Annotated in this window: 48 protein-coding genes and 1 pseudogene (1 of these 49 only partly in view); 24 read left to right on the top strand and 25 right to left on the bottom strand. The window is 70.0% G+C overall.

Annotated features, from left to right (window positions below; all coding sequences use genetic code 11):
- A pseudogene (locus ACZ5ID_RS17265) lies at window positions 1-1,226 on the top strand (amino acid adenylation domain-containing protein) (its annotated part extends 112 nt beyond the left edge of the window); the annotation flags it as partial.
- 96 nt (window positions 1,227-1,322) lie between these two features.
- The gene (locus ACZ5ID_RS17260; protein ID WP_468898706.1) at window positions 1,323-2,261 is read left to right on the top strand and encodes an alpha/beta fold hydrolase; all 939 of its coding nucleotides are present in this window, start codon (window positions 1,323-1,325) and stop codon (window positions 2,259-2,261) included.
- Here the strand turns inward: ACZ5ID_RS17260 and ACZ5ID_RS17255 are convergent.
- The 3 genes from ACZ5ID_RS17255 to ACZ5ID_RS17245 all read right to left on the bottom strand — a co-directional run bounded on the left by ACZ5ID_RS17255 (window position 2,233) and on the right by ACZ5ID_RS17245 (window position 4,935).
- Window positions 2,233-2,463: a ferredoxin gene (locus ACZ5ID_RS17255; RefSeq protein WP_468898227.1), complete on the bottom strand. Its 231-nt coding sequence runs from the start codon at window positions 2,461-2,463 to the stop codon at window positions 2,233-2,235. The two genes, ACZ5ID_RS17260 and ACZ5ID_RS17255, sit on opposite strands and share 29 nt — an antisense overlap.
- On the bottom strand, window positions 2,456-3,517 hold the full coding sequence (locus ACZ5ID_RS17250) for a cytochrome P450 (protein WP_468898225.1): 1,062 nt from the start codon (window positions 3,515-3,517) through the stop codon (window positions 2,456-2,458). Before ACZ5ID_RS17250 ends, ACZ5ID_RS17255 begins: the two co-directional genes overlap by 8 nt.
- A gap of 215 nt (window positions 3,518-3,732) precedes the next feature.
- On the bottom strand, window positions 3,733-4,935 hold the full coding sequence (locus tag ACZ5ID_RS17245; RefSeq protein WP_468898223.1) for a GNAT family N-acetyltransferase: 1,203 nt from the start codon (window positions 4,933-4,935) through the stop codon (window positions 3,733-3,735).
- A gap of 86 nt (window positions 4,936-5,021) precedes the next feature.
- On the opposite strand from ACZ5ID_RS17245, the gene ACZ5ID_RS17240 reads away from it, so the two are divergent.
- The 7 genes from ACZ5ID_RS17240 to ACZ5ID_RS17210 all read left to right on the top strand — a co-directional run bounded on the left by ACZ5ID_RS17240 (window position 5,022) and on the right by ACZ5ID_RS17210 (window position 14,012).
- The gene (locus ACZ5ID_RS17240) at window positions 5,022-6,287 is read left to right on the top strand and encodes an MFS transporter (RefSeq protein WP_468898221.1); all 1,266 of its coding nucleotides are present in this window, start codon (window positions 5,022-5,024) and stop codon (window positions 6,285-6,287) included.
- 397 nt (window positions 6,288-6,684) lie between these two features.
- Window positions 6,685-7,968, top strand: a complete 1,284-nt coding sequence (locus ACZ5ID_RS17235; RefSeq protein ID WP_468898219.1) for a lysine N(6)-hydroxylase/L-ornithine N(5)-oxygenase family protein — start codon at window positions 6,685-6,687, stop codon at window positions 7,966-7,968.
- 113 nt (window positions 7,969-8,081) lie between these two features.
- On the top strand, window positions 8,082-8,738 hold the full coding sequence (locus ACZ5ID_RS17230; protein WP_468898217.1) for an FMN-binding negative transcriptional regulator: 657 nt from the start codon (window positions 8,082-8,084) through the stop codon (window positions 8,736-8,738).
- Window positions 8,735-10,342 carry an amino acid adenylation domain-containing protein gene (locus ACZ5ID_RS17225; RefSeq protein ID WP_468898215.1) on the top strand — a complete coding sequence of 536 codons (1,608 nt, stop codon included), beginning with the start codon at window positions 8,735-8,737 and terminating at the stop codon, window positions 10,340-10,342. The genes ACZ5ID_RS17230 and ACZ5ID_RS17225 overlap by 4 nt, the downstream gene beginning before the upstream one ends.
- The gene (gene ccrA / locus ACZ5ID_RS17220) at window positions 10,318-11,625 is read left to right on the top strand and encodes a crotonyl-CoA carboxylase/reductase (protein ID WP_468898213.1); all 1,308 of its coding nucleotides are present in this window, start codon (window positions 10,318-10,320) and stop codon (window positions 11,623-11,625) included. The genes ACZ5ID_RS17225 and ccrA overlap by 25 nt, the downstream gene beginning before the upstream one ends.
- 11 nt (window positions 11,626-11,636) lie before the next feature.
- On the top strand, window positions 11,637-13,067 hold the full coding sequence (locus tag ACZ5ID_RS17215; RefSeq protein WP_468898211.1) for a methylmalonyl-CoA mutase family protein: 1,431 nt from the start codon (window positions 11,637-11,639) through the stop codon (window positions 13,065-13,067).
- A 378-nt stretch (window positions 13,068-13,445) separates the two neighbouring features.
- Window positions 13,446-14,012 carry an RICIN domain-containing protein gene (locus ACZ5ID_RS17210; protein WP_468898209.1) on the top strand — a complete coding sequence of 189 codons (567 nt, stop codon included), beginning with the start codon at window positions 13,446-13,448 and terminating at the stop codon, window positions 14,010-14,012.
- Window positions 14,013-14,385: 373 nt separating this feature from the next.
- On the opposite strand, the gene ACZ5ID_RS17205 is transcribed toward ACZ5ID_RS17210, so the two are convergent.
- Complete coding sequence (locus ACZ5ID_RS17205; RefSeq protein ID WP_468898207.1) at window positions 14,386-15,363, bottom strand: zinc-binding dehydrogenase; 978 nt, start codon at window positions 15,361-15,363, stop codon at window positions 14,386-14,388.
- 88 nt (window positions 15,364-15,451) lie between these two features.
- Window positions 15,452-16,036 (bottom strand): TetR/AcrR family transcriptional regulator, encoded by a 585-nt coding sequence (locus ACZ5ID_RS17200; protein ID WP_468898205.1) that lies wholly within the window; start codon window positions 16,034-16,036, stop codon window positions 15,452-15,454.
- Between the two features lie 319 nt (window positions 16,037-16,355).
- Between ACZ5ID_RS17200 and ACZ5ID_RS17195 the strand changes: the two genes are divergently transcribed.
- Window positions 16,356-16,781, top strand: coding sequence for a hypothetical protein (locus tag ACZ5ID_RS17195; protein WP_468898203.1), 426 nt, complete (start codon window positions 16,356-16,358; stop codon window positions 16,779-16,781).
- Between the two features lie 78 nt (window positions 16,782-16,859).
- Here the strand turns inward: ACZ5ID_RS17195 and ACZ5ID_RS17190 are convergent, their stop codons facing one another.
- From ACZ5ID_RS17190 to ACZ5ID_RS17135, 12 genes are all read right to left on the bottom strand, one after another.
- The gene (locus tag ACZ5ID_RS17190; protein WP_468898201.1) at window positions 16,860-18,050 is read right to left on the bottom strand and encodes an MFS transporter; all 1,191 of its coding nucleotides are present in this window, start codon (window positions 18,048-18,050) and stop codon (window positions 16,860-16,862) included.
- Entirely contained in the window at window positions 18,047-18,421 is a 375-nt protein-coding gene (crcB, locus tag ACZ5ID_RS17185) for a fluoride efflux transporter CrcB (RefSeq protein WP_468898199.1), read from the bottom strand. Before crcB ends, ACZ5ID_RS17190 begins: the two co-directional genes overlap by 4 nt.
- Window positions 18,418-18,765, bottom strand: coding sequence for a DUF190 domain-containing protein (locus tag ACZ5ID_RS17180; protein ID WP_468898197.1), 348 nt, complete (start codon window positions 18,763-18,765; stop codon window positions 18,418-18,420). The genes crcB and ACZ5ID_RS17180 overlap by 4 nt, the downstream gene beginning before the upstream one ends.
- Entirely contained in the window at window positions 18,762-19,253 is a 492-nt protein-coding gene (locus tag ACZ5ID_RS17175) for a fluoride efflux transporter FluC (RefSeq protein WP_468898195.1), read from the bottom strand. Before ACZ5ID_RS17175 ends, ACZ5ID_RS17180 begins: the two co-directional genes overlap by 4 nt.
- Window positions 19,254-19,385: 132 nt before the next feature.
- Window positions 19,386-19,907, bottom strand: coding sequence for an SSI family serine proteinase inhibitor (locus tag ACZ5ID_RS17170; protein ID WP_468898193.1), 522 nt, complete (start codon window positions 19,905-19,907; stop codon window positions 19,386-19,388).
- Window positions 19,908-20,056: 149 nt separating this feature from the next.
- Window positions 20,057-21,109, bottom strand: a complete 1,053-nt coding sequence (locus tag ACZ5ID_RS17165; protein ID WP_468898191.1) for a hypothetical protein — start codon at window positions 21,107-21,109, stop codon at window positions 20,057-20,059.
- A gap of 1 nt (window position 21,110) precedes the next feature.
- Entirely contained in the window at window positions 21,111-21,761 is a 651-nt protein-coding gene (locus ACZ5ID_RS17160; RefSeq protein WP_468898189.1) for a contact-dependent growth inhibition system immunity protein, read from the bottom strand.
- 8 nt (window positions 21,762-21,769) lie between these two features.
- Window positions 21,770-22,069, bottom strand: coding sequence for an RNase A-like domain-containing protein (locus ACZ5ID_RS17155; RefSeq protein WP_468898187.1), 300 nt, complete (start codon window positions 22,067-22,069; stop codon window positions 21,770-21,772).
- Between the two features lie 75 nt (window positions 22,070-22,144).
- Window positions 22,145-23,830 (bottom strand): RNase A-like domain-containing protein, encoded by a 1,686-nt coding sequence (locus ACZ5ID_RS17150; RefSeq protein ID WP_468898185.1) that lies wholly within the window; start codon window positions 23,828-23,830, stop codon window positions 22,145-22,147.
- On the bottom strand, window positions 23,830-24,135 hold the full coding sequence (locus ACZ5ID_RS17145; RefSeq protein ID WP_468898183.1) for a WXG100 family type VII secretion target: 306 nt from the start codon (window positions 24,133-24,135) through the stop codon (window positions 23,830-23,832). The genes ACZ5ID_RS17150 and ACZ5ID_RS17145 overlap by 1 nt, the downstream gene beginning before the upstream one ends.
- An 80-nt stretch (window positions 24,136-24,215) precedes the next feature.
- Complete coding sequence (locus tag ACZ5ID_RS17140) at window positions 24,216-24,614, bottom strand: WXG100 family type VII secretion target (protein ID WP_468898181.1); 399 nt, start codon at window positions 24,612-24,614, stop codon at window positions 24,216-24,218.
- 201 nt (window positions 24,615-24,815) lie between these two features.
- The gene (locus tag ACZ5ID_RS17135; protein WP_468898179.1) at window positions 24,816-25,187 is read right to left on the bottom strand and encodes a bestrophin-like domain; all 372 of its coding nucleotides are present in this window, start codon (window positions 25,185-25,187) and stop codon (window positions 24,816-24,818) included.
- A 619-nt stretch (window positions 25,188-25,806) separates the two neighbouring features.
- On the opposite strand from ACZ5ID_RS17135, the gene ACZ5ID_RS17130 reads away from it, so the two are divergent.
- Together ACZ5ID_RS17130 and ACZ5ID_RS17125 are read left to right on the top strand one after the other, a co-directional pair.
- Window positions 25,807-26,340, top strand: coding sequence for a hypothetical protein (locus ACZ5ID_RS17130; protein ID WP_468898176.1), 534 nt, complete (start codon window positions 25,807-25,809; stop codon window positions 26,338-26,340).
- A 271-nt stretch (window positions 26,341-26,611) separates the two neighbouring features.
- Window positions 26,612-28,240: a class I adenylate-forming enzyme family protein gene (locus tag ACZ5ID_RS17125; RefSeq protein ID WP_468898174.1), complete on the top strand. Its 1,629-nt coding sequence runs from the start codon at window positions 26,612-26,614 to the stop codon at window positions 28,238-28,240.
- A 192-nt stretch (window positions 28,241-28,432) separates the two neighbouring features.
- Here ACZ5ID_RS17125 and ACZ5ID_RS17120 read toward each other — a convergent pair whose 3' ends face one another.
- Window positions 28,433-29,344, bottom strand: a complete 912-nt coding sequence (locus ACZ5ID_RS17120; protein ID WP_468898172.1) for a short-chain dehydrogenase/reductase — start codon at window positions 29,342-29,344, stop codon at window positions 28,433-28,435.
- A gap of 91 nt (window positions 29,345-29,435) precedes the next feature.
- Entirely contained in the window at window positions 29,436-30,836 is a 1,401-nt protein-coding gene (locus ACZ5ID_RS17115; RefSeq protein ID WP_468898170.1) for a hypothetical protein, read from the bottom strand.
- 492 nt (window positions 30,837-31,328) lie between these two features.
- Here ACZ5ID_RS17115 and ACZ5ID_RS17110 point away from each other — a divergent pair, with 492 nt between their 5' ends.
- Window positions 31,329-38,840: an SDR family NAD(P)-dependent oxidoreductase gene (locus ACZ5ID_RS17110; protein ID WP_468898168.1), complete on the top strand. Its 7,512-nt coding sequence runs from the start codon at window positions 31,329-31,331 to the stop codon at window positions 38,838-38,840.
- Window positions 38,841-38,898: 58 nt separating this feature from the next.
- Window positions 38,899-41,274 (top strand): MMPL family transporter, encoded by a 2,376-nt coding sequence (locus tag ACZ5ID_RS17105; protein WP_468898166.1) that lies wholly within the window; start codon window positions 38,899-38,901, stop codon window positions 41,272-41,274.
- A gap of 27 nt (window positions 41,275-41,301) precedes the next feature.
- On the opposite strand, the gene ACZ5ID_RS17100 is transcribed toward ACZ5ID_RS17105, so the two are convergent.
- Window positions 41,302-42,285, bottom strand: coding sequence for a GlxA family transcriptional regulator (locus ACZ5ID_RS17100; protein WP_468898164.1), 984 nt, complete (start codon window positions 42,283-42,285; stop codon window positions 41,302-41,304).
- Between the two features lie 161 nt (window positions 42,286-42,446).
- On the opposite strand from ACZ5ID_RS17100, the gene ACZ5ID_RS17095 reads away from it, so the two are divergent.
- The 5 genes from ACZ5ID_RS17095 to ACZ5ID_RS17075 all read left to right on the top strand — a co-directional run bounded on the left by ACZ5ID_RS17095 (window position 42,447) and on the right by ACZ5ID_RS17075 (window position 48,138).
- Entirely contained in the window at window positions 42,447-43,169 is a 723-nt protein-coding gene (locus ACZ5ID_RS17095) for a DJ-1/PfpI family protein (protein ID WP_468898162.1), read from the top strand.
- A 517-nt stretch (window positions 43,170-43,686) separates the two neighbouring features.
- On the top strand, window positions 43,687-45,672 hold the full coding sequence (locus ACZ5ID_RS17090; RefSeq protein WP_468898160.1) for an RICIN domain-containing protein: 1,986 nt from the start codon (window positions 43,687-43,689) through the stop codon (window positions 45,670-45,672).
- Window positions 45,673-45,747: 75 nt separating this feature from the next.
- Window positions 45,748-46,332 (top strand): hypothetical protein, encoded by a 585-nt coding sequence (locus tag ACZ5ID_RS17085; protein ID WP_468898158.1) that lies wholly within the window; start codon window positions 45,748-45,750, stop codon window positions 46,330-46,332.
- 122 nt (window positions 46,333-46,454) lie between these two features.
- Complete coding sequence (locus ACZ5ID_RS17080; RefSeq protein ID WP_468898156.1) at window positions 46,455-47,246, top strand: papain-like cysteine protease family protein; 792 nt, start codon at window positions 46,455-46,457, stop codon at window positions 47,244-47,246.
- A gap of 10 nt (window positions 47,247-47,256) precedes the next feature.
- The gene (locus ACZ5ID_RS17075) at window positions 47,257-48,138 is read left to right on the top strand and encodes a hypothetical protein (RefSeq protein WP_468898154.1); all 882 of its coding nucleotides are present in this window, start codon (window positions 47,257-47,259) and stop codon (window positions 48,136-48,138) included.
- 198 nt (window positions 48,139-48,336) lie between these two features.
- On the opposite strand, the gene ACZ5ID_RS17070 is transcribed toward ACZ5ID_RS17075, so the two are convergent.
- Window positions 48,337-49,281, bottom strand: a complete 945-nt coding sequence (locus tag ACZ5ID_RS17070; protein WP_468898152.1) for a LysR family transcriptional regulator — start codon at window positions 49,279-49,281, stop codon at window positions 48,337-48,339.
- Window positions 49,282-49,397: 116 nt separating this feature from the next.
- On the opposite strand from ACZ5ID_RS17070, the gene ACZ5ID_RS17065 reads away from it, so the two are divergent.
- The 3 genes from ACZ5ID_RS17065 to ACZ5ID_RS17055 all read left to right on the top strand — a co-directional run bounded on the left by ACZ5ID_RS17065 (window position 49,398) and on the right by ACZ5ID_RS17055 (window position 51,982).
- Window positions 49,398-50,210 carry an inositol monophosphatase family protein gene (locus tag ACZ5ID_RS17065; RefSeq protein ID WP_468898150.1) on the top strand — a complete coding sequence of 271 codons (813 nt, stop codon included), beginning with the start codon at window positions 49,398-49,400 and terminating at the stop codon, window positions 50,208-50,210.
- Window positions 50,211-50,270: 60 nt separating this feature from the next.
- Entirely contained in the window at window positions 50,271-50,918 is a 648-nt protein-coding gene (locus ACZ5ID_RS17060) for an NADPH-dependent F420 reductase (protein WP_468898148.1), read from the top strand.
- Window positions 50,919-51,202: 284 nt separating this feature from the next.
- Window positions 51,203-51,982 (top strand): aKG-HExxH-type peptide beta-hydroxylase, encoded by a 780-nt coding sequence (locus ACZ5ID_RS17055; protein ID WP_468898146.1) that lies wholly within the window; start codon window positions 51,203-51,205, stop codon window positions 51,980-51,982.
- A gap of 225 nt (window positions 51,983-52,207) precedes the next feature.
- Here the strand turns inward: ACZ5ID_RS17055 and ACZ5ID_RS17050 are convergent, their stop codons facing one another.
- Complete coding sequence (locus ACZ5ID_RS17050; RefSeq protein ID WP_468898144.1) at window positions 52,208-52,780, bottom strand: GNAT family N-acetyltransferase; 573 nt, start codon at window positions 52,778-52,780, stop codon at window positions 52,208-52,210.
- Window positions 52,781-52,935: 155 nt separating this feature from the next.
- Between ACZ5ID_RS17050 and ACZ5ID_RS17045 the strand changes: the two genes are divergently transcribed.
- Window positions 52,936-53,346, top strand: a complete 411-nt coding sequence (locus ACZ5ID_RS17045) for a VOC family protein (protein WP_468898142.1) — start codon at window positions 52,936-52,938, stop codon at window positions 53,344-53,346.
- Between the two features lie 125 nt (window positions 53,347-53,471).
- Here ACZ5ID_RS17045 and ACZ5ID_RS17040 read toward each other — a convergent pair whose 3' ends face one another.
- The 3 genes from ACZ5ID_RS17040 to ACZ5ID_RS17030 all read right to left on the bottom strand — a co-directional run bounded on the left by ACZ5ID_RS17040 (window position 53,472) and on the right by ACZ5ID_RS17030 (window position 56,431).
- Window positions 53,472-54,392, bottom strand: a complete 921-nt coding sequence (locus ACZ5ID_RS17040; protein WP_468898139.1) for a phytoene/squalene synthase family protein — start codon at window positions 54,390-54,392, stop codon at window positions 53,472-53,474.
- 263 nt (window positions 54,393-54,655) lie between these two features.
- Window positions 54,656-55,225, bottom strand: coding sequence for a hypothetical protein (locus ACZ5ID_RS17035; protein WP_468898137.1), 570 nt, complete (start codon window positions 55,223-55,225; stop codon window positions 54,656-54,658).
- Window positions 55,226-55,429: 204 nt separating this feature from the next.
- The gene (locus ACZ5ID_RS17030) at window positions 55,430-56,431 is read right to left on the bottom strand and encodes an ArsR/SmtB family transcription factor (RefSeq protein ID WP_468898135.1); all 1,002 of its coding nucleotides are present in this window, start codon (window positions 56,429-56,431) and stop codon (window positions 55,430-55,432) included.
- Window positions 56,432-56,671: 240 nt separating this feature from the next.
- Between ACZ5ID_RS17030 and ACZ5ID_RS17025 the strand changes: the two genes are divergently transcribed.
- On the top strand, window positions 56,672-57,112 hold the full coding sequence (locus tag ACZ5ID_RS17025; protein WP_468898133.1) for a peptidase inhibitor family I36 protein: 441 nt from the start codon (window positions 56,672-56,674) through the stop codon (window positions 57,110-57,112).
- Window positions 57,113-57,286 lie beyond the last annotated feature (174 nt).

The raw sequence follows: 57,286 nt of genomic DNA, 5'->3' as shown, positions 1-57,286 counted from the left end.
TCCGGCCGGGGGAGCGGGTGGCGGTCCGGTGCCGGCGCGGGGTGGGGCTGCCGGCCGCCGTCCTCGGCGTACTCAAGGCCGGCGGCGCCTATCTGCCGGTGGACCCACAGGCCCCGCCGCTGCGCGTGGAGCGCCAGTTCTCCGACTCGGGGGTACGGCTCGTCGTGGACGACGGGGGTGTGCACACCCTTGAGGCAGGCCGAGAACGCAGACCTCCGGCACTGGGGCACCGTCCGGCCTACGTCCTGTACACCTCGGGGTCGACCGGCAGCCCCAAAGGCGTCGTGGTTCCCCACAGCGCAGCCGTGGACTTCGTCACCCAGTTCGGTGACCGCTTCGCCATCGGCGCCGCCGACAGGGTTCTGCAGTTCTCCAACCTCACCTTCGATGTCGCGGTCCTGGAGATCTTCACGGCTCTGTGCCGTGGCGGAACGGTATGCATGCCGCCGCTCGACACGATTCGCGCGCCGGACGAGCTGCTCACCTATCTGGGTGAGGCACGCGTCGACGTGGCCGCGCTGCCGCCGACGGTGGTAGACCTCATGCCGACCCGCCCCGACCTGCCGCTGCGCGTGCTGTCCATCGGCGGGGAGGCCGTACCGGCGTCGCTCGCCGCCCGCTGGCGCGCCCCGGGACGTGAGGTGCTGAACTCCTACGGCCCCACCGAGACCACCGTCATCGTCGCGTCGCACCAGTGCGCACCGGACGAGACCGACCCCCTGCCCTTCGGACGGCCGCGCGCCAACACCTACGCCTATGTCGTCGACGGCTTCGGCGGACTGGCACCGCTCGGCGCCCCCGGGGAGCTGTGGATCGGGGGAGCGGGAGTCGCCGACGGCTACGAGAACGCGCCCGACGCCACCAGGGAAGCCTTCGTACCCGACCCGTTCGTCCCGGGCCGGGGGACGGTCTACCGCACGGGCGACCGCTGCGCCCTGGGCCCGGACGGTGAGCTGACCTTCCACGGCCGGCTCGACGGACAGGTCAAGGTCCGTGGCTTCCGGGTGGAACTCGGCGAAGTGGAGGAGACCCTGTCGGCGCACGACGATGTACGGCAGGCCGCGGCCCGCGTCATCGGGTCGGACGCGCAGGCCCGGCTGGCGGCCTGGGTGGTGCCCGCGGCGGACCGCTTCGACAGCGGTGAGCTGCGACGCTGGCTCGGCCGGAGGCTTCCCCCGTACATGGTGCCGAGCACTGTCGAGACGATCGAGGCTCTCCCCCTGACCCCGCACGGGAAGATCGACCGAGCCGCCCTCCCAAACCCGCGGCCCGCCCCCCGCGGTCTGCCGGCCGAGCAGGCGCGGACGCCGCAGGAGGAGGCCGTGGCCACGGCGTTCGCGGCGACCCTGGGCGTCCAGCCGGTCGGGGTCCACGACGACTTCTTCGACCTCGGCGGCACCTCGCTGCAGATCATGCGTGTCCTGGCGGAGATCGAGCGACGGCTGGGGGTCTCGCTGCCCGTGGGCGATCTCTACGCCGCACCGAGCGTCGCGGCACTCGCGGAGCGGGTCGCGTGCGCTCCCCAGGAAGTGCTCCCCGCCCAGCTGTCCGCCCTGAGCGGCAGCGTCCGGCCCGGCGGCGACGGCATACCGCTCTTCCTCATCCATCCGAGCGCGGGGTCGGCGCTGTGCTACGCGCCGCTCGCCCAGCTGGTGGGCGAGGAGCTGCGGTGCTGGGGCGTGGGAGCGGAGGCCCTGCACGGGGGGCCGCTCCCGGCCTCGGTCGCCGCCATGGCCGATCAGTACGCGGACCTGATCGCCGGGGCCGCCCCCGACCGGCCGGTGTACGTGGGCGGGTGGTCGTTCGGCGGGATCCTGGCCCATGCGGTGGCGTCCCGGCTGCGGCGGCGCGGTCCCCGTGCCGTCGCGGGCCTCGTCCTGATCGACGCGGTCCTGCCCGAGGGAATGCCTCCCAGCGGCCCCGAGCTCGCCGGGAGTTTCCGCGCCGAGGTCGGGCTGACGCTGGGCGGCTCCGCCCCGGCGGTCGCGGGAAGCGATGTGCTTCCCGAACTGCGCGACCGGTTCCCGGTCTACGCCGCGGTCGTCGACGCGGTGTACCGCCACCGGCCCGGCCCCCTCGATGTGCCGACCCTGCTGGTGTCCGCCGCGCGGACCGGCCCGTCAGGAAAACCGTGGGGCGAGTTCCTGACCGGACCAGTGAGGGAGGAGGTGGTGGAGACCGACCATTTCGGCCTGCTCCGTCGACCCTCGGTCGCTCAACTCGCCCGGGCGGTCACGGACTTCCTTGCCCAGGACCGGTGACGCCGAGCCGGATGGCGCCCATGGGGCACGTGTAGGCGGCTTCCCGCACCGCCTCGTGCCACCGGGGGTCCGGCTCGGGTGTCTTCACGATGACTGTTCCGTCGTCCTCGCGCTGCGTGAACACCGCGGGAACGGACATCGCGCACACACCCGTACCCATACAGACGCCGCTGTCCGCCTCCACCGTCAGACGCTCAGCCATCCCAGGCCACCGGTAGCGACTTGACGCCCCACACGCCCATGTCGTCCCGCATGACGATCTCCTCCTGCGGTACGGCCGTACGGAGGGTGGGGAGCCGTCGGAACAGTGCCGCGTAACTGATCCGCAGTTCGGCCCGCGCCAGGTGCTGACCCGGGCACTGGTGGACACCGTGGCCGAAGCCCAGGTGGCCGGTGGTCGTGCGCCGCAGATCCATCCGGTCGGGGTCCTCGAACCGCTGCGGGTCGCGGTTGGCGGCGGGGAGCGAGACGAGGACCACCTCGCCCCGCTTGATGTGCCGGCCTGCCAGCTCGACGTCCTCCAACGCCCCTCGGAACGGTCCCATGTGGAAGACGGTCTGGTGCCGCACCAACTCCTCGATGGCGTTCTCCAGCCCGGTCATGTCGTTCAACAGGAGGGCCAGCTGCGCGGGATTCTCCAGCAGGGCGTACACACCCAACGCGATCATGTTCGCCGTCGACTCCATGCCGGCCACCAGGAGGGTGACACCGACCCCGGTCAGCTCCTCGTCGGTGAGGTCGCTCTCGGTGAGGCCGCTGAGCAGGTCGTCGCTGGGGTGGGCGCGTTTGTGGACGATGAGCTTGCCGATGTAGTCGTAGAGGTACGCCCACGCCCGGGCCGAGTCGACGGTGGAGGTCTTCATGTCGACGAGCACGTGCGTACGCTGCAGGAACGCCTCTCGGTCCTGTGCCGGTACGCCCAGGAGCTCGCAGATCATCTGGGCGGGGATCGGCAGCGCGAAGTCCCGCAGGAGGTCCGCGGGCGGCCCGGTGCGGATCATCGCGTCCAGGCAGCTGTCGGTGATCTCCGCGATTCTCGGCTCCAGCAGCGCCATCCGGCGGACCGTGAACTGGCCCGCCAGCAGCCGGCGGTAGCGTGTGTACTCCGGCGGGTCGAGGCGGCTGAACATGCCCGGCAGGGTCGGCATGTGGCGGGTCGTCACCCTGGCGCGGTCCACCGGCCACCGCCGGTACTCATTGCGGTTGCTGAACCGGTTGTCGGCAAGGACGGCACGGGCCAGTGCGTGCCCGGTCACGAGCCACCCACGGTGGCCATCGGGGAACACGAGCCGGGAAAGCGGTGCCCGCTCTCTGAGACGGCCCAGTTCATCGGGCGGATGGAAGGGGCAGGAGCGGGCCATCGGGAGACCGTGGGTCTCCGGGGTGATCTCCACCATGCGGCCCAAGATAGCCGTCATCCGGGGCCGCGCCAAGACATGGCCACCGGTGGGGGTCGACGGCTGATGCGACATCAAATCGCTGCCTGCGGACTCCACTTGGCGGTGAGGAGGTCGTAGGCGGACTCTCCGTTGGCGGCACGGAACGCGTCGCGGTGGTGGCGGTTGTGCTCGCGTACGGCCGCGGACCAGCCTGCTTCTCCTTGCGTCGAGGGCTCGACCAGCGCCCACTTGGGCTCGATGGTCATGCCGCGCAGGACCTTCGCGTGCAGCGCGTTCACCCCGAAGTCCATGGTCGTCGCGCCGCGCCGCAGAGCGTGCTCGATGGGGAGGTAGTAGCCCAGATTGAAGTAGAGGGCCGTGCGACGCGCCACCTCGTAGTCCAGCCCCAGCCAGGGCACGACCCATCGCGTTCCGTGCGCGAACCCGCTCACCGCGCCGACGAGACGCCCCTGGTCCCGGCAGACCAGGACCAGGATGTCCGCCCCGAAGATACGGGCCTGCGCCTCCAGGTTCTCCCTGATCCCCGCGGGATCGACCGGCGGATAGCCGTGGTGTTCGTAGGTGGCCGCGATGAGCCCCGCGATCTCGTCGAAGTCGTCGGGCACCGCGGCAGGACCCCAGGTCAGGCCGCTGTCGTGGAACATACGGCGCTCACGGCGGATCTCCGAACGGCGGCGGGCCGGAAGCCTACGGAGATAGTCGTCGAAGGTGTCGTCCGGCAGGTCGAGGGTGGCCACGGTGCTCAGCAGAGCCACCGAGGAGTGTCCGTAGCCGGCGGCGGCGAGCTCGGTGAGCCGGTCCTGTGGCACGCACAGGAACGCCGTGTGGTCGGCGCCGACCGAGCGGGCGTAGGTCCGGAACTCGCCGACCATGGCCTTGGCGAGCGCCGTTCGCTGCGACGGCGGTACGTCGGGCCGGATGAGCGGGCCGTCGTTGTGGTAACCGTAGGCCGCCCCGCCCAGGACGCAGTACCCCTCGGGGACCTGTGCCTCGGCGTGGATGACATGACTGAGCGTGAAGGGCCTCGGCAGCACATCGGGGCCGCCGGCGTAGGTGGGCAGCGCGGCGACCAGGCGTCCTTGCCTGTCGTGCCACAGCAGGTACCGGATGTCGGCCGTGAGCCGCTCTTCGAGGAACCGCTGCCAGTTGTGGCAGGCGAAGAACGAGGAGCCGGCGGCCACGGCGTCCCAGTCGGCGGGCGTGATCTCGTCGACCGAGACCGCCGCGGTGCACGCCGCGTCCAGCTCGGCGGACGTCTCGGTGTTGCGGTCCACGGAACCGCCCTTCCAGGGGGAGTGGGCCTTTCGGGCCGTACGGGGCAAGGGAGTTGGCGTATGCCGATGCGCTAGAGTGCCATAGTATGGCGGCTCGGATCTTCACTGAAGCCTCGCGGGACGAGTCCGACACACACCGCAGAAGAAATCTGGTTCTGTGGCTGTCGGGCGTCAGCCTCTCGCTGTTCGGTGACTGCGCGCTCTGGCTGGTCGCGGGCCTGTGGGTGAAGACGTTGACGGGCAGCGACGGCGCGGCCGGCATGACGTTCCTCGCCTACCTCGCGCCCGGCATGATCGCCCCTCTTCTCGGCGTCGTGGTCGACCGTGTGCGGCGCCGCCGTCTGCTGATCACGATCAATCTGGTGATGGCCCCCACGATGTGCCTCGCGCTGCTGGCCCACACCCGGGACGATGTCTGGCTCATCTACACGGTCCTGCTGCTCTCCGGGCTCGGCTCCAGCCTGCACGCCGCGGCCGGCAGTGCGATGCTGCCCAGGATCGCCGGGATGGAGGGAGTCGGCCGGGCCAACGCGAAGCTGCGCACCCTGAAGGAAGCCAGCCGGCTGTGCGCGCCGGTCGCCGGTACCGCGCTGTTCACCGCCTGGGGCGCCACCCCGGTGGTGGTGATCGACGCGGCGACGTACCTCGTCGCGGCCGTGTGCGTCTGGCTCGTGACCGTGGAGGACCCCAAGCCGCAGTACGAGCGGGACGAGCCGCTGGCGCGGCAGATGAGCACGGGCGTGCGCTTCATGTGGCAGTGCCTCCCGCTGCGGGAGGCGGCCCTCACGCTGGTCGGCGTGCTGGCCGTCTTCGGTCTGATCCAGCCGACGGTGTTCGCCCTCGTCTCCCACGGTCTGCATCTTTCCGTCGCCTTCGTGGGCGTACTGAGCACCTGCCAGGCCGTCGGGGCCATCGCGGGCGGGATCGTCACCGTCCGGCTGGTCGACCGGCTCGGCGCCCAGCGTCTGCTGTTGTGGGGCCTGCTGCTGTACGTGGCCGGGTTCGCCGCCCTGATCATTCCGGCGCCGGTAAGCGCGATCGCCGGGTTCGTCCTGATCGGCGGCGGCGTGGCCCCGGTCATCGTGGGCTTCTACACCCAGGTGCAGCGACTGTCTCCCGACGCGATGCTCGGCAGGGTCTCCTCCGTGGCCGACTCGCTCATCAGCCTGCCCCAGACCGCGTTCATCGCGCTCGGTTCCGCCACGATCACGGCGGTCGGCTACCAGCCGATGCTGATCTTCATGGTGGCGGTGCTGGCGCTGTCGACCTGGTACTACGCCGTTCGGCTCCGGGCGATGCCGACCCCGGAAATCCTCAGCCCACAGCCCCTGCGGAGCGGCGGCCGGTCCTGAGGGCGACCCGGGTTCAGCGGTCGACATCGCACCAGAAGATCGTAACTGCCGTACGTGCATGGCGATTTGGCCGTTGCCCATAGCCTCGGACTTCGGCAGGATGAGGCACCGCGGGGGACGGAAGTGTGGGCGACCCCTTCCTTCCCGCGCCGGTGCCCGGTTCGCGAACGAGGGGGTAAGCGCACGTGTCGGCGTCCACATTCCGCTCCGCTTCCGCAGTCCAGCCGTCCCACGGACACCAGACCCACCCGCGGCGGGGACGGACATCCGCGCGGCCACGTGCCTCTTCCTGACCCTCTCGCCATGTCCGGAACGGGCGCACGGTACGAGCGCACGGGAGCACCGGCCGTCCGGCCCGACGCGCTCCTACTCCCTTGAGACCATGGAGGTACCACCGATGGCAGGCGAGTCAGCGCCCGGTGAACTGACGGCGGACGTGGTGGGGATCGGCTTCGGCCCCGCCAATATGGCGCTGGCCATCGCCCTGGAGGAACGCGCCGGCACCGGCGCGGTCCGGGCCCGCTTCTTCGAGAAGCAGCGGGAGTTCGGCTGGCACCGCGGCATGCTGATCGACGGTGCGACGATGCAGGTGCCCTTCCTCAAGGACCTGTCCACCCCGCGCGACCCCACGAGCAGATTCGGATTCCTCTCCTATCTGCACGCCAAGAACCGCATGATGGACTTCCTCAACAGGAAGTCGTTCTACCCGCTGCGTACCGAGTTCCACGACTACCTGGCCTGGGCGGCCGAGCAGCTCGCCGACCGGGTCGCCTACGGAAGCGAGGTGATCGCGCTGCGGCCGGTGAAGGACGAGCGTGGCGTCACCCGCTCAGTCGACCTGGTCGTCCGCTGCCAGGGGACGCTGTCGACCGTGCGGACGCGTACCGTCGTCCTGGCCTCCGGGCTGGAACCGGTCCTGCCCGACGGGGTCGCGGCCACGGACCGCGTCTGGCACAGCGCTGACCTGCTGTACCAGACGGAGAAGATAGCGACGGGCGAGCCACGGACATTCGTCGTGGTGGGAGCCGGGCAGAGCGCCGCGGAAACCGTCGGCTTCCTGCACGAGCGTTTTCCCCACGCCGAGGTGCACGCCGTCTTCGCGCGGTACGGCTTCAGCGTCGCCGACGACAGTTCCTTCGCCAACCAGATCTTCGACCCGGTCGCCCGCGACGAGTACTTCGGCGCGCCCGAGCAGGTGAAGGAGATGCTCTCCGGCTACCATGCCAACACCAACTACTCGGTCGTCGACGACGACCTCATCCGCGACCTGTACGACCGGGTCTACCGCGAGGGCCTGAGCGGAACCCGGCGACTGCATCTGCACAAGGTCTCCCGGGTGCGCGAACAGACCGCCGGGCCCGACGACGTGCGTGTAGACATCGAGTTCCTGCCGACGGGCGAGCGGACGGCCGTACAGGCCGACGCGGTCATCTACGCCACCGGCTACCGCCCCGGCGATCCCCTGACGCTGCTCGGTGACCTCGGCGGCGCATGCCTGCGCGACGAACGCGGACGCCTCCGAGTCGGCCGCGACTACCGCATACAGACCACCGACGACGTGGAGGCCGCCATCTTTCTGCAAGGTTCCACCGAGCACAGCCACGGCATATCGTCCAGCCTGCTGTCCAACACGGCAGTGCGCGCCGGGGAGATCGCCGAGGCGCTGGAGGCATGCCTGTGACCGGCCGCACCCCACACACCGACCAACTCGGCACGGCCGCCCAGTGCGTGGTCGCACCGGCAGGTCGCTGCGCCGCCGGCACCGCCGCGACGCGGCGCTGAGAGGCGGCCTTCGTGTTCGTCCCCAAGATCTACCGCGTCGACGGCGACGAGTGGCCGCGCCGCATCATCCGAGAGCACGCCCTCGCCACACTGACCACCAACGGCGAGCCGTTCCCGTACGCCACACACCTGCCTGCCCTGCTCGCCCCCGACACACCGCATGACGCGCCGCTGACCGGCTCGGAGGTGTGGGGCCATATGAACAGGGCCAACCCACACTGGCGCGCACTCGCCGACGGCTCGCCGGCGCTGCTGGTCTTCCAGGGACCGGGCGCCTATGTGACCCCGGCCGTCTACGGCGTCGACCCCGCGGCGCCCACCTGGGACTTCGTCTCCGTCCACGTACGCGGGCGACTGCGTCCGGTACTGGACCGGGAGGAGACCCTGCGGATCATCCTGGCGACGGTGCGACACCTGGAGGGCTCATTGGGCGACGCGTGGGATCCCACCTCGTCCCTGGACTACTTCCGCCAGATCCTGCCGGGGGTCGGGGCGTTCCGGCTGGAGGTCGAGGAGGTGGATGCGATGTTCAAGCTCAGCCAGGAGAAGGACGCCGAGGTGCGGGAGCGGGTGGTCCACCGCTTCGAGAACGGCCACGGCGACCACCCGCGGCTGGCCCAGCTGATCCGCTGCCACGCAAACGGCCCGAGCGGCAAGGAGGAGGCGTGACCACCGCGTCGCTGTGGGGCGGGGAGTCGAACCCTCCCTGCCTGTTCACCGCTCTGCTGAGGACCGTCACCGCACAGCCGGACGCGATCGCGGTCGCCGACGGAAAGAACGACATCACATACACCGGCCTCCTTCGCTGGGCCCGGGGCATCACCCTCCTGCTCGACGAGCAGGGCGTGGCGCCGGGAGATCCGGTCGCCGTCACGGGGGAGCGCAGCGCCGCCATCGTCGCGGCCATGCTGGGAGTCACCCTCCTCGGCGCGGTCTACGTTCCCCTCGACCCCGAGTACCCCGCGTCGCGGCTGCAGTACATGCTCCAGGACAGCGGCGCCAAGGTTCTGCTCCACCACGGGACCGCACCCGCCCTGGACAGCGCGGCCACACCGCTGGCGATACCCGCCCCGAACACGCCGGCGTACTCCGAGGACGAGCTCGCCGCACGGGAGCCGGTCGCCTGTGATGCCGACACGGCGTTCTACTCCATCTACACCTCGGGCAGCACCGGCTGGCCCAAGGGCGTCGCGATCCCGCACAGCTGCCTGGACAACATGGTGCAGTGGCAGGCCGCGCACTCACCCCGCCCGGACCTGCGGACCGCCCAGTTCGCCCCGCTCAACTTCGACGTCTTCTTCCAGGAAGTCCTCGGTACGCTCCGCGGGGGCGGCACCGTGGTCATCGTTCCCGAGCGGCTGCGCCGGGACCCCGTGGGTCTGCTGGACTGGCTGGCCGAGCAGCGGATCGAGCGGCTCTTCCTGCCCTTCGTGGCCCTGCAGATGCTGGCCACCGTGGTGGAGGCCACCCCCGACCTCGGCGGTGTCCGGCTCGTCGAAGTCAACACCGCGGGCGAGCAACTGGTGGCCACCGAGCAGATCCGTGCGATGTTCCGGCGGCTGCCGAACGCCCGGCTCGTCAACCACTACGGCCAGAGCGAGTCCGCCATGGTGTCCTCGTACGTCCTGGCGGAGGACCCCGGGACGTGGCCCGCGCTGCCACCCATCGGCGTCCCGCTCCCGGGCTGCGAGCTGCTGGTCGACCCGGAGGACGAAGACACCCCCACCACGGGTGAACTCCTCGTCGCCGGTCTGCCCGTCTCCCTCGGCTACACCCGTCGACCCGAGCTGACCGCAGAGCGGTTCGTCACCGTCGACCCGACACCGCGTGGCCACACGCGGGTCTTCCGCACCGGTGACCTGGTGAGTCTCCGGGACGGCGTGGTGCAGTTCCTGTCCCGGATCGACGACGACGTCAAGATCCGCGGGTACCGGGTGAACCTGACCGAGGTCGACGTGCACCTGCTGAGCCAGCCCGGGGTCAAAGCGGCGGCGTGTGTGGCCGTGGAGACGAGCACCGGGACGCGAATCCTGCGCGCCGCCGTGGCCGCCGCGCCCGACGGGCCACCACCGGATGGGCCCGCCGTCCTGGAGCGCCTGCGCCAGGTACTGCCCGAGGCGTCGGTACCGCTGTCGCTGAGCATTCTGCCCGACCTCCCGCGCACGCCGAGCGGGAAGACCGATCGTGACGCCGTGGCCGAACTGATCGCCGCGGACATCCGTAACCGCCAACAGGGAATGGGGTCATCATGGACGCGCTCGCCGAGGCCGTAGTCAACGGCGTGTCCGGGCAGGAACTCGCGCACTTACCGCTCCCCGCCGAGTACGTCGCCGTGCACACCCGTGCCGAGGACGCCGACATCTTCAAGGGTGTCGACGACAAGGACGTGCGACGCTCGCTGCGGGTCGGCGCGGTGCCGATGCCCGCGCTGGCGCCGGACGAGGCGCTGATCGCGGTGATGGCCAGCGGCATCAACTACAACACCGTGTGGTCGGCCACCTTCGACCCCGTGCCGAGTTTCGCCTTTCTGAAGCAGTTCGGACGGCAGGGCGGCGACGCGGCCCGCCACGACCAGCCGTTCCACGTGCTGGGCTCCGACGCGGCCGGCGTGGTGGTCCGCACGGGTGCCGGTGTGCGCCGCTGGTCGGTCGGCGACCACGTCGTGGTGGCCACGGCGCACGTCGACCACGAGGAGCCGGCCACCCACGCGGACGCCATGCTCGGCGGAGAGCAGCGCGCCTGGGGCTTCGAGACCAACTTCGGCGGTCTGGCGCACTACGCGGTCGTCCGGGCCAGCCAGCTCCTGCCCAAGCCCGCACACCTGACCTGGGAGGAGGCCGCGGCGAACCCGCTGTGTGCCGGTACCGCCTACCGCATGCTGGTCAGCGACCGCGGAGCCCGGATGAAACAGGGCGATGTCGTCCTGATCTGGGGGGCGACCGGCGGCCTCGGCGCCTACGCGGCGCAGTTCGTCCGCAACGGAGGCGGTATCGCGGTCGGCGTGGTCAGCTCCGAGGAGAAGGTGGACAGCGCCCGGCGGCTGGGCTGCGACCACGTCATCGACCGGCGTGAACTGGACCTCCACGGCGATCCCGCGGCGGCGGGCAAGCGGCTCGGCAAACGTATCCGGCAAGCCGTCGGCGAGGACCCGCACATCGTCTTCGAACACGTGGGCAGGGCGACGTTCGGTATCTCGGTCTTCGTCGCCCGGCGCGGCGGCACCGTCGTCACCTGCGGCTCCAGCACCGGTTACCACCACGAATTCGACAACCGCTATCTCTGGATGCGGCTGAAGCGGGTGATCGGCAGCCACGGCGCGAACCTCGAAGAGCAGGCGGAAGTGAACCGGCTCATCACCCTGGGCCGGGTCAATCCCGCGCTGTCGGTGACCTATCCGCTCACCGAGGCCCCGGAGGCGGCGCGCCTGGTGCAGAACAACCATCACATCGGCAAGGTCGGAGTGCTGGCCCTGGCCCCCAAGGAAGGCCTCGGTGTCACCGACACGACACTGCGCGACCGACTGGGCGAGGCGGCCATCACTCCGCTGCGGGTCTGAGAGGAGCGGCCATGGCACGGCCCGGAGAGTATCCGTACGACGCGGGAATCCACCCCACCGGATACACCACCAAGGTGTGGACCATGCGGCAGCTCGCGGGCCTGGCCAGCGCGGCTTCCACCAACGAACGCTTCCACTACCTTCTGGACCTGGGGGAGACCGGTCTGTCGCTGGCCTTCGACCTGCCCACGCAGCTCGGCCTGGACCCCGACGACCCCCGGAGCGAGGGCGAGGTCGGCCGTACCGGGGTCTCGATCGCCACGGTCGACGACCTCGCCGCCGTGTTCAAGGGCATCCCGCTCGACCAGGTCTCGGTGGCGATGACCGTCAACGCGACAGCGCCGATGCTGCTGGCCATGTGGGTGGTGGTGGCCGAGGAGTCGGGGGTCGACCCGGCCCGGCTGCGCGGAACGCTGCAGAACGAGATGCTGAAGGAGTTCCTCGCCCGCAAGGCCTGCGTCTTCGACCTCGACACCAGCATGCGGTACTCCCTGGACGTGCTGGAGCACTGTATGCGCCACCTCCCACGGGTGAACCCCGTGTCCCTGTCCGGCGGACACGCCCGCGAGGCGGGGGCCAGCCGCCCGCTGGAGATAGCGTGCGGCATCGCCGACGCGGAAACCTACCTTCAGGGCATGCTCGACCGCGGCATGGAGGCGGACGACGTGGCTCGCCGCTTCACCTTCATCTTCGGCGCACACATGGAACTGTTCGCCGAGGCCGCCAAGTTCCGCGTGGCCCGCTCGCTGTACGCACGGCGGCTGCGCGAACACTGGGGCGTCACCGACGAGCGGGCGATGCGGATGCGCATCCAGGTCAACACCTTCGGCTCGGCGCTCGCGCACCAGGAACCGCTCAACAACGTGGTCCGGGCGACGCTCCAGGCGCTGGCGGCGGTGCTGGGCGGTGTGCAGTCGCTGCATGTGTGCAGTTTCGACGAGGCGTATCAGACGCCAGGAGAACTGGGTGCACGTATCGCGTTGCGTACCCACCAGATCCTGGCGGAGGAGACCGACCTCGCGCGTTACGTCGACCCCCTCGGCGGCTCGGAGACGATCGACCGACTGGTGGCCGAGCTGACGACGGATGTGGAGGGCTGGCTGCGGCAGATCGAAGACCATGGCGGCATGCTGGGAAGCATCCGCAGCGGCTGGCTGGAGTCCGAGATCAACGAGATGGCCTACAACGACCCCGGACCCCGGGTGGGCGTCCGAGACCGCTTGCCCTCCGAAACCGAGCGCGAGGTGCTGCGACGGGAACGGCACGAGGTGCCGACATCGGTGGAACGAGCCGTAGAGCGCCGCCCGTGCGGGGTCGAGCTGGCGGCCGTTCGCGAGGCGGCACTGACCGGGGCCAATGTCCTGCCGACGCTGATCGAGGCCGCCCGGGCCCGCGCCACGATCGGGCAGATGCGCGAGGCGATGGCCCCGGGGGCTCAGTGACCGCGCCGCCGGACACCTGCGCCGCGACCACTCCCGTACGCGAGAGCGCAGATCGGCCGTAGGGGGCCGGCCGGCTTGTGGTGCGAGCGAGTCCGGGGCCTGCTATCCGATTCCTGTGATCACGGCTGTGGCGGACAGCGCCGGCGCGCCGAGGGCGCCGACGAGGCCCGCGGTCATGGCGGGCCGGCGATCAGCCACCTCACTCAGGTGAGCCCGTGCGGCCAACACGAAGGTGACCCCGCCGGCCACGAACCAGGCGGCTTCCTTGTCCAGGCGCTGTCGGGGTTCTCCGCTTCCGAGTAGCGTGCGTGCCGCGCACCACCTGGACGACCGCCCTTGCCCTCACATGGCACTCGGGGGCGTCTTTCCCCGGGAACCATGACGACCCGGAAGGAACTGCCAGTGGTCCTCGAACGAGCAACCCGGAACAGACCCCGCTCCGGACGGCGCGGCCTGCTCGCGCTCGTCACCGCCGTACTGTCGGTGCTGATGATCGGCCTGACCGGCACGCCCGCGCAGGCCGCGGGATTCACCCCGATCAACGTCTGGAACTCCAGCCACTGCCTCGACAACGCCACCGAGAACGCCGCGAGGCTTCAGATGTGGTCCTGCACTGGCGGCAGTGAACAGAAGTGGCTGGAGGGGTTCAACACCCAGACGGGCCTGTTCACCTTCACCAACCAGCGCACGGGCCGGTGCATCACCGCGCCGGCGTCGGGACCGGGAACGGCCACCATGGCGTTCTGCAACGCGGCCGACACCAGCCAGCAGTGGCGCGTCTTCTACGCGGACAACCCCAATGGGCCGCCCTCCGGCTGGTACGACGTCTGGCAGAACGTGTCGAGCGGGTACTGCCTGTCCACCCCCAGCGTAGGCAACGGCACCCTGGTGCAGACGACGACCTGTGACGCCTCCGTCAGATACGAGAGGTGGCACACGCAGTAGCCACCCTGCGGCGAGCCGGCCGATGTGGACGGTCGGTCGGCTCGTCGGCTCGTAAGCCCGTCGGCCCGGTCCGTCGTCGACGCCCCGCACCTGCGGTACGGATGCGTCAGGTGGCGTATGAACGGCGGCGCCACTCTGAGGCCGCCCAGGTCCGCGGAGGCCGAGCTGGCCCCCCCCATGTCGACGTCATGGCAGGGGAACTGGCCGGCCGGATCCACGCCCGCGATGAGTGGGCATGGACTCGGGTGGGCGGGGTAGATGGGCGGGGCCGGCCGGGAAGGGGCTGTGACCTGGGGAGGTCGAACACGCCCCTTCCCGGCCGTTGGCGCTCCCGACTGGGTGGCCGAGCTGCGACGAGCGGAGGGCGGCCGTCTCAGTCGACGGTGACGGTCATCTTGCCCAGCGCCTCACCTGCCTCCATGATCCGGTGTGCTTCGACGATCTCGTGGAAGCGGAAGGTCCGCACCGGCCGTGCGGGCAGCGTTCCTGCCTCGACCTTGGCGTAGATCTCGTCCAGGGGGACGTCGCTGAGCGGAAAGTCGGGGCTGCCCAGGACGAAGGCACTGCCGAAGAAGCTGAGCTGGACGCCGGTGGGGAGGTCGGTGATCGGGTTGAACTCGCGCACCGGCTCGAAGCCGCCGAGAAAGCCCAGCTGGCAGACCCGGCCCCGAGGGCGGACCGTGGCCAGACTGTCGCGCAGGACGCTGTTGCCGACGAGATCGAACACCGCGTCAACGGGGTTGTCTCCGTTGACCTGGGCGGCCAGGTGGCCGTCGTCGATGAGGACGTCCTCGGCGCCGAGCTCCTTGAGGAGCGCGGCGTGCGCGGGGTTGCGCGTGGTGGCGAGTACGTTCGCGCCGTGGTCGACGGCGAGGTTGACAGCGGCCTGGCCGAGGGAGGACGTCGCTCCCCGCACCAGGACCCGTTCGGCGGGGCGCAGGCCCAGGTTGCCGAACAGCCCGTTCCACGCGGTGGCGTAGACCTCGGGAACCGCCGCCAGCTCGGGCCAGTCCAGTGATGAGTTCACCGCCGCCACGTTGGTGGCCGGTACGGTGACCAGCTCGGCGTAACTGCCGTTCCGGGTGCGTCCCATGCCGCCAAGGATCGCCACGACCCGGGTTCCGGGGGCGAGCCGGCCCGAGGGGTCGGCCTCGACCAGTCCGGCGCACTCGATCCCCGGGACGGCCGCGACATCACCCCAGGTGCCTGCGCGCATATACGCCTCGGCGTGGTTGAGGCCGAAGGCCTTGACCCGGATCAGCACCTCTCCGGTTGCGGGTACGGGGTCGGGCAGGTCGGTGATGTGCAGCATCTCGGGGGCGCCGTAGGCGGAGATGACGATGGCCTTCATGGATCAGGCTCCGTTCTTGAATGGGTATTCAACTATCGGGTCCGAAAAAAGAGCCACCGCTCGCGGTGGCCCATCGGGGGAGAAGTCGTCAGTCGAGGACGGCGAACGCGGCGTCGACGATGGCGCGCAGGACCTTCTCGTCGGGATTGGCCTTGCCCACGACCATCAGCCCCTGGCACGTCGCGACCAGCAGCTTGGCGTTGGCGGCCGGGTCCACCGAACGGCGCACCTCGTCGGCGTCACGGGCGTTGTGAAGGGCGGTCGCCATGCACTGTTCCAGGCGGGCCAGATGGCCGCGTACGACAACGGCGGCCTGGTCGTCCTCGGCGGCGTTCTCGATCGCAGTGTTGACCAGCAGGCATCCCTGACGGCCCGCCGGGCTGAGCAGGTCGCTCACCAATCCGTCGAAGTAGCCTCGCAGTGCGGCCAGGGAGGCGCCGGGCGCTGCCAGCTCGCCGAGCTTCTGAGGAACGATCAATTGCGAGTAGCGCTCCAGCGACTTCAGGAACAGTGTGCGCTTGCCGCCGGGGAACACGCTGTAGAGACTGCCGGGCTTCACCCCGGTCGCCTTCACCAGGTCCTCGATGGAGGTGGCCCGGTAGCCCTGCTGCCAGAACCGCAGCATGGCCTGGTCCACTACGGCGTCGGGCTCGAACTCTCGCGGTCGGGGCATGCCACGAAAATACATGAATGGTTATTCAAGAACAAGGTCCGGCGCCAACCCGTCTTCGTTCGACTGCCGTTGCGGCCGACCGCATGTGCCGCGCCCGGCAAAAGCCCTGGTGGCGCGATTGCAACGGCTCCTGTCGCGGCACCTGAATGTTCGGATACTTTGGCATGATCGCCGCGTAGCGGCCAACGAGATGGAGCTGAGTGTGGAACCGTCATCGCCTGCCCGTGCGCCCGAGCGGACGGGCAGCACGATAGGCCTGTTCTGGGTCAGTGGGGAGCGCGTGTATGTGGGCACGCCTCCCGCGCCGGGAGGAGCCGGTGTGCTGCTCTCCCCGGTGGGGATACGGATCACCGGGCTCGACCCACAGGCGTGGCGCTGGTCGGCCGTGATGGATCTGCGGGTGACGGAAGCGCCGGTCCGCTCCACGCTCGTACGCTGGGCGGCCCGTGGACTGTCGGTGGCCGCAGCGGCCCTGGACGCGTGGGTTCCCGGCAGCCCGGCAGAGATGACGGCCGTCATCACCACGACGGAGGGGGACCGCGTCGAGTGTCCCGTGTACTCAGGCGCCGCGGTCGCCTACACCCAGCGAGAAATTGATCTCTCGCTGGGGCTGCTCGCCCGCTTCACGCGCGGTGAGTCCTCGCCTGCCGTCCTGACGACCTGGTGGAACGAGACCCAGCCCGCCGAAGTCCTGCGGTCCCGTGAGCGTGAGGCTGTCCTGGAGAGCTGGCTGGGCATGGCATGAATCCAGCCAAACGCCGGCCCGGCCAGGTTGCAGCGCGGGGACTGCTTGCGTGATGACCGGACGGGCTTCTGACCGGGGTCACGCGCCGCGGGTGCGGGTGGTGAACAGCAAAACCAGTGCCAGCGCCTGTATCGCGGCGACCACCGTGATCATTACGGGAATCGAGTAGCCGTACAGGGCGCCGACCAGCGCCCCGCCCGCCAGGCTCGCTGCGCCTACGGTGCCCGCGAAAACACCGTAGGCGGTCGCCCGACGACCGGCCGGGACGAGGTCGGCGACGGTGGCGCGCAGGGTGGACTCCTGGATGCCCGTCGCGGCGCCCCACACCAGCGCGCCGAGCACCGCCGCGGTGAGCGTGCCGGTGAAGGCGAGTGCGGGCACGGCCGCCGCCAACAGGGGCAGCACCGCGAGCACCCGTGGCCCCAGGCGGTCGTACGCCCAACCCGTGGCCAGCGCCGCGACCGCGTCGGTCGCCATGGCGCCCGCATACAGCACCGGCACCCAGGCCGCCGTGAGCATGCCGCGCTGGACCAGGTGGAAGGAGAGCAACCCGAAGGTGGCGAAGCCGCTGGTGGTGGCCGCCGTGAACGCGGCGTACCGCCAGAACGTGGCGGGAAGCCGACCGTCCGGGGCCGCGTACCCTCCGGGCGCAGCCGCCGGCTCGTAGGCGGCCGGGTCCGGTACGCGTCGGCGCAGCCACATCAGCAGCCCGAGCACTGCGACGCCCGGCGCCGCGAGCACACCGAGCGCGGGTGCGTAGTCGTCGTGGGTCAGCGCCAGCACTCCGGCGACGGTCAACGGACCGATCAGAGCGCCGATCTGGTCCATCGCCTCGTGCACGGCGAACCCGCGCCCGCGCCCGGTCGCGGCGGCGGCGTAGGAGAGCAGGGTGTCCTTGGCCGGGGAGCGCACCGCCTTGCCCACCCGCTCCCCGATCACCAGCGCGCAAGCCGTCCACACCACGCCGACCAGCCCCAGGAGCGGCACGGTGATGACGGTCAGTGCGTATCCGGCGATCGCCCAGGCCCAGAACCGGCCGCTGCGGTCCGCCAGCGGGCCCGAGACGAGCCGCAGTCCGAGAGCCGCCGCCTCGCCCGCCCCGGTGACCACACCGACCACCAGGGCCGAGGCGCCGAGCGAGGCGAGCAGGGGCCCGGTGATGGAGCGCGCACCCTCGTACACGAAGTCGGCGAGGAGACTGACCATGCCGAACCAGACCACGAACCGCCACGGCCGCATATCCGCGGGCGCCCTGTCCTGCCCCGTCACGCCCACACGGCCTCGGCGACGGCGACACCCACGAAGACCGCCCCGAGCCCGGCGATCACACTCACGATCACATTGGCGACCGCGTAGAACTTCGCCCCGTTCTCGACCAGCCGGAACGTCTCGTAGCTGAAGGTCGAGTACGTGGTGAGTGTCCCGCAGAGGCCGGTTCCGAGGAACAGCCGCAGGTGCGAGGAGGCCGCACCGGCCGTCGCCGCACCGGTGAGCAGTCCCAGCACCAGGCACCCCACGACGTTGACGGTGAAGGTGCCCCAGGGAAAGACGGTGTCGTGCTTCTTCTGGACGGTCAGATCGGTCAGGAACCGCAGGGGCGCGCCGACCGCTGCCCCCAGCACCACGAACAACCAGTTCACTCGGCCTTCTCCCGCCCGGCGTACCGGATGACCTCGCAGTCGTCGAGGATCACCAGCCCCTCCGTGACCAGCTCGTCCAACTGCGGCAGGAAGCCGCGGATCAGGGGTTCGCTGTCCACGATCACGATCGCCACCGGCAGGTCCTCGCTCAGCGAGAGCAGCCGCTGCGTATGGATCAGGGAGGAGGCGCCGAAGCCCTCGATGCCCCGGAACACGCTCGCACCGGCGAGCCCCGCCGCGTGGGCGCGGTGCACGATCTCGGTGTAGACGGGTCTGTGGTGCCACAGGTCGGTCTCACCGATGAAGATCGTCACCCGTAGTGCACGACCGGTCAGCCTGGTCATGATCGCCTCCACGCCAGTACGCGGCGCGTCACCGACACCGCAGTCCACACCGCCGCCAGCGCCGCCAGCAGCGTCAGAGCCAGGTACGCCAGAGCCGCCGGCGCCCGGCCGCCGGTCACGAACCTCTGAATGTCCACGGCGTACGTGGAAAACGTCGTGAAGCCGCCCAGGACACCCGTACCGAAGAAGGGCCGCACCAGCCGGTGCGCAACCCACACGTCCGTGATCACCACCATGAACGCGCCCATCACCGCGCAGCCCACGACGTTCACCAGCAGCGTCGTCCAGGGGAAGCCGTCGGGCGGCATGGGCCATATGAGGGAGGCCCCGTACCGGGCCGAGGCCCCGATGATCCCGCCGAGCGACACCACCGCCACGACCGGCGCGAGCCCCCGGGCCCACTGACGGCGCCGCGCGGGCTCGGACAGACCGGCATCGGGATCGGTGGCCTCCGCGGCCACCCGGGACGGCTGGGCTCCCCTGGACATACGTCTCCTACCTGCAGGGCACCCGCATCCGGGCACACGCCATCGCAAGTAGGGACCGTTGGCGGCACTGATGCCGCGGTTCGGGTACGGCGGGCCCCACCACCGCGCGGCAACCCCAAGGGATCACCGCTGTCACCAGGCTAGCGCCCCCGGTCGGCCGCCCGCGAACGGGAGCGGGCCGGGTGTGGCCGCCGGGCGGAACCGGACGGCGGGCTTGTCCAGTGCGAAGACGGCACCGGTCCGCGCGTGCATGTCGCACTGGTTGGCGAACGTTTCCCGGTAGTGCACAGGGTGCCCGTTCCATTGACCACGTGCCTCGGCCGTGACGGGGCTGTAGTTGAGGTCGCACGGGATGTCCTGCTGGGGGCTCTCCCGGAGCTCGCGGATCTCGCGAATGTCGCCGTCGACCCTGTCGAGCTGCGCGCACGCTTGAGCAGCGCGGGCGTGGTGCCCCTGGGGGGTGGGGGTGCACTGGAGCAGGGTGCCCCGGGTGCTGGAGGCGTGGCTGTCGCCGGTGGTGGTGCTGAGCTGGAGCCAGTTACCGGTAGGGGCGGCGTGCGCGGGGCCGGGAACCAGGGCAGCGGCGAGCGTGAGTGCGACCAGGGCGAGAGGAGGGCGGTGAGGGGCCTTCGCGGAGGGAGAGAGATGTGCCATGTCTTCGGCGTCGGCAGGACGCCCCGCGCAGGTGAGCCCGCTCATCCGAACGTGTCATCCCCGGGCGGGCGAACCCGTTCGAAATGCCCCTCGGGGCGCTGCTGGAGACGACGTGGACCGCCGTAGCCCGCCGCAGTCGAAGAACAAGCTCAGTCGATGTCCTGTCCATCGATGATCCAGCTGACACCCTGACGTCCGTCGCCCATGGCGAGGTGGACGAACCAGATCTCGTCGTCGGCCAACTCCCACGTCAGGCAGGTGAGTCCGGCGACGAAGGCGGAGACGTCCGCCGCGGGAGCCATGGCGTCCAGCCCACCGAACTCCCTGAGCATGCGCCACAGGGCCATGCGGCCGAGTGCGGGGGAGACGACCGTCCCGTACGCACTGCTGCCACCCAGGGCCAGCACCAGATCGGGGTACGCGGCGGCGAAGGCGACCGGCGTCGCGTACGTGGGCCGCTCACTGGCGGGGCGCCCTTGGAGGAACCGGGCGACGGCCTGCTCCGGCTCGCACGGCACAGGTCCGGAGATCTCTACGAAACAGTACGAGGGAGCACCCGGCACCAGCGGTTCGGGCACGGTCGGCGTGGGCGCGCTGCCGCCTATGGCCCGGGGAAGCCGGAGGCGCCCTTCGCGCCCGACGGCGGACAGGCCGGGGACGGCGGCGGCACCACCGCTCCGGCCCGCCGAACCGGCATGGGTCTCGGCGTCCCAGAACTCAGCCTCCCAGGCGGCGAGGGACAAGGGCGCGCCACCGTAGGCGCCCGGTTCGAGCGAAGCGGGCTCGCCGACGGGGGAGGACAGGTAGGGGGAGAGTTCTTCTCCGCGCAGGATGCGTGCGTGTGCCACAAGGTGGCGCAACAGCGGGTGACGCAAGTGGGGTCCGACCTCCTGCCAGGTCCGGACCTGGGCCATTACCTCCCAGAGAGCACCCGAGTGGGCCGGCCCGTCCTCGAACTCCCGCTCAAGGATCCGCGCGGCATCCGCCACCCGTGAGACGGGCAGCTCGACCACGGCGACCCGCGCCACTCTGCCCCGGCACTGCCGCAGTTCGCGGTCGTCCTCGGGAGAGGGTAGGCGCGCGGGATCGGCACATGCCGCGTCCAGGGCGTCGTAGAGCCGGACCAGTCCGTCCCAGTCGCGCTCGTCCGCGAGCCGGTCGCTCTGGTTGAAGACCTCGCCCCAGGTGAAGTGGTGTGCCATGTCAGGAAAGTCTGTCACCGATGGAGTGGAGCCAGGCAGCCGGTGTGTACGGGGCCGGCGGGTCGACCTCCATCCCGAGTTCGGCGGTGGCCACGGCGTAGTCGGTCTCGGTGAGGTGGAGGGCGAGGAGTTCGTGGACCTCCCCGGCGACCTTGGCGATAAGGGAGCGGTCGGTACTGTCCAGGTAGTCCTGGAGCGCCGCGTCGTGATCCTCGAACTCGGCGGCCATGTCCTGCGAGAACCAGCCGCCGAGCAGTTGGGCGAGCTCGGGGAAGCGGGAGTGCCATTCCCAGTGGCTCAGGGGAGGGCCGGGCGGCGGCAGCTCGCCCTCCTCGATGCTCTGCCGCACGTGGTCGGCGAGGACCAGCAACCAGCTCTGCACGTCCCCACCGGGGCGACCGGTGTCGGGCACAGGGTAGAACTCGCCCAGGCGCTGCCGCAGTCGCCCCGGCGGGTTGCGGGCGTACTCGCGCAGTTGGGACTCGGCGGTGGCCAACGCCCAGGGGCGGGTGTGCCAGGTGTGGCGGAGATAGGTGTCGAGGGCCTGGCTGCGCCGTTCCGGGGTGTCATCGGCGGACATGCCCAGGTAGGCGCGCATCACCTCGTCTAACTCGCCGTAGAGGCGGTCGTGTTGGAAGGGCTTGAGGGGCATGGTCGGCCTCAGACGTGGATGGGGAACGTGTGGTGGACGGTGAAACCGTGGGGACTCGTGTCGCTGCGCTTCAGCACGACACGTGCGGCACGGACGTCGACCGGGTCTCGCCCGGCCAGCATCATCGCCTGGAGCAGGACGCGCCCGACGGGCTCGGGACGGGAGGGCCAGCCCGCCTCGATGGTGAGCCGCTGCCGTGTGGATTGGGCGAGCCAGCGGTGGATCACCTGCTCATTGCGCGTCACGACCGCCTGGGTGGCCCACTGCGCGGTGGCACGGTCGGTGTATGTGGCGGAGCGGGTTCGCATAGATGGCTGCCTATCGCGGAGTCGGGGCGGTACCCAGTGGTCCGGGGGCTGTTCGGAGAGCGTACGGCTTCAGGTTCACGGCGGCGGCTGGCGATCGGAGGGCATGGCGGTGAAGACGACGTACGGGGGGTGGCCGCCCGGGACGGGGCGTATGACGACGAGGACGTTCATGGACGGGTGCGGTGTCGCGTCTCCGTCCGTCCAGGTCGTACCGGTCGGCTGGGCGAAGGTCAGTCCGAGGTCGCGACTGGACGGCGGCGCGGGATTTTTGGCCAGATAGTTCTGGAGCTTCTGCTGGTTGGCGGGGTCGTCCAGGACGGCCTGGGTCAGCCGTTGGGCGGTGGCGAGATCCACGAAGGTCGAGGCCCTGGCGGGCACGTTCGGGTTGCGGCTCGGGGCGTCCCGCAACCGTTGTCCGAGCTGCTCGTCGGTCAGCCCGACGTGCCGGTCGACGACATGGGCGCCGCTGACCCCTTCCTGGTTGGCGAGATCCACCGGAAAGGTGTGGTTGCTCTCGTGGTCTCCGGCGACGGTGTAGATCGGGTTCCCCTGAAACTTGGTGAGCGCGCGCGCTCCGAACACCTCGGCGCGGGCTTCCTCCTTGCGGAACTCCGGGGCGCTCAGAAAGGCCTCGTCGAGCGCGGCCATAAGCCGGTTGAGTTCCGGTATCTGCCGGGTGACGCGGTTGTCGTAGGCCTCGACGGCCTCGTTGAGCGCGTGCTCGTCGAGGTGCAGGACGATGCCGGCGCTGAGTTCTTCGAGTGACCTGCCCACACTCTTGGAGAAGTCCTTCCACGTCTTCACGGAGAAGGGCTTGCCGAGATTGAGGTGCGGGAGGGAGTCGAGTACGGCCTTGCGGTAGATCTGATGAAGGTCGTGCCGTACGTCCTGGGCGGCCAGGGCGTACGCGTGGAGGGCCTGGCTCACCGCGTTGCAGGTGTCGACGATCACTGCGAGGACCGGATGTGACATACCGGTGTTGTTGGCCCGGTCGTGGGACCAGACGTAGCCGTCGCGGTTGGTTCCCCACGCGGTCGTGCCCCATACCGCGCTGGAGAACTCGCGCATGGCGGTGTACCAGTCGCTGTTCGTCTGGTCGGTGATCCTGGCCAGCACGGTGACCAGGTTGCCGTCGGTATTGCCGGCCGCCGAGCCGGGGACGATCCAGGCCTCGGCGACGTCCTGCAGCCGCTGGTGGTTGGGCAGCGGCAGGATGGTGGCCGCTTTCCCGAACCGGCAGGCGTGCTCCAGCAGGGGGCGCAACACGACGAGGAAGACGTTCTCGATGTGTTCGAGGGCGCTGTCGATGAACTCCTGGGCGTCGTCGTGGGACCCGTACTTGAGTCCGGGTACTTGTCGGTACTGCGGCGGTCTGTCGATGACCGCCGGGGGCTGGTGGTGCGGGATCCCGATGTTGCCGGAGGGACCGGCGGGCAGGGTGGCCATATCGGCGACGGCGTAGTTGTTCGCCGTCACGGTGAGGCCGACGGCGGCGCCGCCGATGCTGGCGACGGATTTGGCCCACACCTCCAGCAGCCGGTTGCCGACCTTGGTGTAGGACTCGGCGAACTGCCGAGCGGAAGTGCCGAATCCACCGCAGTCGGGATGTTTCTCCAACTCGTCGAGGAAGTGTTCGGCGGCCTTGTGGAAGTGGTCCTGCTGAACACCGATGTCGTCCGAGGCGGTGTAGAGCTTGGTGGGCGTCACGGAGAAGCCGCCGCTGGGTGAACCCGCGGCGGGAACGGTGGCCGGAACGGTCATCAGGCCGCGCCCCAGCCCCGCAGGACACCCCGATGCGCTGCCGCGTAGTTGGCGTGCCCCGTGGTCACCACGTGGTGGAGCCAGGCCTGTCGGGCCTGGAGGTCCTGCATGTCGCGGTCCCACCGGTCGAGTTCGGCGACGAACGCGTCACGCGCCTCGCCGTCCCAGGTGAGCACGACCTTCTCGGTACGGGTGTACAGCGCGTCGAGCTTCTCGTTGAGTTGCTTGAGGATGTCCTCCAACTCGCCTGCGGACTCGCGGAGGGTGCTGAAGCGGACGGTTATGTGATCGTCGGGGCCGGACATTGCGGGGCCCTCCTGGGAGTCTGGGAGGCGGGGCGGTGCGGGGCGGGGGCAGGGCGCGGCGGTGCGGGAGGAGCCGGGGTCTACAGGTCGGTGATGCTGCTGCGTGGGCCGGTCGCGCTCGCGGGAGGGGAGGACTGGAGGGCATCGGCTTCCCGGGCGACGTCGATGTGGTCCTGGATCTGGCGCATCTGGGCGAGGACGGCGAGGTCCTGGTCACTGAACCCGTCCCGGCCGAGACGTACGGCTTCTTCGACGACGGCGAGGATCTCCCGTATCCGTACGGCGTCCTTGGCCGCACCGCGGTGCAGATCGCGGTAGGCGGCGGAGGCGGGGCTACGCCATCCGGCCTCGATACGGTCGACGATGCCGTCCATGCGACGGACCTGTTTGTCGAGGTGGACCTGCATGTCGTGCAGATCACGGGCCAGCGTGGCCAGCCCGTCTTCCTCGGGCACACCGAGATCCGGCTTGCCGTGCATCACGCCCACCCCCCGGAGACAGCTGACGGGGACTCTACAACTGCGGTGTCTGGCAGGGGAGTTGGGAATGCGCCAGATGTGCAGGGTGAGGTGGCGAGGTGCGAAATATCTTTGCCGGGGGAATGGCTGCTATTGCACGCGTTCTCCTTGGGTGCGGGGCTGGTGCGAGTCGAGCCGCCTGCCGCTCCACTTCGCTGATCGCTAGCGCTCGTCGGAGCGCTTGTTGTCGGCGGCGATCAGCATGCCGAAAACGGGTTTGCCCTCAAGGGGGCGGAGTGTCTGCCGGGCGTCGGTGGACCACACGCTGGGTCCCGATGAGTCGTTGCCGTCGGACATGGCCGGCCATTCCTGGGTTCGCACGGCGCGGGCGTAGCAGACCGCGTCTGCCTGGATCCGTGCCCTTTGCGCGTCGGGCGCGTACTCGGCGGTCTCCGCAAGCTGGTCCAGGGCCCGGGCCTCCCCGCGCGAGGCGACTTTGGCTTTGCCGTAGGAGCCGTTGGCGGTGACCAGGACGAAGGCGAGCAGTAGGACGGTCAGGGTGAGGAGGGGATTGACGAGGTCCTTGACGGCCATGCCCATTTCGTCGTCCTCGCCGAGCAGTCTTGGCTGCAGCCAGCGGTTGGCGGCCAGACGGAGAGTAGGGCAACGACGGCGACGGCAATGACGAGGACCACGAGGGGCCACCTCCGGGGGGGCAGGCGGGAGTCTCTTGCAGCGGGCGCGGCAAGGCGCCGCGAGCATGTCGTGCTCGCCGGTGCCCCCCGACCGCAAAACGATCATCGCCCCCGGGCGAGGAACCTCTGTTCCGCCAGAAGGATCGCTCACCTGGAGGGCGGGGTCTCACCGGCCATGGTGTTCGTCGAGAGGTGGAGCTCACCGTTTTTGCCACGGTGGGCTGTCCGGTCGACATGAAGGCATGGGGCGGCGGACCTTGGGGAGGCTGCCGCCGAGCGAACAGTACTCAGGGAGACGCGGACCTCGGAGCAGGCTAATCTGAAAATAAGGGACATTCGAGGTAGAGGGGCGTTCCCTGAACGCTGGGTAAGGCGGCCCCTGAGGGGATGCGCGCGGTCGGCGCGGCTTTGGGCAGGTCACCCGAGACCGGCCCCGGTGAGCCGGGTGTGGCAGGAGCCTCTGGGGGCGAACCACCTTGGTTCGGCATGGGCCCGAATCGCCAGGAAGGTCGATACGCATGGCAACGCCTCAGATGGAGTTCGTCCACTGGAAGTCGGCCGACCCCAACGGCGCGACCGGGTGTCTGGGCCCCGTGACACTGACCGGACCCATGGGCACGGCTTTCTTCTTCAAGGACGACTACCCCGGCTTCGGATCCACGGCCTTCAACCCGCCGTTGGCTGCCACCGGCATGGTGGAAATCGTCGGAGCCGCAGGTCACGAATTCAAAGCCACGTTCACTATCCCGTTGAAGGATCCTGTCTTCTATCTGGGATCACTCAGCTCCACGCTGACGTTTACGCAGGTTGCGCCGGCTACGACGATCATTCAGGTCACCCGGGTCAGCGGCGACACCGATTTCAAGGTGACCGGCAACCAGGTCACCGGCAAGGCGTTCCAACCTCCCCCCGGGTCGACCGCGCTCACTGATTCCAACGGCATTGTTCGCCTCACTGGAACCTTGACGTCGGTCACCTTCACCCTGACTCCCAACCCCGGCAGCACCAACCCCCAGGAAGGGGTCTTCCTCCAGATCGGCGGGACGCCCTGACCATTGGTCACCTTGGAGTCCGCGCCCAGGGGCGGCCCGTCTCTGAGTTCGCACAACGAAACCGTCAAAGTGGTTGGGGGCGCGCGCGTTGCCCCGGAGAGTCCTGATCTTGCCGATCCGTCGCACGCGGTTCCGGCTTGCGATGGTCACGGACACGCACGGCGGGGAGCCGACCAACCATCCCATACCGGAGGATAGCGTTCCGATGACCGGTGGCTGAAGTTGTCCCCTGCGCAATCACGGCTCCCGAGCGGCGTGCTTGCATGTGTTCATGATCGTTAACGCGCAGGAAACTTCCGGACCGCGAACATACCTGGACCACATCCTGGAGCACTGGCACAAGGACGAGGACGCAGAGGCGCTTGCCCAGGGGACCCAGCGGCTGACCCGGGGGGAGGCTCGGCGGCGGCTGTTCAGTCTGGGGCACGCGCTGCGCCGGCAGGGGCTCGCGCCCGGCGACGGAGTGGGGTTGTTCCTGGCCAACCGCGTGGACTCCGTCCTGGTGCAGCTCGCGGTCCATCTCATCGGCTGCCGCGTGGTGTTTCTGCCGCCCGAGCCAGGACCCGGCGAACTCGCCGCGCTGGTCGAGCAGTCCAAGGCGCGCGTCGTGGTCACCGACCCGGTCTTCGCGGCGCGCGCCGCCGACGCGGCCGGCCGCAGTGTCCACGCACCCGTGCTGCTCAGCGTCGGTCCCTGTGAGCAGCGGTGTACGGACCTGCTGGCCGTCGCGGCCGAATGCCCTGTGGTGCGCCCCGAAGGCGTGCCCGCCCCGGCGGCGGACGAGGCCGTCACCGTCCTCTACACCGGCGGCACCCTCGGCCGCCCCAAGCTCGCCGCGCACAGCCACCGGCTGTACGACGTGGTGCTGGATCTCGTGGAGGACGGCCCGCAGGACTCCCCCTCCCCGGGGTTCTTCCCGACCATGGAACCCGGTACGGACCGGGTACTCGTCTCCACGCTGCTCACGCACGGCAGCGGCCACCTCACATCGATTCAGGCGCTGGTGCGCGGTTGCGCCCTCGTCGTGCTGCCCGAGTTCGAGGCGGGCGCGGCACTGGCGGTACTGAGGGAGGAGCGGATCACCGCCACCATGTTCGTCCCGCCCATGCTGTACGCGCTGCTCGACCACCCGGAGTGCGAACCGGGCGTACTCCCCGGGCTGCGGAGCATCGTCGTCGGCGGCGCGGCTTCGTCACCCAGCCGGCTCCAGCAGACGGTCGAGGTCTTCGGGCCCGTACTCAGTCAGGGCTACGGGCAGTCGGAGGCGCTCGGCATCGCCGCGTTCGGTGCGGAGGACCTCGCCACCGAGGGAGCCCAGCGCCCCGAACTCTGGCGCAGCTGCGGTCGCGCGATATCCGACACCGAGATCGAGATCCGTGGTGAAGATGGTGCGACGGCGCTGCCCGCCCGGCAGATCGGCGAGGTGTGCGTCCGGGGCAAGTCCGTGATGCTGGGTTACTACGAGGACCCGGAGCGCACCGCGGAGGCGTTCTACGGTGACTGGCTGCGTACCGGGGACATGGGCTACCTCGACACCGACGGGTACCTGTACCTCGTCGACCGGGCCAAGGACATCATCATCACCGGCAGCACCAGCGACAACGTCTACTCCCGGGTCCTGGAGGACTTCCTGCTCACGCTGCCCGGTGTGCTCAACGCGGCGGCGCTGGGCGTGCCGGACGAGGACTACGGGGAGGCCGTACACATCTTCCTGGCCACGGCCGAGGGCGCTGATGTGGACCCGGACGTGGTCGCCGCCGCGGTCACCGCCGAGTTGGGGGAGCTGTACACGCCCCGGAGGACGGTCCTGCTCGATCGGCTGCCGATGACCAAGGTCGGCAAGGTGGACAAGAAGACGCTGCGCGCCACATGGAAGAGCACGGCCCCGGGCACTCCGTAGGGGGCCCTGCCACCGAAGCAAGTGCTTGGATCACCAGCCCCGCGAAGCGTCGGGAGGCCGTGCCCTGGGTGGCGGCCGATGCGGCGGGCATCCCCTTGTCGGCCATGAGTACGAGAATCAGGTCGTCCAGGTCCCGCACGCAGTCGAGCCGGAACCGCAGGTCCGCGGCGAAGTCCCTCGGAAACGTCGTTGCTAAGCGGACGTGGTCCTTGAAGCAACCGGCTGTACAGAGGGCTGCGCGGGGGGCGTCGCTCCGTTGCGCGCCGTGTCTTCGAGAAAGCTCAGGAGCAGTTGGAACTTGGTGTGTCGGGACAGGAAGTGGTCGGAGAGCGGATTGACGATGCCGCGCAAGACCCCGACGGACTGCCAGCGGCGCGGCACCGTGATGCGTGTCGCACGTCGCTCGATCCCCCGAACCGCTCGGCACGCCACTGTCTCCGGGGAGATGGGGGCTGCGAGGAGGCGAGGGAAGGCGACCTCGCGCATCCGGGTCGTGAGTTCGTGTCCGCCGAGCGCCGATCGGCTCATCGGAGTCCGCACCCACCCCGGATAGAGAACGCCGGCCGTGGCTCCGTGCATGGCCAACTCCACGCGAAGGGCTCGGGTGAACTGCTCGACCGCGGCCTTGGACGCCGCGTACGGAGCGTTCACGGCGCCGTTGATGTACGCGTACGTGGACGAGGTGACCAAGACGTGGCCGCGGCTGGCGATGATGTACGGGAGTGCCTCGCGCACCGTGCGCCACACTCCCAGGAGATTCACCTCGACGATGCGCTCGAACAACTCCGGGTCGATGGTGGCGATGGTGGCAGGCAGGTCGGGGCCGATCGCCGCGTTGGCGAAGACGACGTCAAGGGCACCGAACCGGTCGACCGCGGAGGCCATCGCGTTCCGCAGGGATGGCCGGTCGGTCACGTCCACCGGCAGGGGCAGCGCTCGTTCCTCGCCCAGCTCGCGGGCGAGCTGGGCGAGTGAAGAGGCGTTGCGACCGGTAAGGACCAGGTTGGCGCCTCGGGCGTGCAGGACCCGCGCGCCGGCTGCCCCGATGCCGCCTGCGGCTCCGGTGATGAAGACGGTTTTGTTCAACAGGGAGTACGTGGCCATGGGCCGTGTCCTTGTCGTGGGGGCGGGGGAGTCTCCGGAACGCGCTGCCCTCTGCCGGGCCCGGCCCCCGGGCTGGAGTTCGGAACGCCACTCATACCGGCTGCGGGACGTCGTCGGGAGTGAACCGGATGGCCGTGCCGTACAGGTCGAGCAGACCTTGGAAGGGCTGGGCGGGAAGGCTCGGCTTCCACAGTTCGACGGCCATCTCCCCGTGGTACAGCAGGGGCCAGCGCACATAGGTCCGCGGGTCGGCCGGATCGTTGACGGCGCGTGAACGGCGAACGGTGTCGCGGGCGATCTCGACAGTGAGGTCGGTACCGCAGCCGAAGCCGTAGGGGAACTGCTCGCGGTCGGCCTCGACGGTTTCGATCACCGTGTGGTCGCTGGAGACGACGCCGACATGGGCGTGGATGCCGGCCCGGATGAGAGGCACCTCGCGTTCTCCGTCGGAGTCCAGCACCCAGGTACCTGACGGGTCCTTGGTGACGCGGACGGTGGGGCAGGCTTCCATCAGGGCGCAGATCTCCCATGTCTCCACTGACGGTTGCATCGGCAGCACGCCGCTGGGGGCCAGGACGCGCAGGCGCCGGCCGTCGGCCAGACGCGGCTCGACGGCCACGGTCTGCTCTCGTGTCAGGTTGCGCTTGTCGACGTCCCAGGAACCTGAGGCGCTGACCACCAGGCAGTTGAGATCGGGGTCGAAGGCGAACAGCATGCCTTCGCTGAAGCCCCGCATCCCCATGTAGACCTCGTACATGTCGGCCAGTTGGTCGGAGACGAAGTCGGACACCTTCACCGGCGCAGGCAGCAGTCCCAGCTCGCCCATCCGCCGGCCGGCCCGGGCCAGTTGCTCGGGGGCGGCACCGGCCTGCCACGCCTCGGCGGTGATCGCGTCGCGGACGGTGTCGTAGTCCTCAGCGACCTGCCGGGCGCACGCCGCGGTGACCAGCCGATCACGCATGCGGTCGGCGACATCCGTGGTCTCGGTGGGATGGCCGCCCTCCATGTTGCAGAACGTCACCTCCGCCACCTGCCCGGGAGCATCGCCGCGGGACACGAACAGGACCTTCGGCGCGCCGAGCCGGCCCATGGCTGTGCGGGCGGTGGCGACGACCTCTGCGTGGGGCAGTGCACTGAGTCGTTCGGGCACCTCGACCACGGCGACGACATGACGGGGGTTGCGGCGCAGGCCGTGCTGCTGGCGCAGCATCGCGCTCAGCGGCGGATAACCATCGGGGATCCTCTCCCGCAGAGGCTGCGGACCTTCGGGGATCTGCCCGCACATGAGCATCAGGTCGACGTCGCCGTAGGAGCGGTCCAGGACGGTATGGCCCTGCGCCTCGAAGGATGCGACCAGATGGTCCAGGAAGGACCGCAGCGCCTGTTGTCCTGCCGACATCTCACCGATGACCTGGACCGTGCACGGACGCCACCAGCCGCACGCGGTCACATCGGTTTGTACGACGGGTACGGCGACCGGTGAAATACTCATGGCCTACCTTCCGGGAACGTTGCGGCCGTCTCGAAAGAGGCCTTCGTCGGTTGGGTCGCGGCGCGTGAAAACGCGGCAGCGACAAAGTCTTGCCGTGGATGGGTGAGAAGCCGCTTGTGGGGACGGGCTCAGGACGTCGGTGACCCTACCGGCGGCCCAAAGGAACACCTACTGAAAGTCACCCTTTCCGGGATCGAGGGATGATCAGTTGACGCGCATGCGACGTTTTTGCACGTCAGCGGTGTGAAGGAGTCGCGACCTTCAGGCTCTCGGGTGAATGGCGGAGCTGCCGCGGGCCGCCGGACATGCCGAATTCCCGCCCCGTGCGCTCAGGAGTTCTTCCCCGCCTTCACCCGCACGCCGCAACGCGTGCGGGGATTGTTCGTCGGTCTCCCTATGATCACGGCGTCCCCGGCGGCGGAAGCACCCCTCTTATGTCATTGCCTGCGGTCTTCTGCTGCCCACTCCTCTTTCGAGCACCGGGAGAACTCCGTGATCGTGGCTCCCACGAACCCTGACAGGCCCGCCGTGGCGATCGTGGGCCTCTCGTGCCGGCTGCCGGGCGGCATCGATGGACCACAGGACCTGTGGGAGGCGCTGGGGGAGGGCCGTGACCTGGTGGGCGAGGTTCCACCGGACCGTTTCGACCCCGAACGGTTCGTCGACACCGAGCGGCGCAGGAAGAACAAGAGCTACACAGCGGCGGGCGGATTCCTCCAGGACGTGACCGGCTTCGACAACGGCTACTTCCAGCGGGTCTCACCGCGCGAGGCGGCGCGCATGGATCCGCAGCACCGGTTGCTGCTGGAGATGGCGGTCGAGGCCCTGGACGACGCCGGCATCGATCAGATGGCCACCGCCGGTTCTGACACGGCGGTGTTCGTCGGCATGTCGAGTCACGACTACGCCGACTTGCAGTCCACCGGCGGTGACGCGCCCAACGCGTACTCGATGGCCGGACTGGCGGCCACCAACGCCGCCAACCGCATCTCCCATCTGCTCGACTGGCACGGGCCGAGCATGACGGTGGATACCGCCTGTTCCTCGGCCCTGACCGCCCTGCACCAGGCGTGCGAGACGCTGCGCACGGGCCGCGCGCGTATGGCCCTGGCCGGAGGAGTGAGCGTCCTGCTCAGTCCGTTCGGCTTCACCGGCTTCTCGGCCGCCTCCATGCTGTCGCCGACCGGCCGCTGCCGTGTCTTCTCGTCGGAGGCGGACGGCTATGTGCGCGCGGAGGGCGGTGGCGTGGTGGCCCTCAAACTTCTGTCCGAGGCGCTCGCGGACGGCGACCGCATCCATGGAGTGATCCTGGCGAGCGGCGTCAACAGCGACGGCAGCACCACCGGGCTGGCACTTCCCAGCGCCCGGGCGCAGGCAGCGTTGCTGGAACGGGTCTACGCCCAGGCCGGCGTGAGCGCCGACGACCTGTCCTATCTGGAGGCCCACGGGACGGGCACCCCGGTGGGGGACCCGATCGAATGCGACGCCATCGGCCGCGCCCTCGGCACCCGGCGCACGATCGGGCCGCTGCCGATCGGATCGGTCAAGAGCAACACCGGCCACCTGGAGGCCGCTTCCGGCATGGCCGGACTGATGAAAGCCCTGCTCGTCCTGCGGCACCGCCGCATCCCGCCGACCCTGCACGCACAGCCGCTCAGCCCGCACATCGACTTCGAGGGCTGGCAGCTCGATCCGTGCACCGAAGCCAGGCCCCTGGCCGGGCAGCGGCCGGTGGTCGGCGTCAACTCCTTCGGCTTCGGGGGCTCCAACGCACACGTCGTCCTGGCCGCCGCGCCCACGGCCCCTGCCGCCACCCCGAGCGAGTCTCCCGCCGGTGTGCTGCCGGTGGTGGTCTCGGCCCGCACCCCGGAGGCGCTGGAGGCCGCAGCCGCAGGCATGGCCCAGCGGCTGCGGGAGGAGACCCCTCAGGGGTTCTACGACATCGCGTGGACGGCCGCACGTCGCCGTACCCTGCACCCGCACCGGGCCGTGGTCCTGGCTCCCGACGCCCGGCAGGCAGTCGAAGCCCTGGAAGCCGTCGGCCAGGGCGCACTGCCCCTGCCCGCCGCCACCGCCACCGGACAGGCGGTGACGGACGGCCGCGTGGTGTTCGCCTTCGGCGGCAACGGCTCCCAGTGGGCCGGTATGGGGGCGGACCTGCTGCGCGAGGAACCCGACTTCCGGGCCGCGCTCGACCGGGTCGATGACGCCCTCCGGCCCCACCTGGGCTGGTCGGTGCGTGCGGAAATGGCCGCAGCCGACCCCGCGCGCATCGAGGCCACCGAGATCGCCCAGCCGCTGCTGTTCGCCTTCCAGATCGGTCTGGTGGAACTGTTCAAGGCCCGCGGCATCCGTCCGGCCGCGGTCCTGGGCCACAGTGTCGGAGAGATCGCCGCCGCCCACGTCGCCGGCGCCCTCGACCTGCCGGCCGCCGCCCGGGTGGTCGCCGAACGCAGCCGCGCGCAGGCAGCCACACGCGGCCGGGGCCGCATGGCCGCGGTCGGCCTGTCCGCGGAGGAGGCGACCAAGGAACTCGCCCCGTACGCCGGGACGTTGGAGATCGCCGCCGTCAACGGCGACCGGGACGTCACCCTCTGCGGTCCCGAGGAAGACCTCCGCGCCCTGGGCGCGGACCTGGAGCTGCGCGCGATCTTCTTCCGCATGCTGGAGCTGGACTACGCCTTCCACAGCCAAGCCATGGACCCCGTACGGGACGGCCTGCTCAAGGACTTGGAGGGCTTGCGTTCCAACGCCACCGTCCTCCCCTTCGTCTCGACGGTCACCGGCGCCGTATGCCCGGGCGAGGATCTCGACGCCGATTACTGGTGGCGCAACGTCCGTGAGCCCGTGCTGTTCGGACCGGCCCTGAACACGCTGCTCGACGCCGACTACGACATCTTCGTCGACATCGGCCCTCACCCCGTCCTGCGGCCCTATCTGCGCAAGGCGGTCAAGGACGTGGAACGGCCGGTGCTGGTCACGGCTACCTGTGCTCGGGCCGTGCCGGGGTCCGCCGCCGTCGATACGGCGGCGGCCCACGTACTGGCCGCCGGCGCCCAGACCCACTGGGACGTCTTCTTCCCGCGGCCCGGACGCATCAGCGACCTGCCGGCGTACCCCTGGCAGCGCGAGCGGCACTGGCACGGTGACCCCCAGTGGTGGCTGCGCGTCGGCGGCGAGACCACCCCCGTGCAACACCCTCTGCTGGGGGCACGCGTCCCCGTGCAGCAGCCCGGCTGGTCCAACCTGGTGGAGCCCGCCCGGTTGCCGTGGCTGGCCGACCATCAGGTCGCGGGCTCCGTCGTCATGCCCGCCGCCGCCTACCTGGAGATGGCCCTCGCCGCGGGCGGGCTCGTCCACGACGCCCCCGTCGAGGTCAACCATCTGCTCATCACCCGGGCCCTCGATGTGCCCTGGGACGACGAGGCCGCCGATGTGCGCGTACAGGTCTCGCTCAGCGAAGACGACCAGGCCCTGACGATTGCCGCGCGTACCGGCGACGACCTGCCCTGGCAGCCGTACGCCCGTGCCCGCGTGCGCCGCCTGCTGGCCGCCGCGCCGCCCTCCCTCGACGTCGCCGAGCTGCGTTCGCGTCTCCACACCCGGATGGACGCCACCGAGCACTACGCCCGCGCCCGGCGCGTCGGCCTCGTATACGGACCCGCCTTCCAGGTCCTCACCGACCTGCGGCTGCACGAGGGTGAAGCCCTCGCCTCCTACACCCTCGACCAACCCGCCGACGGCTACCACGTCCACCCCGCGCTCCTGGACGGCGCGCTTCAGGCAGGCGGCTGCCTGACCAGCGTGGAAGGCGAGTATCTGCCGTTCCTTCCCGTCGCCGTCGAAGCCCTGCGCCTGTGGCACACCCCGCCGCGCAGCGGCCTGATCCACGTACGCCTGCGCGAGAGCAACCCACAGGAAACGTGCTGGGACATCACCCTGTCCGACGCCGACGGCAGTGTCTGCCTCCAGCTCACAGGCTGCCGACTGCGCCGCATGGGCAACACCCCCACCGAACCCGTACAGCGCCTCGTCAACGTACTGCGGGCCGCTCCAGGAACCGCAGGACCGGCACAACCGAGCCCTCTGCCCTCGCCCACCGCTCTGGTACGGGCGTGTCTGCCCTACCGCGACCGTCTGGAGAAGACCTGGCGCGAGGAGGGGCACGAAGCCGGGCTGCACCGTCTGCGCGAGTGCTGCTCACGCCTGATCGCCGACGCGTTCGCCCAACTGCTGCCGGAGGGGCAGAGCGAGTTCGACACCGATGATCTGGTGGCAGGCGGCATGCGGCCTCACCACGCCCGCCTGGCCGAGCTTCTCGCAAGTGCCACCCGCGGGCTGGTGCACCGGATCCAGCCGGCCGGAGAAGGCCGCCCCGCACGCTGGCGGCTTCCCGACACCGACGGCCCTCCGTCGCTGGAGCTGTTCCAGCGACTCGTACGCGACTTTCCCCAGTACGCGATCGAGACGTCCCTGTTCGGCCGGTGCTGTCTGCACCTGGCCGATGTCCTGCGCGGCGACCAGGACCCGCTGGCGCTGCTGTTCGACGAACCCGACCGCCATATGATCGAGTACTTCTACAGCGATGCCGTCCAGCCCCGCTTCCACAATCAGCTGCTGCTCGCCCTGGTACGCGAACAGGTCCGCACCTGGCCCGAGGACCGGCCACTGCGCATCCTGGAGGTCGGTGCCGGTACCGGCGGCAGCACAGCCCTGCTCCTGCCCCACCTGCCGCCCGAGCGCACCGCATACACCTTCACCGACCTGTCCGCCGGCTTCTTCCCCTCGGCCAAGGCCCGCTTCGCCGACTTCGACTTCGTCGACTACCGCTGCCTGGACCTGAACCAGGACCCGGCCGAGCAGGGCTTCACCGCGGGCTCCTTCGACGTGGTGATCGCCACCAACGTCCTGCACGCCACCCGGGACCTGCGAGCGACGCTCGCCCGCATCACCCACCTGCTTGCCGACGGCGGACAGCTCCTCGTCCACGAGACCCACGAACCCGGGCTGCTGGCCCCCTGCTTCGGCACCCTTGAGGGGTTCTGGGACTTCACCGACGCCCCGTTGCGCGAGGACTCCCCGCTGCTGCCGGGGGAGGCGTGGGCACCGCTGCTGCGTGAGTGCGGCTTCGACGAGGTCGCCCAACTCGGACATGACCGAGCCGCGCCGGAACTCGAGTACTCAGTGCTCTGTGCCCGTCGCGCGACACGTACCACCGCCCCCCTCGCCCCCCTCACGCCGCCCGCCACCCCGAACGCGCGCTGGCTGCTGGCCGGGGAGAACCCCGACAGCGACCTGCTGCGCGACCTCGTCGACGTACTCTTCGAGGCGGGCGCCGATGTCCGCGTCGCGGGTCTGGACCAGACGCCCCGGCACTGGGCACAGACGGCGGGGGAGCAACAACCCCCGCACACGGTCCTGGTCTTCGACGCCCACCCCGGCGACAGCCCCGCCGAAACATGCGACCAGGCCGTCGCCCGACTCGGTGTACTGCGGGACCTCGCCGAAGCCGGCTCGCACCTGCCGACCGGGGGAGCGGCCCACCTGTGGATCGTCACCCGGCCCAGCGGCATCCACCCCGCCCCCGAACGACCGGGCGCTCCCCAGGACGCGGCGCTGTGGGGCGCTACTCGCTCCCTGGCGAACGAGGTCCCCCAGCTGACCGTCCGGCGCATCTCCCTGGACGCCGGGGACCGGGCCGCCGACGACGCGCGGCGCCTGGCGGCCGAACTGTTCCAGTCCAGCGACGAGGACGAGATCGTCCTGACCCGCGGCGGTCGCTTCGTCCCGCGCACCGTCCCCCGGCCCGCCTCCACCACCGCACCCGATGCCTCCGCCTCAACACCCTTCACGCTGCGCCTGCACGACGCCGGTCTGCGCCCCCGGCTCACCTGGACTCCGGACCGGCCGCAGCAGTGCGCGGACGACGAGGTCACCATCGCCGTCGCAGCGGCAGCACTCAATTACCGCGACGTCATGCTCGCCGTCGGCCTCCTGCCGCCGGGCGCGGAGACACCGCTGCCGGACGGGCCGGCCCTGGGCCTGGAATGCGCCGGCACGGTCACCGCGGTCGGCGCCAACGTCACCCATCTGACAGCGGGCGACCGCGTCTACGCGCTGGCGCCCCGCAGCCTCGGCTCCCACGTGACCGTCAACGCCCGCCTCGTCGGGACCGTCCCCGACGGCATGACGTTCACGGAGGCCGCCACCCTGCCGGTGGTCTACTTCACCGTCCACCACGCCCTTGAGCGGCTCGCGCGTCTCCAGGCGGGCGAGACCGTCCTCATCCACGGTGCCGCCGGCGGCATCGGCCTCGCCGCCCTCCAAGTCGCCCGGGCCCGCGGCGCCCAGGTCATCGCCACCGCCGGCACCCCCGCCAAACGCGACCTGCTGCGCATGCTCGGCGTCCGCCACGTCCTGGACTCCCGCACCCTGGACTTCGCCGAGCACGTCCGCGACCTCACCGGCGGACAGGGCGTCGACGTCGTCCTCAACTCCCTGGCGGGAGAGGCCATCAGCCGCACCCTGGAACTCCTGCGGCCCGGCGGGCGCTTCCTGGAACTCGGCAAGCGCGACATCTACACCTCCACCCCGCTGGCACTGCGGCCCTTCAGCAACAACATCGCCTTCTTCGGCGTGGACGCCTACCAACTCATCTCCGGCCGCCTGCCCCAGGCCGGGACCTGCTTCGACGAAACAGCCCGGCTCATCGCGGACGGTACCTACCGCCCCCTGCTGCACCTGGCCTACCCGGCCACCCGGATCGGCGAGGCCCTGCGCGTCCTGCAACGCTCCCGCCACCTCGGCAAGGTCATCATCACCTTCGAGGAGCCACCACCCCTGGAGCGCACCCGCCCGCCCCTGCAACTCTCTCCGCACGCCACCTACCTGGTCACCGGCGGACTCAGCGGCCTCGGCGCGGCCCTCGCCCACCATCTCGCCGACCACGGCGCACGCCACCTCGCCCTCCTGGGCCGCCGGGGCTCCGACACCCCCGGCGCCTCCCAGCTGATCCAGACGCTCGCCGAACGCGGCGTCATCGCCACCGCCCACGCGGCCGACGTCACCCGGGAAGAGGACCTGCGGCGGACATTGGCCGCCATCGACGCCGACGGCCGCCCCCTGGGCGGGGTGATCCACGCCGCGATGGCCCTGGACGACGCGCCGCTGGCCGGGCTCACCGACGAACGTCTGCGCACCGCTCTGGAGCCCAAGATGCTCGGCGCGGCCACCCTGGACGCGCTCACCCGCGACCGCGACCTCCATCTGTTCGCGACCTGTTCGTCGGTCACCGCCTGGTTCGGCAACGCCTACCAGGCCAACTACACCGCGGCCAACGCCTACCTCGAAGCACTCACCCGCGCCCGGCGCGCCACCGGTCTGCCCGGCACGACCGTGGCCTGGGGCGCCGTCGGCGACACCGGCTACGCCGCCCGCCACGGCATCACCGACATGCTCACCCGCCTCGGCCTGGACAACCTCACCCCCGCTGAGGCCTGCACCGCCCTCACCGAGGCCGTCGCCCAGGACACCGACGTCACCGCCGCCGCCAGGATCGACTGGGCCCGCATCCGCAGCATGATGCCGGCCGTGCAGACCCCCCGCCTCGCAGCGCTCATCCCCCTCCACACTCCCCAGGACGACGGCCCCGACCAGCTGCGCCACAGCCTGGCCACCGCCACCCCCGACGAAGCACTCGCCCTGGCGGCGGACGCCATCACCCAGGTTCTGGCCGAGATCCTGCAGACCGACCCCGCCCGCCTCGACCGCGATCGCCGCCTGGACCAGCTCGGCCTGGACTCGCTGATGGCCGTCGAAGCCGTCGTCGCCGCCCGCCGCCGACTGGGCTGCGAACTGCCGACCCTGGAATTCCTCAACGCCCAAGGCATCACCGACCTCGCCCGCCGCGCGCTGATCCGCCTCGGCCACCAGACCCCGACCGTGCCGGCGCCCGCCGCGCCCAGCTCCACCGCGCCGGCTCTGACCGTGCCGGGCCCCCGCTGAGCGCTCACACCCCCTGACCCCATCGACCCCTGCACCCGCAGTAGAGAGGCCAGCCGTGATGGGCGAGCCGTCCCCGCACCCCGACCGCTCGCACATCACGGGCCCCCTTGCCACGCTCGCCCGATGGGCCGCCCGCCGCAACCGGTTCGTCCTCGCCGCCGCCGCACTCTTCGTCGTACTCACGGGCCTGCTGTCCGCAGGAGTCTCCGCACACCTGCGCAGCGGCGGCTGGTTTGCCGAGAACACCCCGGCGGAGCAAGTGCGCAACCGGTTGGCACAGTCCCCACACGGGGGTATGCCACCCCTCTTGCTCATCGCCCGTACCACCGGGTCCGTCGACGAGCCGGCCGCGCGCACCTCCGGTGCCGGCCTCGCGGAGGACCTGCGCCGCGTACCCGGTGTCACCGCCGTCGACTCCTACTGGACAGGCCCTGTCGGCGCGACCGCCCACGCTGCGGCACCCCCGCCCCCGCCCGATCCACTGCTACGTGCCGCTGACGGCCACGCCGCCCTCGTCGCCGTCTGGCTCGACGCAGGCGAGCGTGGCCGGCACGACGCCACCGAACACGTCCTGGCCGCTGCCGCCACCCCGCACGGACCGCTGGAAATGCGGGCGGCCGGCGAGGGCGCCGTCACCCGTGCGTTCCAGCTGCACAGCGAGGAGGACTTGCTGCGCACGGAACTTCTGGCCATGCCCGTGACCCTCGTCGTGCTCCTCCTGGTGTTCGGCAGCATCCCCGCAGCTCTCCTTCCCCTCGCCGTCGGCGCCGTCGCCATCACCGGCACCACCGCGATCCTGCGTGCCCTCGCCGCCGTCACCCCCGTCTCCACCTTCGCCCTCAGCCTCACCACAGCCGTCGGCCTCGCCCTGGCCGTCGACTACAGCCTCTTCCTCATCGCCCGCTACCGGGAGGAGACCGCCGACGGTCGCCCGCACCCCGAGGCGGTGGTCCAAGCCGTCAGCGCCTCGGGACGTACCATCGTCACCTCCGCCGGTGTCGTGGCCGCCTCGCTGCTGGGACTCCTCCTGCTGCCGCTGCCCCTGATGCACTCCCTGGCGATGGCCGGCATCAGCGTCGTCCTGCTGGCCGCCGCGGCGTCCCTCTTGATCGTGCCGGCGGCCCTGGCCTGCCTCGGCGAACGCCTGGCCGGCCGTGACGTCCTCGCCCGCCGTCGGCAGGCCGCCCGAGCCGCGGCCCGCTGGCACACCCTGGCCACCGCCGTCATGCGTCGCCCCTTCGCCGTCCTCACGCTCACCGGCGCCCTGCTTCTCGTGCTCGCGCTGCCGTTCCGTGACGTGACCTTCGACCTGAGCGACGAACGGGCTCTGCCCGCCGGCTCACCCGTCGTCACCGCCACGAAAGACCTGCGTTCCGGGTTCCCGCAGGTGGGAAGCGAAATCGACGTCATCCTGCCCAGCTGGCGTCCTGCGGACCCGGCCGCCGCTCACCGCCTCGACGCCTACGCCCGCCGCCTCTCCCAGCTCCCGGGTGTTCAGGGACTGCGCACCGCGACCGGCACCTACCTGAACGGCGAGCCCCTCGGCGCCGGTTGCGATCCCACCGCAGCCGATGCGACCGCGAAGCAACCGTGCGCCGCGGTACGGCGGTTCACCCTACGGTCCGGCACCTGGCTGGCCATCAGCTCCAGCCCCCGGCCCTACAGTGCCGCCGCCGCCGACCTCCTGCGCACCATCCGCGCCCAGCCGGCCCCGGCACCCGCCCTCACCGGCGGAGCCACGGCGGACTTCCTCGACACCCGCGCCGCGGCCCTCCAGCGGCTGCCCGCGGCCCTGATCGTCGTGGTCCTCGCGACCCTGGCCCTGCTGTTCGTCTTCACCCGCAGCCTCTTCCTACCGCTCAAGGCCTCGCTGATCAATCTGCTCAGTCTCACGGCGACCTTCGGTGCGATGGTCCACATCTTCCAGCAGGGCCACTTGCGCTACCTCGTCGGCGACTTCACCGTCACCGGTACCACCGACCTCATGCTGCCTTTCGTCGCGTTCTTTCTCGCTTTCGGCCTGTCCATGGACTACGAGATCCTGCTCCTGGCCCGTATCAACGAGGCGTACGACCGTACCCGTGAGACCACCCGGGCGACGGCCGAGGGGCTACAGGCCGCCGCGCCACTGTTCACCGCCTCGGCCGCCGTGGTTCTCGTGGTTCTGCTGGCGCTCGCGGTGACGGACGTCGTCCAAATGAAGATCATCGCTGTCACTGTGGCCCTGTCCGTCCTCCTGGACACGGTGGTGATCCGCCCCCTGATGGTGCCGGCCGTCATGAAGCTGGCGGGGCGGGCCAACTGGTGGCTGCCGGCCTCCCTGCGACGTCTCCTTCGACTGCTGCACCCGGCCACCGAGCCGTCTCGGCACCAAACCGGCGGCAACACCGTCCCCAAGCCCAAACCCGAAACCGAGGCCCCCGTCCCCACATGACCAGACGCGAACAACCAGGCACGGGGATCAGGGTGCTAGCCGGGGAGCGCCGTGGACTGTGCGGTGCTGGCTCGGTGTCGTTCCGTAGTGGTCGAGAAACACCTGCCTCATCGTCTCGGCGGAGCTGAATCCGCAGCGCCTCGCGATCGACGCCAGCGGCAGTGCTGTGGAGATGAGGAGTTGTGAGGCCGCCTCGGCGCGGGCGGCCCGTACGAACTGGGCCGGTGTCTGTCCGAGCTGGTCGAGGAACAACCGGGAGAGGTGACGTCCGCTGACCCCCGCGTACTGGGCGAGCGCGGTGGTGGCGAGGTCGCCGTCGAGGTGTCCGGTGATGTATTCGACGGCCTGCCGCACGGTCCGGTGCTCCGGGGCCGGCGCGTCGACGAACATGCTGATCTGGGCCTGATTGCCGGGCCGTTGGAGGTAGGTCACCATCATCCGCGCCAGCGTCCGGGCGAGGGCGGGGCCGTGGTCCTCCTCGACGAACGCGAGGGTGAGGTCGAGCGCTCCGGTAACCCCGGCCGATGTGCAGACGTGTTCGTCGCGGATGACCAGCGGAGCGGCGTCGACGTCGACGGCCGGGTGGCGCTGCGCGAGGTTGCGGGCGTACGCCCAGTGGGTCGTGGCGCGCCTGCCGTCGAGGAGTCCGGTCGCCGCCAGCACACTGGCGCCCGTGCACACCGACGCGACCCGGCCGCCGATACCGGCCAGGCGGCGCACGTGCTCGACCAGGAGGGTGTTCTGCGCCGCCGTGGCATGGCCCGGCCCGCCGACGACCATCAGTGTGCCGACGGGGCCGCGCGTACGCTCCAGCGCCGCCTGCGCGGCCAGGACCAGTCCTGATGAGCAGCGCACCGGGCGGCCCTGCGGAGTGACCAGGCGGACGTCGTAGGACGGACTCGCACCAAGGCGGTTCGCGCCGTCGAGGGCGCTGGTCACGCAGGCGATCTCCACCAGTTCCGCATCGTCGTAAGCCACGACCACCACGCGGTGGGGGACAGCTGCCGTCATGCCGACGACACTACCGGGTCCGTCCACAGGACAGGCATCCCAGGATTTCGGACAGGACGTCCGAAGGTCGCCATCCGCAGTGCAGGCGGTGGGTGAAGGTGGTCAGGGCAACGGCCCGCTGCCGGGCCGTGGGCCACCCACCGACCTGAAGGAGTCCCGTCATGACAGAAACCCCGCCCGAGCCGTCCGCGGAGCCGGTGAAGACCATCGCCTTCGTCCTGTACCCGGGGCTCACTCCACTCGACATCGTCGGTCCGCTGCAGGTCCTAGCGGCGCTGGGTGATCTCGTTCCCGGCTACCGCACGATCGTGGTCGGCGAGCGCATCGAGCCGATGACGAGCGACATACCGCTGTCCCTGGTGCCCAGTCACACCTTCGAGGAGATGGCCGACCCGTACGCAGTGATCGTGCCCGGTGGTCTCGTCCCCACTCTGGCCGCGATGGCCGACGAGAACCTGCTGCGGAACCTGCGCGAGACCGCGGAGCGGTCCCAGGTCGTCGGCTCGGTGTGCACCGGCTCCCTGCTGCTCGGGGCGGCGGGTCTCCTGGAGGGCCGGCGGGCCACCACGCACTGGATGTACCGCGACCTGCTCCCGCGCTTCGGGGCCACGCCGGTCACCCAACGCTGGGTGGAGGACGGGCACGTCATCACCGCCGCCGGGGTCTCGGCCGGCATCGACATGGCACTGCACCTCGTCGGCCGCCTCGCCGGCCCCGACGTCGCACTCATGGTGCAGCTCTTCATCGAGTACGACCCCGAACCGCCCTTCGGCCCGATCGACTGGACGGCCGCCGACAGTGGCCAGTACACGCCCTTCGCCCAGCAACTGCTGCACACCGCCCTGGCCGACCACCCGTCCCTTCTGACGCGACTGACGGCCTGAGCCCGACCCATCACCTCCTCCACCGGCCCCCCACCGCCGACCGTCAGTGGTGAGGAGCGCTTTTTCAGCAGGCTGTAGCCGAGTACCTGCAATGGGTCATCGGCGGTTCCATAAGCGCGCCTTGGGCTTACCTAAACGGATTCCCCAAGAATGTGATCTTGGGTGAGAGTATCGACACGCTGTGCAATTGCACACAAGTGGAGCTACTCATTCCATGATAACGATCTTCCTAAGTAATGCCCCTCGGGTTTGCCGGCCATTGGAATAGACCTTTGGTTCCTGGGTACTCAAATCCCTTACGAAGAAGGGGACTTGGGGTCCTGCCGACTATTCCCGCACATTGATCCGCAGGGCCCGTTCCCATTCCCCGCACAAAGCGGCCCTGTCAGTCCGTGCATCCGTTCTGGCACACTTCCGGCCAACCACAACTCCCCCACAGAAATGAGGTGTGGCCTTGTCCGGTCGCAGAAGACAGGTTCAGCAACGGCGGCGAAGACGCGGCATTCTCGTCGCAGCGGTGGCCGTCACGGCGGGTGCGCTCGTCGGTACAGCGGCGCTCGGTGGCGTCTTCGACCACCACTCGTCCCGACCTGAGATCAGCGCGGCGGGGGCCGCCGTGGACGGTCCCGCTCCGGCGCCCGCGCACGACAAGACCCCGGAACCGGTGGCCCGAATACCCAAGGAGGACCGCAAGCGAGGCCTGGTCTACAAGGGCCTGAGTTCCGCGCCCAAGGGTGACCGGTGCGCAGGCGTCCTGCGCACCCCCGACGGCCGGTGCACGCACGGTCCCGACAAGCCGCCCAAGGGGGTGGACATCTCCAAGGACACGCCACCCGCCGTGAAGACACAGGGTGCGGCCGTAACGCCCAGCCGCCCCACCACCCAGAAACCTTCCACGGAACAGCCGTCCTCCGGCACGACGGCCGCTGTGGACGCCCGCCAGACGGGCACCGCCGCCAAGACACCGCCCGCCGCCCCCGCCCGGGGCACCGGAACCGGGAAGGCCGCGTCGGGTGGTCAAGCGGTGCAGTGCGACGGTGACGGGAGCACGGGCAACCGGGTACAGGTGGTGTACGCGCACGGTCCCGGCAACGACCGGTACGGCGAGTACCTGGCGTCGTTCCGCAGGTGGGCCGCCGACGCCGACACCATCTACTTCGCCAGTGCGCAGGAGACCGGGGGCGTACGGCACATCCGGTTCGTGACCGGTGCCGACTGCACGCCGTCCGTGCTCAACGTGGAGGTGCCGAGCTCGGCACTCGCCGAGTTCGGTGCGCTGAACTCCGCACTCGCGCAGAAGGGTTTCGACCGGCGCGACCGCAAGTACATGATTTTCGCGGACGCCAAGGTCTACTGCGGCATCGGCACCTTCAACGGTGACGAGCGCCCCGGCGCCGCCAACCTCAGCAACTTCGGCCCCTCCTACGGCCGCACGGACGCCGGATGCTGGAGCGGTTCCACCGCGGCGCACGAGCTCGGACACAACCTCGGTGCGGTGAACAACAGCGCACCGAACAGCAGCCGTGGCGCGCACTGCACCGACGAGTGGGACATCATGTGCTACTCGGACACGCCGTACTACCCCACCATGCGCAACGTCTGTACCGAGCGGAGCCAGGACGAGCGTCTGGACTGCAACCACGACGACTACTACAACACCAATCCCAGGGCGGGCAGTTACCTCGCCACGCACTGGAACGTCGCGAACAACCAGTTCCTGATGACCGGCGGTGGCACCCGGCCCGACCCGGACCCGAGCCCCACCCCGACCCCGAAGCCGACCCCCACGCCGACCGGCAGCACCGGACCGACGACGGGCCCCGTCCCGGTCCTCGGGCAGCTGACGTCCGACTCGGCCGTGGTCAGCTGGCCGGCGGCGTCCTCCGTGGCCTGGTATCAGCTCCTGCTCAACGGCAACCACCTGGCATGGGTCCAGCCCAACTCGGCGCGGGTCTACAACCTGCGGCCCGACACCGACTACAGGCTCGCCGTCTCGGTCCGCGACCAGGCCGGCCGCGACTCCGGACCCGGCCGCGCGCTGTCGTTCCACACCCCGCCCGTCGGCGGCACCGCTACCAAGCCCGGCACGCGGTATACGCTGACGAACGGTCACACGGGGCTCGCGGCGGAGATCTGGGGTGGCGGGAGCGCGGACGGCACCGTCCTGGTCGGCTCCCAGCCCAACGGGTTCACCCCTCAGCAGTGGTACTTCGATGACGTTGCCGGCGGCGGTACGCGCCTTCGCTCGGCCGTGTCGGGCAAGTGCCTGCAGATCGGCGGTGCCGCGGCCCCCGGCCAGTGGGTCGCCCAGCGGCCCTGCTCCGGCAGTGACGCCCAGCAGTGGCGACTCACGAAGTCGGGAACGGGCCTGCGCCTGACCGCCAAGAACAGCTCACTCGTCCTCGGCGTCGGCAATCGCCCGTACTACGGGGCGTGGCTGCTGGAACTCCAGGACCCGGACACCTCCAAGTACCAGGACTGGGCCCTGAAGCAAGCATCCTGACCCCCCACTGACGGCAGGGGCCGTCCTCATACGGCCCCTGCCACCCCACCCCCCTCACACCGGAGCCACCCCCTCATGCCCGATCGCCGCTTCACGGCAGTGACCGCCGCCCTCACCGGCCTGCTCCTCGTGGGCTCCGCGGCCACGGCACACGCCCACGGCGACACCATCCATCTGGCCGTCACGGGCGTGTCCGCCGGCCACCCCGTCACCAAGGCGACCTGGGAGGACGACGGTCACCCCGTCAGCGAGAAAGTCGCCGGTACCCTCACCGCCACCTCGGCCGACGGCACCAGCGTCGGGCCCTGGCGGTTCGTACCGGTAGCGGGTGAGCCAGGAACGTTCACCACCGCCGAGGCTCTGCCCGCCGGTCACTGGACCATCACGGCACAGACAGCCTTCCCGGCGCTCGGCCGCGGCGAGTCCCAGGCCGAGGTGGCCCCCGCGCCGGTCGCCCCGTCGCCCACCGCGCCGGCGGCGACAACACCTTCGGCGACAACACCTTCCGCGGCAGCACCTCCCGCGGCAGCCCCTCGTACCGAATCCGACGGCGGACCGGGCGTAGGCACCCCGTTGGCCGTCGGCGCCGCCGCCCTGTTCGTCGCCATCGGTGGCCTCGCCCTATTCCGACTGCGACGCCGCCGGAACCGCCTCTCCTGATCAGGACGACCACCTTGATCAAGACAAAGGAACCCCCCATGCACCGATTCCGCAGGACTCCCCGCATACCCGCTCATACGGCGCCCCGCAGGCCGGCCCGCAGAAGGACAGTCGCGTCCACAGTGGCCGCCGCCCTGTCCGCCGGCCTCCTGCTGGCCGCCGCCCCGCAGGCCCAGGCCACCGTCACCGGAACGGTCGTCGGCGGGCAGGGGAACTTCACCACCATCAACCAGCGTTCTCTGCCCACCCTGTCCTCCAACGTCACGGGCAGCTCTCCGGTGGGCGACCACATCCCGATGGTCTGCCGGACCACCGGCGACGTCGTGGAGAACAACACACGCTGGATCTGGTCCGGCGCGTACTACCTCGCCGACGCGTTCATCCGCGAGGACACCGGCAGCCTGCCGGTCTGCGGCTCCTCCCGGCCGGCCAGTTGGACGGTCCTGAACATCGGTATGCAGAAGCAGGTCCAGAACCAGTGGTGTTGGGACGCCTCGGGCCTGACCATCGCCAACTACTGGGGATACACCGGCTACACCCAGTACGACTTCTGCCGACTGGCCGCCCAGAACAGCTGGCTGGACTGCAACAACCAGCCCGCAACGCTCGACGACATGGCCAACGCCCTCAAGAACATGGGCTTCCGCAACAGCGGCAGCGACCTGTACCGCAGCGCGTCCTTCAGTGAGACCCAGAACGAGATCGCGAACGGGCGCCCGTTCGCCGTCCGCATCGGCTGGACCTCCGGCGGCGGCCACATGAACGTCATCTACGGCTACGACAGCACCAGCAACATGGTGGCGGTCGGCGATCCCTGGCCCAGCACCCAGACCTACACCTGGTGGAACTACTCCACCTACGCCGGAAACAACTCCTTCCGGTGGACCCACACGCGCACAGGCATCCACGGCTAGAGGACCCACCATGCACCGTACAACCACACGCGCCGCCATCCTGCTCGCCGCTGCTGCCGCCACCCTGTGCGCGGGCGCTCCCGCGCAAGCCGCCGACCGCCCCACCGCACCCGCCGCGACCGACTACACCGCCGCTCAGCAAGTGCTGCGCTCCGGCCAGGTCCACGACACCGTCTCCCGCTTCCTGACGGCCGCCCAACACCGTACGCCGGCCGCCGGCGCGGAAGGCGGCGCGGACGGCGGCACCGCCGGCAGCCCGCGCGGCCTCGTCCAAGCCCCCACCACTTCCCCCGGCTTCGACCTCAAGAAGCCCGTACCGCTCTACGAACTCGCACCCGAGTTCGTCGCCGGCAAGACCAAGCCGACCGCCGCCTCGGCTCTGCGGCTCTCCTACCTCGTCTCCCGCGTCTCCGCGGCCAACGGCCACCAGGCCGCCGTCCTGCTCTCCCAGAAACAGGGCGGGCATGACTGGCAGCTGGCGGGCATCCGCGACGGTGACGTGGACGTCAGCACCGCCGAGCGCGGCACCGATCAGGCACAGACCTTCATGGAACCTCAGATCCACGCCTGGTACCGGGTGACCGGCAATGACACCGTCGAGCCGCTCAACAAGGAGGCCGGTGTGGCCCTCCAGGGCAAGCCGCACGTCACCCTCAAGGCCTACCAGCAACTCGTCGCCAAGCGCTACAGCGACAAGCTCCCGGGCTCGGCCTACGACCGCAAGGGCCTCGCCGGCGGTTACACCCCCACCGAAGACCAGCCCGCCAACACCACCACGACGGCCGCTGCCGCCGGTACCTCCCGTCCCTGGCTCCCCGCCGCCTCCGGCGCGGTGGCCCTGTCGGCGGCAGGCGGAGGGCTCCTGCACCTGCGCCGCCGACGTCGCTCCTGACGTACCGCGGCGCCGGGACAAGCTCCCGGTCAAGGCGCAGTGGGTGAGGCGCCGGGTTCGTCAGGGTGAGTGCCGCCGCCCTGACGAACCCGGCGTCTGCCATGAGCGGCGCCGGGACGAGCGTGAGTCGGGCCGCGAGCGAAGGGCTCGCGAGAGCGGGGTGTCAGGCGCCAGGGGACCCTTCTCCAGATGTACCCGTCACTGCTCGGTCCGGACGGTGAGGGACTGTTGACGAGCGGTCGGTGGCGTGAACAGTGCCTGGATGGTTTCGGCGGCCGTCTCGCGCAGCCAGGCGTGGGCGAGGTCGTCGCCGTAGCGCTGATGCCACAGCAGGTACAGGGGGACGTCGGGAAACGGGAGGGGCAGCGGCAGCGTGACCAGACCGAGCTGGTTCCGGGCCGCGCGGGTGACCGCGTCCGGAAGGGTGACGACCAGGTCGGTGTCGAGCGCGAGTTGCAGCGCGAAGGCGGCGGTGGGCCCGGCGGCGACGACACGGCGTTCGTGGCCGTGTGTGGTCAGGGCGTCATCGATCGGGTCGTGCAGGCGTCCGCGCCGCGAGACGGTGAGGTGTTCGGCGGAGGTATAGCGCTCAAGGCTCAGCGGGCCTTCGGTGAGCGGGTGGCCCGGGCGTACCGCGACGACCAACCGGTCCTTGCCGACGAGACGGTGGCGGATGTCGGCGAGCGTCGGCTGGCTGGAGCTCGATTCGAGGTCGACCTCGCCCCGGCGCAGATCGGGGGTGTCCGTGCCGGGTTCGGCGGGCAGACGCAGCCGGACGCCGGGGGCCTGACGGTGGACCGCCCTGATCAAAGCGGTACCGCAAGCAGCGGTCAGGGCGTCGTGCCAGCGCACGGTGAACACCCTCTCCAGGCCCGCCAGATCGAGCTCCTGCTGCGCCGACATCAGCCGGTGCGCCTGCTGCACGAGGGCGTGGACCTGTGCGCGCATGGCCAACGCGCGGGTGGTGGGGACCATGCTGCGGCCGGTGCGGACCAGGATCTGGTCACCGGTGGCCTTGCGTATGCGGCCCAGGGAACGGCTCATCGCCGGAGCGGTGACATGGAGGCGGGCTGCGGCACCGGCGACACTGCCCTCTTCCAACAGGGCGTCCAGGGCGGTGAGCAGATTCAGATCCAGTTGCATGAGAGTAACTCTACGAGTAAATAGCATGCACTTGTCGTTAGTTGTCGAGGCGCCTACCTTCGAAGTGCGGGTGCGGGACAAGCCGCCTCGCATCAACCGAACCCAGGGAGCCCGCCATGAGCACAGCCATGCCTTTCGACGCCGACACGACGCTCCTGTCCGATGTGACCGAGGCGGTGAAGACCGCCGGCCGCACGCTGCGCGACCGTTACACCTCGCACAGCCGAGGCATGAGCCTGGACGAGATCGTCGGCGAGATCCACGCCAATGACGACGCGGTACTGGACGTGCTGCGGGAACCGCTGCTGCGGGCCCGGCGAGGATCGCAGTGGGCAGAGGACGAGTTGGCCGGTGGGGCTCTCCCGCTGGGGGAGTGGTGGATCGTCGACCCCGCCGAGGGCAACATCAACCACGTCCACGCCATGGAGGACTGGGCCGTCACCGCCACGTTGGTCCGCGACAACCAGCCGGTACTCACCGTCGTCCATCTGCCGCTGACCGGTGACACCTACACCGCCGTCGCCGGTGGCGGTGCCCGCCTCAACGACCGACCGCTGAAGGTGTCCGCCAAGACCGACCTGGGCGCCGCCCTCATCGGTACCGGCCAGGCCAAACCCGGCGAGGACGAGCGCACCTACCGGCGGATCGGTGACTCCGTCACCGCCATGCTCATCAACGGCCTGGTAGTACGCGTGTCGGTGCCCGCCACGATGCAGCTCATCCACGTCGCCGCCGGTCGCATGGACGCGTTCTGGCAGTTCTCCGATGTCCGCTCCGGCCTGGTCGCCGGTGCCCTGCTGGTCTCCGAGGCCGGAGGCACCGTCACCGACCTTGCGGGCGAACCCTGGAGTACGGGCAGCCGTGACTTCCTGGCCGCCGCCCCCGGCATCCACGGCGCCGCCCTCAAGGTCCTGTCGCCGATCGCCTGACCACGAAGCGGCTCCTCCGCTCCAGCCCGTCCCACCCGACACAGCAAGGACCACAACCTCATGACCACCATCGGCATCCTGGGGGCCGGCCGCGTCGGCGCCAACCTCGCCGGCAAGTTCGCCGCCACCGGACACCACGTCATCCTCGGCCGCCGCAGCCCGACGGAAGAGACCGCGGTGGGGGCCGAAGGCACGGACCCCCGCGTCACCTTCGCCGACCAGCGCACCACCGCCCGCACCGCGGACATCGTGATCAACGCGACGCCCGGCGACACGGCCCTGGACTTTCTGACCGGCCTGCGGAACGAACTCGCCGGCAAGATCCTCGTCGATGTCTCCAACGCCACCCGCGACGCCGCTGACGGCCTGCCCGGCGACCTGTGCTACCCCGGCAGCAGCCTCGCGGAGCAACTGCAGGCGGCCCTTCCCGACACGCATGTGGTCAAGACCCTCAACACCATGCTGTTCATGGTCATGACGGCCCCTGACACCCTGGCCACCCCACCGACCGTCTATGTCTCGGGCAACGACGAACACGCGAAGAAGACCGTCACCGGCCTGCTCGGCGATCTGGGCTGGCGGCCCGCATGGATCGAGGACCTCGGCGACATCACCACAGCCCGCGCCACCGAGGCCATGATCCTCGTGGTCCCCCACATCCTGCGCCGACACGGCTTCCAGCCCTTCGCCGTCTCGCTGGCACGCTGACGGCAGCGGGGTGCCGGATCCTGACCAAGGACAATTGGCGCCAGCACGGTTGATCCCTATTGGGCCGCAAGTGGGCGGCCGGGCACGAGCGTTGGCGACCCGGGCAGGGGTGTCAACCGGATCACACCTCCTGGAGGAGCAGAGCGGGATCAGGCGACGGCAGGGGCTGGTGCCACCAGAGGGCGGTCTTCGGACTCCTTGAGCCCCATCTTGAGGATGGGCGCGAGCCCTCGTGCCTGCACCCCGGCCTGGTTTGGGAGGCAGTGCGGGCATCCGCCGCCGCAGTGGACACCGAGCGCGCCGCAGACCTGATGCGCAGTCTGGACACTGCGGGTCTCATGCCTCCGCTCGAGCACCTCGCACCCGATGCACCGCTGTACCCCGACTGGTGCCAATGGGGTATCCAGCAACTTCTGACAGACATTCAGCGCACACGTGGCACAGATGACACTGATGGCGCTGCATTCAGCACGCCGGACATGAAGGAGGGCGTTGCGTACCTGGAAGGCGCCCGGGAAACCCTGCGAAGGGTATGGCCGGAAGCCGCCCTGGAAATGGACCTGCTGATCCGCGTCATCGTGTACGTACAGGGCGGCGCCTTCCGCTCCGGCACGCTTCGACAGACTTTCGGGGCCATCTACCTCGGCACAGCCAGCGTCGAAGGCACTCCCGCCGCTTTCGAGGCGCTGCTGCACGAAACCGGCCACCATGCCCTCTATCTGCGCAACCACTTCGAGACGTTCTTGACGAACGGTGACGCGATGGTGAGCCACGCTCTGCGTCCCGAACCACGGCCGGTCGCCGGCGCCGTGCACGCTGCACATGTCCTCGCACGCATGACGTACGGGCTCGCCCGCTGGGCGACGGAGCCGTCGGCGCCGCCCGAGGTCTCCGAGCGGCGCGACCATGCATTGCGACGTCTCAAGGAGACGATCGCGGCACTGAAACCGGTCGCCGAGTGGACGGAGAGGGGTCGGTTGTACTTCGACGACCTCCTCAAGTGGGAGCAGGAACTGGCAAATACCACTGCTGATGGTCCGTCAGTTGAAGCGGCTCGTCACTGATCCGGCCGGATGACGGCGGCAGCCGCCCCGGTCCAGCCACCTGACGAGGTGACCGGGCCGGGGTCGTTGCGGACCACGCACGGGATCTCGAGACCCCGAGCAGCCCGTGGCGGGCTCATGCCGCCTGATCGATGAATTCGCGAAGGACAACCTGCACGGGAGACTGCGGGGGTGCGCGCCGAAAACGAGACGCAGATCGACGAGGAAGCCGTGCGGCGCCCCCTCCTAAGGGGCTGGAGTCGGCACGGTCGACGGCTTCCAATCTCGTCTGAGCAGCCCGAACACCCACGAGTCGGATACCTCGCCGTTCACGATGCAGTCTTCGCGCAAGGTCCCTTCCCGTACGAAGCCGATCTTCTCGAGAACTCGGGCGGATGCCACGTTGCGCGTATCTGTCTCGGCTTGAACTCGGTTGAGGTCCAGCGTGTCGAATGCCCACTGAAGCAAGGCATGCGCGGCTTCCGTCGCGTAGCCGTGGCCCCACATCGCGTCGTCGAGGACGTAGCCCAACGACGCACTTCGGTTGTCCGGGTCCCATCGGGTCAGACCGCACCAGCCGACGAAGGCGCCGTCGGAAGCACGATCGATGGCCACCCGCGCCCCAGTACCTTCGTCCGCCATCTTTCCGCACATCGCGATGAACCGCTCAGCGCGAGCCCGTTCGTTCCACGGCGGGGAGTCCCAGTACCGCATCACATGGGTGCTGCTGTGCAACGCGAAGAGGAGGTCGGCGTCGGCGTCGGAGAAGGGGCGCAGTCGCAGGCGAGCGGTGGCCAAGGTAGGAGTGGGCAGAGTCATGCGCACCATCTTGCTCCCGCATGAGGTGGGCAGAACACCGAATATCCGACCCCGGGAAGGTCTGGGCCCACACCGAACAAGTCCACCGGCAGAAGCGGACCTGACACCCACACAGAACCTGACGTGCTCGCTTCGTCTTGTGGCAAGATCGCGGGATGCTACGACTAACTGACTTCATCATCGATTGCCCGGACACGATGAAGCTGGCAGCCTTCTACTCCGAGGTGACGGGGGTACCGGTCAAGGAGGGTAGTAACGAGCACTGGGCCGGTATCCGGTTCGGTGAGATCGAACTGGCCTTCATCCAGGTGGAGGACTACCGCGCCCCGCGGTGGCCGGACGCCGAGCACCCCAAGCAGTTCCACCTCGACTTCGAGGTCGACGACATCGAGGCCGAAGAGCGCCGCGTTCTGGCTCTCGGCGCGACCCTCCAGCGGGACTGCGTCGGCCCCAACGGCTACGGCTTCCGCATCTACGTAGACCCCATCGGCCACCCCTTCTGCCTCTGCCGCAACAAAGGTGTCATCTGGACCGATGAGGGCCCCGTCTGGCCCGAGCGCGACTAGGGCGAGTTCTCAATGAGCTGAGCGGCGGGGTGTCCTGATCGCAAGGACACCCCCACGCGCGCGGGGCGAACAGCTCCCGGTCCATGGCTGACGTGAGACGCAGTGCCTGGAGGAATCCGGGCTGGTCAGCGGCGGTGGCGGGGGAGTGCGCGGGTGGTGAGCGCCTGGAGGAGGATGAGGAGCGCCCTGCCCAGTGGGGGTCTGGGAGCGCTGCGCAGCAGTTTCGGTCCGTGCGTTTCCGCAGCGGCCAGGCGGGCCGACTGGAGTCGCACCAGTGCGCGCAGGAACGGTTGGTGGCGGGTGTCGGTGTGGTGTTCCAACTGCGCGGCGGCCACAAGGTCCCGCCGGATGAGTGAGGCCTGGTGACTGATCAGGGCCTGGACCACTGAGGGTTCGGGCTGCTCGGTCAGCGCGTCACGGGTCAGACCGTGGTCAATGAGTGCCTCTTCCGGGATGCCGAGGCGGCCCGAGCTCAGGTCTTCAGCGAGATCTTCGAGGAAATCGAGCCGCTGCCCGGCGAGGATGAATGCGTGGCAGGCTGCTTCGAAGGCTTTCGGTTCGCGCGAGGGAGTGAGCAGCGAAGCGATGATCATGAAGGCGGGCAGTGCGTACGTGTCGACGTAGTCCCGGAAGTCGGCTTCCGTGGTGAAGCCCGTCCAGCGGGTTTCGAGCTCGCCGCCTTCGAGGTAGGCGTCGACGTATCGCCGTAGGCGGGGGTGGGCCCTGGCGGTGTGGCGCAGGGCCGCCAGCACCGGATCCAGGTGAGATGGGTTGTCAGTCAGGGCCGCTCGCGTCTGCGTGCTCCAGTCGGCCAGGGCCGAGAGGCGCTGGTCCATCGGGCCTTCGTCGATGAGTGTGTCGCTGTGATGCATGAACGCGGTCGCGGCGATCACATGGGGGATCAGCGGCGAGGGAAGCAGGAGCCGTACGGCGGTGTATTCGGCGCGGGCGTAACGGGCGACGAGCCGGCGTTGAAGGGTGTATGCATCGCGCAGGACAGGGCTGGTGATGCCTGCGCGGTCCAGAACGTGCGGCCACGTCGTCACTGTAGTGGGCTCCTTGCGGGCGGGCATGCGTCGGGTCGGAAGTCAACGAGGTGCCCGAGTGAGTGCAGGCCTGTTGACGCGCAAGGGACCCTACATGTGGTGGCTTGCACGCTACGGGCACGCGCGTGCGGCTTGGCGAGTTTGGGTGCCCCGCGACGGCGGTGACTGCTGGCGTTGTGCGTGCTTCAGGGTGAGTGAGGGGCGGGGTTTGGCGTCGCCCGCGACGAGGTTCCACAAACGCCGCAGCCTCTTCCCGCCTGCCTCTACCCCTCTCCCCTGCGGCGCCGGTAGTGGTGCACGGTCACCGCGCCCAGCAGCGGCCCCCACGCGGCCACGGGCAGATAGCAGGCAGACAGAAGCCAGTTGCCCCACGGCGTGATGTCCATCTCAGCGTGCAGGGTCGTCCAGACGAGCAGTACGCCGTAGATGCCGCAGGCCAAACTGCCGAATGCCGCCGGGATGACCGCAGCGAGTACGGGGACAGGACGGCCCGCGAGATACGGCACCCAACGCGGCCACGTTTCCCCCCACGGCCGTACCAGCCCGAGTGTCAACCAGGCCAGACCTTCTTGGGCCAGCGACAGTAGAGGCAGGACCAGCAGGCCCCATCCGGGCAGGAGCATCGCGTCGTACTCGGACTGTCCGAGTCCAAGCGGAACACCCAGTACGACGGACAGGCGCCACAAGGCCGATGGCAGGGACATCCAGACGACCGCAGCCGCCGCGCGCCGCGCCCAGACCGGGACACCCGGGGCCGTTCGATCCGATGCGCGGTCGGGTCTGTGCTTGGCTTCGGTCGGCGCGTCGTCGGAGAGAAGAACAGTGGCGGCCATGCGGCACGCTCCTTGGTCAGCGTTGTCGTTCGGTGCCCTTGATCCTTTCGTGGTGCGCCGCCGCGCGCGTCGGACCACGGCATGAACGCCATCGGCCACACGGCGTAGCCGCATCGGTGCCCTGTCAGCCCCGAGGCGTACGCGCCGGAGTTCGCCCCGGTCCGGCGGGCGTGTCGCGCCAACTCGCGGGAGGGGGGCGTTCGTTCACGAACGCTGCCTGCCGGCTTCTCGCACTGTCGGCTTCGGCTTCTCGTCGGCACCCGCTCCCCGCAGCAGTTCCAGGCCGAGCGGCGTGCAGGAGTGCCAAACGGTCTTGCCCTCGCGCTGGGTGACGATGAGACGGGCGTCGCGGAGGGCCTTGGTGTGTTCGGAGGCGGAGGACTTGCTGATGCCCAGGTCCTTGGCTATGTCCGAGGTGCTGTGCTCACGCGGGAGCAGATCCAGGATCGCCGCCCGCGTCCGGCCCAGCAGTACGCCCAGCGGATCGGCGGGTGCCGCTCCCAGGAGCGGAAGCGGGGTGACCGCCGGGTAGATCAGGATGCTGGGCGCGTCCTCGTGCAGGGCCACCAGCGGCCTGGACCACAGGACGGACGGCAGCAGCACCACTCCGTGACCCGACAGGACGGCGTCGATGTGTTCGGGCCGGGGGAAGAGCAGGGTCGTCCCCTCCCACCGGCCCCCGGCCGCGAGTCCGGCCAGTGTGGTCCGGATTCCGTCCCTGGCCAGCAGCCTTGTGCGCCAGGCACGTTCGGCCTGGAAGGCGGCCTCGATACGACTCCAGGGCTCGTCGATCAGCGCCGAGTGGGCCGCGCGCATGGCGTGTTCGAGGGTCTGCCAGGCCTTCCGGTCCCGGGCGGCGAGATCCTTGATCCACGGGGTGACCGGCCGGTGCGTCGGACACAAACGGCCGAGTTCCCCCCGTACGCGGGTGACGGGCGTCGCCAGGACCAGGTCGAGCCCGTCTTCGAGTCCTTTGCTGAGCGGATCGAGGAACATCGGTCCGCGCGCTGTCGGAGGCACGAGTCCGAGCAGGGCTTTCGCCTCCCGGGGCAAGGCCTCCCGTGTCCTTCGCTGCCAGCGCGAGAACTCCGGCACCATCGCTCGCTGGAGCATCGCCATGGCCAGGCCCAGTTCCATCAGCGGTGCGGGCTCGTCCGCGAACGTTACCCGTAACAGGTCTTCGGCGGTGAAACGCAGGCGCAGCACACGTCCTCCCCTGTCGGCCACGCAGACCGCAGCCCGGTCAACACGCGCCCCTCCCGCGACGGTTCGGTCACAGCCGAAACCATCGCGATGCCGGGTGCCCGGCGCCGAGCATGGAGCGCACGAACACGACCGATGGTCTCGGTGGTCCCGGTACGGCGAAAGGGCGTACCCGGCCACATCACGGCACGACAGACAAACCGGTCCACCGGTCACCACCTGCCGTCTCCAAGGAGGACACACGTGAAGAAGAAGCTGGCTGTCTGCGTAGGCGCCATGGTGCTGGGTCTGGGTACCGTCCCGCTGGCCCAGGCCTCCGCGCACACCGCCAAGGCACCGGGGAGCGAGTCGGGGACGCAGGCTTCCTGCCCCTCCGGATACGCCTGCTTCTGGCCTGGTCAGAACTTCTCCGGCCAGCCGGGAAAGGTGGCGGGCGACAACCCCAACTTCGCGGCGTTGCCCAACTCGGCCCACTCCTGCGGCACCGGCTGGGAGGACTGCATCAGTTCGATCCGCAACAGCGGCACGCAGTGCACGGTCTACTTCTACTCGCTCCGCAACTACAGCAAGGCGGGCAGGTGGCACAGCCTGTCCCGTGGCGACGAGGTCGGCAACTTCGGCACGGTCTACCATGACGCCGCCTTCGACAACACCATCAGCTCGAACAAGTGGTGTTCCTCGTAGTGCACCGGTCGGCCAGGGGCATGCGTTGGGCGATGTCGTGCCTGATGCTCCTCACCGTGTCGGGCGGGTGCGCGGGGGGGCCGCCCGCCAGCCGATCCGGCACCACCCCTCCCCCAAAGCACCCCCACCAACCGCTCCGCCGCACGGCGATCTACCTCCCCCCACCCCCCTGGA

The organism is Streptomyces sp. NPDC031670 (assembly GCF_055580545.1).
The sequence above is the reverse complement of the archived record's forward strand: the minus strand, read 5'-3'. Positions and strand labels throughout refer to the sequence as shown.

What these genes read in the sequence shown, in the direction of transcription:
- ACZ5ID_RS17140 (WP_468898181.1), bottom strand. Translation starts at nt 24,614, where the DNA reads ATGCACGGCAAGCCGGATCTCGGTGTGCCCGAGGAAGACGGGCTGGCC.
- ACZ5ID_RS17060 (WP_468898148.1), top strand. Translation starts at nt 50,271, where the DNA reads ATGACCACCATCGGCATCCTGGGGGCCGGCCGCGTCGGCGCCAACCTC.
- ACZ5ID_RS17215 (WP_468898211.1), top strand. Translation starts at nt 11,637, where the DNA reads ATGGCACGGCCCGGAGAGTATCCGTACGACGCGGGAATCCACCCCACC.
- ACZ5ID_RS17095 (WP_468898162.1), top strand. Translation starts at nt 42,447, where the DNA reads ATGACAGAAACCCCGCCCGAGCCGTCCGCGGAGCCGGTGAAGACCATC.
- ACZ5ID_RS17175 (WP_468898195.1), bottom strand. Translation starts at nt 19,253, where the DNA reads ATGTCCAGGGGAGCCCAGCCGTCCCGGGTGGCCGCGGAGGCCACCGAT.
- ACZ5ID_RS17070 (WP_468898152.1), bottom strand. Translation starts at nt 49,281, where the DNA reads ATGCAACTGGATCTGAATCTGCTCACCGCCCTGGACGCCCTGTTGGAA.
- ACZ5ID_RS17200 (WP_468898205.1), bottom strand. Translation starts at nt 16,036, where the DNA reads ATGCCCCGACCGCGAGAGTTCGAGCCCGACGCCGTAGTGGACCAGGCC.
- ACZ5ID_RS17065 (WP_468898150.1), top strand. Translation starts at nt 49,398, where the DNA reads ATGAGCACAGCCATGCCTTTCGACGCCGACACGACGCTCCTGTCCGAT.
- ACZ5ID_RS17235 (WP_468898219.1), top strand. Translation starts at nt 6,685, where the DNA reads ATGGCAGGCGAGTCAGCGCCCGGTGAACTGACGGCGGACGTGGTGGGG.
- ACZ5ID_RS17240 (WP_468898221.1), top strand. Translation starts at nt 5,022, where the DNA reads ATGGCGGCTCGGATCTTCACTGAAGCCTCGCGGGACGAGTCCGACACA.
- ACZ5ID_RS17045 (WP_468898142.1), top strand. Translation starts at nt 52,936, where the DNA reads ATGCTACGACTAACTGACTTCATCATCGATTGCCCGGACACGATGAAG.
- ACZ5ID_RS17180 (WP_468898197.1), bottom strand. Translation starts at nt 18,765, where the DNA reads ATGACCAGGCTGACCGGTCGTGCACTACGGGTGACGATCTTCATCGGT.
- ACZ5ID_RS17255 (WP_468898227.1), bottom strand. Translation starts at nt 2,463, where the DNA reads ATGGCTGAGCGTCTGACGGTGGAGGCGGACAGCGGCGTCTGTATGGGT.
- ACZ5ID_RS17105 (WP_468898166.1), top strand. Translation starts at nt 38,899, where the DNA reads ATGGGCGAGCCGTCCCCGCACCCCGACCGCTCGCACATCACGGGCCCC.
- ACZ5ID_RS17165 (WP_468898191.1), bottom strand. Translation starts at nt 21,109, where the DNA reads ATGGCACACCACTTCACCTGGGGCGAGGTCTTCAACCAGAGCGACCGG.
- ACZ5ID_RS17210 (WP_468898209.1), top strand. Translation starts at nt 13,446, where the DNA reads ATGACGACCCGGAAGGAACTGCCAGTGGTCCTCGAACGAGCAACCCGG.
- ccrA (WP_468898213.1), top strand. Translation starts at nt 10,318, where the DNA reads ATGGACGCGCTCGCCGAGGCCGTAGTCAACGGCGTGTCCGGGCAGGAA.
- ACZ5ID_RS17125 (WP_468898174.1), top strand. Translation starts at nt 26,612, where the DNA reads ATGATCGTTAACGCGCAGGAAACTTCCGGACCGCGAACATACCTGGAC.
- ACZ5ID_RS17160 (WP_468898189.1), bottom strand. Translation starts at nt 21,761, where the DNA reads ATGCCCCTCAAGCCCTTCCAACACGACCGCCTCTACGGCGAGTTAGAC.
- ACZ5ID_RS17115 (WP_468898170.1), bottom strand. Translation starts at nt 30,836, where the DNA reads ATGAGTATTTCACCGGTCGCCGTACCCGTCGTACAAACCGATGTGACC.
- ACZ5ID_RS17205 (WP_468898207.1), bottom strand. Translation starts at nt 15,363, where the DNA reads ATGAAGGCCATCGTCATCTCCGCCTACGGCGCCCCCGAGATGCTGCAC.
- ACZ5ID_RS17150 (WP_468898185.1), bottom strand. Translation starts at nt 23,830, where the DNA reads ATGACCGTTCCGGCCACCGTTCCCGCCGCGGGTTCACCCAGCGGCGGC.
- ACZ5ID_RS17120 (WP_468898172.1), bottom strand. Translation starts at nt 29,344, where the DNA reads ATGGCCACGTACTCCCTGTTGAACAAAACCGTCTTCATCACCGGAGCC.
- ACZ5ID_RS17155 (WP_468898187.1), bottom strand. Translation starts at nt 22,069, where the DNA reads ATGCGAACCCGCTCCGCCACATACACCGACCGTGCCACCGCGCAGTGG.
- ACZ5ID_RS17145 (WP_468898183.1), bottom strand. Translation starts at nt 24,135, where the DNA reads ATGTCCGGCCCCGACGATCACATAACCGTCCGCTTCAGCACCCTCCGC.
- ACZ5ID_RS17075 (WP_468898154.1), top strand. Translation starts at nt 47,257, where the DNA reads ATGCACCGTACAACCACACGCGCCGCCATCCTGCTCGCCGCTGCTGCC.
- ACZ5ID_RS17100 (WP_468898164.1), bottom strand. Translation starts at nt 42,285, where the DNA reads ATGACGGCAGCTGTCCCCCACCGCGTGGTGGTCGTGGCTTACGACGAT.
- ACZ5ID_RS17135 (WP_468898179.1), bottom strand. Translation starts at nt 25,187, where the DNA reads ATGGCCGTCAAGGACCTCGTCAATCCCCTCCTCACCCTGACCGTCCTA.
- ACZ5ID_RS17170 (WP_468898193.1), bottom strand. Translation starts at nt 19,907, where the DNA reads ATGGCACATCTCTCTCCCTCCGCGAAGGCCCCTCACCGCCCTCCTCTC.
- ACZ5ID_RS17050 (WP_468898144.1), bottom strand. Translation starts at nt 52,780, where the DNA reads ATGACTCTGCCCACTCCTACCTTGGCCACCGCTCGCCTGCGACTGCGC.
- ACZ5ID_RS17085 (WP_468898158.1), top strand. Translation starts at nt 45,748, where the DNA reads ATGCCCGATCGCCGCTTCACGGCAGTGACCGCCGCCCTCACCGGCCTG.
- ACZ5ID_RS17130 (WP_468898176.1), top strand. Translation starts at nt 25,807, where the DNA reads ATGGCAACGCCTCAGATGGAGTTCGTCCACTGGAAGTCGGCCGACCCC.
- ACZ5ID_RS17035 (WP_468898137.1), bottom strand. Translation starts at nt 55,225, where the DNA reads ATGGCCGCCACTGTTCTTCTCTCCGACGACGCGCCGACCGAAGCCAAG.